42 protein-coding genes, 1 tRNA gene and 3 pseudogenes (2 of these 46 cut by a window edge) are annotated in these 57,671 nt (G+C 71.1%); 21 read left to right on the forward strand and 25 right to left on the reverse strand.

Annotated elements, in window-relative coordinates; all coding sequences use genetic code 11:
• Positions 1-450, reverse strand: the beginning of a protein-coding gene (locus tag ACFVDM_RS32960) for a glycosyltransferase family 2 protein (protein ID WP_383649054.1). Its footprint begins 519 nt before the window's first position; the window shows 450 of its 969 coding nt (coding positions 1-450); it begins with the start codon at positions 448-450; the stop codon falls past the left edge of the window.
• Positions 451-589: 139 nt separating this feature from the next.
• On the opposite strand from ACFVDM_RS32960, the gene ACFVDM_RS32965 reads away from it, so the two are divergent.
• Positions 590-1,792 carry a teichoic acid biosynthesis protein C gene (locus ACFVDM_RS32965; RefSeq protein WP_383649056.1) on the forward strand — a complete coding sequence of 401 codons (1,203 nt, stop codon included), beginning with the start codon at positions 590-592 and terminating at the stop codon, positions 1,790-1,792.
• 71 nt (positions 1,793-1,863) lie between these two features.
• Here ACFVDM_RS32965 and ACFVDM_RS32970 read toward each other — a convergent pair whose 3' ends face one another.
• The 5 genes and pseudogenes from ACFVDM_RS32970 to ACFVDM_RS32990 all read right to left on the reverse strand — a co-directional run.
• A complete protein-coding gene (locus ACFVDM_RS32970) occupies positions 1,864-2,397 on the reverse strand; it encodes a hypothetical protein (protein ID WP_383649058.1) in 534 nt (177 codons plus the stop codon).
• 210 nt (positions 2,398-2,607) lie between these two features.
• Complete coding sequence (locus tag ACFVDM_RS32975; protein WP_383649060.1) at positions 2,608-2,934, reverse strand: hypothetical protein; 327 nt, start codon at positions 2,932-2,934, stop codon at positions 2,608-2,610.
• Positions 2,935-2,973: 39 nt separating this feature from the next.
• On the reverse strand, positions 2,974-13,659 hold the full coding sequence (locus ACFVDM_RS32980; protein WP_383649063.1) for a LamG-like jellyroll fold domain-containing protein: 10,686 nt from the start codon (positions 13,657-13,659) through the stop codon (positions 2,974-2,976).
• Between the two features lie 217 nt (positions 13,660-13,876).
• On the reverse strand, positions 13,877-14,497 hold the full coding sequence (locus ACFVDM_RS32985; protein ID WP_383649065.1) for a BMP family ABC transporter substrate-binding protein: 621 nt from the start codon (positions 14,495-14,497) through the stop codon (positions 13,877-13,879).
• A gap of 192 nt (positions 14,498-14,689) precedes the next feature.
• Positions 14,690-15,112, reverse strand: a pseudogene (locus ACFVDM_RS32990) (HNH endonuclease family protein); the annotation flags it as partial.
• 95 nt (positions 15,113-15,207) lie between these two features.
• Between ACFVDM_RS32990 and ACFVDM_RS32995 the strand changes: the two are divergent.
• Genes ACFVDM_RS32995 through ACFVDM_RS33005 form a run of 3 tightly spaced genes read left to right on the forward strand, consistent with a single transcriptional unit; the run spans position 15,208 to position 19,162 of the window.
• Positions 15,208-16,365, forward strand: a complete 1,158-nt coding sequence (locus tag ACFVDM_RS32995) for a tyrosine-type recombinase/integrase (RefSeq protein WP_383649069.1) — start codon at positions 15,208-15,210, stop codon at positions 16,363-16,365.
• Positions 16,362-18,566, forward strand: coding sequence for a tyrosine-type recombinase/integrase (locus tag ACFVDM_RS33000; RefSeq protein WP_383649072.1), 2,205 nt, complete (start codon positions 16,362-16,364; stop codon positions 18,564-18,566). Before ACFVDM_RS32995 ends, ACFVDM_RS33000 begins: the two co-directional genes overlap by 4 nt.
• Complete coding sequence (locus ACFVDM_RS33005) at positions 18,563-19,162, forward strand: DUF6262 family protein (RefSeq protein ID WP_383649074.1); 600 nt, start codon at positions 18,563-18,565, stop codon at positions 19,160-19,162. Before ACFVDM_RS33000 ends, ACFVDM_RS33005 begins: the two co-directional genes overlap by 4 nt.
• Positions 19,163-19,228: 66 nt before the next feature.
• On the opposite strand, the gene ACFVDM_RS33010 is transcribed toward ACFVDM_RS33005, so the two are convergent.
• The 4 genes from ACFVDM_RS33010 to ACFVDM_RS33025 form a co-directional block, all read right to left on the reverse strand.
• Entirely contained in the window at positions 19,229-20,581 is a 1,353-nt protein-coding gene (locus tag ACFVDM_RS33010) for a hypothetical protein (protein ID WP_383649076.1), read from the reverse strand.
• 72 nt (positions 20,582-20,653) lie between these two features.
• On the reverse strand, positions 20,654-21,424 hold the full coding sequence (locus tag ACFVDM_RS33015) for an HNH endonuclease family protein (protein ID WP_383649079.1): 771 nt from the start codon (positions 21,422-21,424) through the stop codon (positions 20,654-20,656).
• Between the two features lie 10 nt (positions 21,425-21,434).
• Entirely contained in the window at positions 21,435-21,845 is a 411-nt protein-coding gene (locus tag ACFVDM_RS33020; protein WP_383649082.1) for a hypothetical protein, read from the reverse strand.
• Between the two features lie 167 nt (positions 21,846-22,012).
• A complete protein-coding gene (locus ACFVDM_RS33025) occupies positions 22,013-22,855 on the reverse strand; it encodes a hypothetical protein (protein ID WP_383649182.1) in 843 nt (280 codons plus the stop codon).
• Between the two features lie 162 nt (positions 22,856-23,017).
• Between ACFVDM_RS33025 and ACFVDM_RS33030 the strand changes: the two genes are divergently transcribed.
• The gene (locus ACFVDM_RS33030; protein WP_383649084.1) at positions 23,018-23,599 is read left to right on the forward strand and encodes a TetR/AcrR family transcriptional regulator; all 582 of its coding nucleotides are present in this window, start codon (positions 23,018-23,020) and stop codon (positions 23,597-23,599) included.
• A gap of 107 nt (positions 23,600-23,706) precedes the next feature.
• On the opposite strand, the gene ACFVDM_RS33035 is transcribed toward ACFVDM_RS33030, so the two are convergent.
• The 3 genes from ACFVDM_RS33035 to ACFVDM_RS33045 form a co-directional block, all read right to left on the reverse strand.
• A complete protein-coding gene (locus ACFVDM_RS33035) occupies positions 23,707-23,871 on the reverse strand; it encodes a hypothetical protein (RefSeq protein ID WP_383649086.1) in 165 nt (54 codons plus the stop codon).
• A gap of 160 nt (positions 23,872-24,031) precedes the next feature.
• Positions 24,032-24,811: a GntR family transcriptional regulator gene (locus ACFVDM_RS33040; RefSeq protein ID WP_383649088.1), complete on the reverse strand. Its 780-nt coding sequence runs from the start codon at positions 24,809-24,811 to the stop codon at positions 24,032-24,034.
• Complete coding sequence (locus ACFVDM_RS33045; protein ID WP_383649090.1) at positions 24,808-25,350, reverse strand: GntR family transcriptional regulator; 543 nt, start codon at positions 25,348-25,350, stop codon at positions 24,808-24,810. Before ACFVDM_RS33045 ends, ACFVDM_RS33040 begins: the two co-directional genes overlap by 4 nt.
• Before the next feature lie 146 nt (positions 25,351-25,496).
• Here ACFVDM_RS33045 and ACFVDM_RS33050 point away from each other — a divergent pair, with 146 nt between their 5' ends.
• Positions 25,497-25,877 carry an ATP-binding protein gene (locus tag ACFVDM_RS33050; protein ID WP_383649092.1) on the forward strand — a complete coding sequence of 127 codons (381 nt, stop codon included), beginning with the start codon at positions 25,497-25,499 and terminating at the stop codon, positions 25,875-25,877.
• 4 nt (positions 25,878-25,881) lie between these two features.
• On the opposite strand, the gene ACFVDM_RS33055 is transcribed toward ACFVDM_RS33050, so the two are convergent.
• Complete coding sequence (locus ACFVDM_RS33055; protein ID WP_383649094.1) at positions 25,882-27,189, reverse strand: MFS transporter; 1,308 nt, start codon at positions 27,187-27,189, stop codon at positions 25,882-25,884.
• Between the two features lie 26 nt (positions 27,190-27,215).
• Positions 27,216-27,887, reverse strand: coding sequence for an ArsR/SmtB family transcription factor (locus ACFVDM_RS33060; protein ID WP_383649096.1), 672 nt, complete (start codon positions 27,885-27,887; stop codon positions 27,216-27,218).
• Between the two features lie 180 nt (positions 27,888-28,067).
• On the opposite strand from ACFVDM_RS33060, the gene ACFVDM_RS33065 reads away from it, so the two are divergent.
• Entirely contained in the window at positions 28,068-29,246 is a 1,179-nt protein-coding gene (locus tag ACFVDM_RS33065) for an SGNH/GDSL hydrolase family protein (RefSeq protein WP_383649099.1), read from the forward strand.
• Positions 29,247-29,323: 77 nt separating this feature from the next.
• On the opposite strand, the gene ACFVDM_RS33070 is transcribed toward ACFVDM_RS33065, so the two are convergent.
• Complete coding sequence (locus ACFVDM_RS33070) at positions 29,324-30,568, reverse strand: PucR family transcriptional regulator (RefSeq protein ID WP_383649101.1); 1,245 nt, start codon at positions 30,566-30,568, stop codon at positions 29,324-29,326.
• A 170-nt stretch (positions 30,569-30,738) separates the two neighbouring features.
• Between ACFVDM_RS33070 and ACFVDM_RS33075 the strand changes: the two genes are divergently transcribed.
• A complete protein-coding gene (locus ACFVDM_RS33075; protein WP_383649104.1) occupies positions 30,739-31,356 on the forward strand; it encodes an AMP-binding protein in 618 nt (205 codons plus the stop codon).
• 34 nt (positions 31,357-31,390) lie between these two features.
• Here the strand turns inward: ACFVDM_RS33075 and mfd are convergent, their stop codons facing one another.
• The 3 genes from mfd to ACFVDM_RS33090 all read right to left on the reverse strand — a co-directional run bounded on the left by mfd (position 31,391) and on the right by ACFVDM_RS33090 (position 38,607).
• Positions 31,391-34,921 (reverse strand): transcription-repair coupling factor, encoded by a 3,531-nt coding sequence (mfd, locus tag ACFVDM_RS33080; protein WP_383649106.1) that lies wholly within the window; start codon positions 34,919-34,921, stop codon positions 31,391-31,393.
• Between the two features lie 321 nt (positions 34,922-35,242).
• Complete coding sequence (locus ACFVDM_RS33085; protein ID WP_383649110.1) at positions 35,243-37,822, reverse strand: ABC transporter permease; 2,580 nt, start codon at positions 37,820-37,822, stop codon at positions 35,243-35,245.
• A complete protein-coding gene (locus ACFVDM_RS33090; protein WP_383649112.1) occupies positions 37,819-38,607 on the reverse strand; it encodes an ABC transporter ATP-binding protein in 789 nt (262 codons plus the stop codon). Before ACFVDM_RS33090 ends, ACFVDM_RS33085 begins: the two co-directional genes overlap by 4 nt.
• 379 nt (positions 38,608-38,986) lie before the next feature.
• Between ACFVDM_RS33090 and ACFVDM_RS33095 the strand changes: the two are divergent.
• The 3 genes and pseudogenes from ACFVDM_RS33095 to ACFVDM_RS33105 all read left to right on the forward strand — a co-directional run.
• A pseudogene (locus tag ACFVDM_RS33095) lies at positions 38,987-39,281 on the forward strand (MFS transporter); the annotation flags it as partial.
• A gap of 172 nt (positions 39,282-39,453) precedes the next feature.
• The gene (locus ACFVDM_RS33100; RefSeq protein ID WP_383649185.1) at positions 39,454-39,843 is read left to right on the forward strand and encodes a DUF485 domain-containing protein; all 390 of its coding nucleotides are present in this window, start codon (positions 39,454-39,456) and stop codon (positions 39,841-39,843) included.
• Complete coding sequence (locus ACFVDM_RS33105) at positions 39,840-41,450, forward strand: cation acetate symporter (RefSeq protein ID WP_383649189.1); 1,611 nt, start codon at positions 39,840-39,842, stop codon at positions 41,448-41,450. Before ACFVDM_RS33100 ends, ACFVDM_RS33105 begins: the two co-directional genes overlap by 4 nt.
• A 70-nt stretch (positions 41,451-41,520) precedes the next feature.
• On the opposite strand, the gene ACFVDM_RS33110 is transcribed toward ACFVDM_RS33105, so the two are convergent.
• Entirely contained in the window at positions 41,521-42,978 is a 1,458-nt protein-coding gene (locus tag ACFVDM_RS33110) for an MFS transporter (protein WP_383649114.1), read from the reverse strand.
• A 142-nt stretch (positions 42,979-43,120) separates the two neighbouring features.
• On the opposite strand from ACFVDM_RS33110, the gene ACFVDM_RS33115 reads away from it, so the two are divergent.
• Positions 43,121-43,576: a MarR family winged helix-turn-helix transcriptional regulator gene (locus ACFVDM_RS33115; RefSeq protein WP_383649117.1), complete on the forward strand. Its 456-nt coding sequence runs from the start codon at positions 43,121-43,123 to the stop codon at positions 43,574-43,576.
• Positions 43,577-43,652: 76 nt separating this feature from the next.
• Here the strand turns inward: ACFVDM_RS33115 and ACFVDM_RS33120 are convergent, their stop codons facing one another.
• The 3 genes from ACFVDM_RS33120 to ACFVDM_RS33130 form a co-directional block, all read right to left on the reverse strand.
• Positions 43,653-44,546 carry a cellulose-binding protein gene (locus tag ACFVDM_RS33120; RefSeq protein ID WP_383649120.1) on the reverse strand — a complete coding sequence of 298 codons (894 nt, stop codon included), beginning with the start codon at positions 44,544-44,546 and terminating at the stop codon, positions 43,653-43,655.
• Positions 44,547-44,771: 225 nt separating this feature from the next.
• Entirely contained in the window at positions 44,772-47,306 is a 2,535-nt protein-coding gene (locus tag ACFVDM_RS33125; RefSeq protein ID WP_383649123.1) for an SUKH-4 family immunity protein, read from the reverse strand.
• 5 nt (positions 47,307-47,311) lie between these two features.
• A complete protein-coding gene (locus tag ACFVDM_RS33130) occupies positions 47,312-48,289 on the reverse strand; it encodes an SMI1/KNR4 family protein (protein ID WP_383649126.1) in 978 nt (325 codons plus the stop codon).
• A gap of 302 nt (positions 48,290-48,591) precedes the next feature.
• On the opposite strand from ACFVDM_RS33130, the gene ACFVDM_RS33135 reads away from it, so the two are divergent.
• The gene (locus tag ACFVDM_RS33135) at positions 48,592-49,125 is read left to right on the forward strand and encodes a YwqJ-related putative deaminase (protein WP_383649128.1); all 534 of its coding nucleotides are present in this window, start codon (positions 48,592-48,594) and stop codon (positions 49,123-49,125) included.
• Between the two features lie 10 nt (positions 49,126-49,135).
• On the forward strand, positions 49,136-49,669 hold the full coding sequence (locus tag ACFVDM_RS33140; RefSeq protein WP_383649131.1) for an SUKH-3 domain-containing protein: 534 nt from the start codon (positions 49,136-49,138) through the stop codon (positions 49,667-49,669).
• 39 nt (positions 49,670-49,708) lie between these two features.
• On the opposite strand, the gene ACFVDM_RS33145 is transcribed toward ACFVDM_RS33140, so the two are convergent.
• On the reverse strand, positions 49,709-51,019 hold the full coding sequence (locus ACFVDM_RS33145; protein WP_383649191.1) for a sensor histidine kinase: 1,311 nt from the start codon (positions 51,017-51,019) through the stop codon (positions 49,709-49,711).
• A gap of 155 nt (positions 51,020-51,174) precedes the next feature.
• Here ACFVDM_RS33145 and ACFVDM_RS33150 point away from each other — a divergent pair.
• The 7 genes and pseudogenes from ACFVDM_RS33150 to ACFVDM_RS33180 all read left to right on the forward strand — a co-directional run bounded on the left by ACFVDM_RS33150 (position 51,175) and on the right by ACFVDM_RS33180 (position 56,831).
• Positions 51,175-52,044: pseudogene (locus ACFVDM_RS33150) on the forward strand (hypothetical protein).
• 11 nt (positions 52,045-52,055) lie between these two features.
• Positions 52,056-52,126: transfer RNA gene (locus tag ACFVDM_RS33155), tRNA-Gln, on the forward strand.
• A 107-nt stretch (positions 52,127-52,233) separates the two neighbouring features.
• Positions 52,234-53,682, forward strand: coding sequence for a bifunctional UDP-N-acetylglucosamine diphosphorylase/glucosamine-1-phosphate N-acetyltransferase GlmU (gene glmU, locus ACFVDM_RS33160; RefSeq protein WP_383649133.1), 1,449 nt, complete (start codon positions 52,234-52,236; stop codon positions 53,680-53,682).
• Between the two features lie 120 nt (positions 53,683-53,802).
• A complete protein-coding gene (locus tag ACFVDM_RS33165; protein WP_383649137.1) occupies positions 53,803-54,777 on the forward strand; it encodes a ribose-phosphate diphosphokinase in 975 nt (324 codons plus the stop codon).
• Positions 54,778-54,977: 200 nt separating this feature from the next.
• Positions 54,978-55,562 carry a 50S ribosomal protein L25/general stress protein Ctc gene (locus ACFVDM_RS33170; RefSeq protein ID WP_383649139.1) on the forward strand — a complete coding sequence of 195 codons (585 nt, stop codon included), beginning with the start codon at positions 54,978-54,980 and terminating at the stop codon, positions 55,560-55,562.
• 129 nt (positions 55,563-55,691) lie between these two features.
• Positions 55,692-56,285 (forward strand): aminoacyl-tRNA hydrolase, encoded by a 594-nt coding sequence (gene pth, locus ACFVDM_RS33175; RefSeq protein ID WP_383649141.1) that lies wholly within the window; start codon positions 55,692-55,694, stop codon positions 56,283-56,285.
• Between the two features lie 75 nt (positions 56,286-56,360).
• A complete protein-coding gene (locus ACFVDM_RS33180; RefSeq protein ID WP_383649143.1) occupies positions 56,361-56,831 on the forward strand; it encodes a hypothetical protein in 471 nt (156 codons plus the stop codon).
• Between the two features lie 79 nt (positions 56,832-56,910).
• Here ACFVDM_RS33180 and ppc read toward each other — a convergent pair whose 3' ends face one another.
• Positions 56,911-57,671 carry the final stretch of a phosphoenolpyruvate carboxylase gene (gene ppc, locus ACFVDM_RS33185; RefSeq protein ID WP_383649146.1) on the reverse strand. It continues 1,969 nt past the right edge of the window, so the window shows 761 of its 2,730 coding nt (coding positions 1,970-2,730); its start codon lies off the right edge, out of view; it ends in the stop codon at positions 56,911-56,913.

Raw genomic sequence — 57,671 nt, forward strand, 5'->3', positions numbered from 1 at the left:
GTCCACGAGTTCCACGTCCACGAGGCGGTTGATGAGCCAGTAGTACGCACGGGCGCTGAGCGTCCGCGTCACGCGGTCGCCCGTGCGGGTGCGGCGGGCGATGACCTGGTCGTACCCCTGGGCGTGCTCCTGGACCATCTTCCCGATCAGCTCCGGTGGATGCTGGAGATCGGCGTCCATGATCACCACCGCGTCCCCCTCGGCGTGCCGCAGCCCCGCCAGCATCGCCGCCTCCTTGCCGAAGTTCCGGCTGAAGGACACGTACCGCGCCCGGGGGTCGGCCGCCGCCAGCTCCTGGAGGATCGGCAGCGTGCGGTCCGCGCTGCCGTCGTCCACGTACACGAGCTGGAAGGCGTGGCCCAGGCGGGTCATCTCGTCCGTCACACGGGCGTGGAAGCGTTCGAGGATCTCTTCCTCGTTGAAGCAGGGCACCACCAGAGAGATCAGCACACCGGACACACCACCCGGTCCATGTGTCGCGGGCGGATGGTGCGCGTGGCGCGGGGGCGACGGTTGGGTGAACGGGGCCGCCGGTAAGGGCGTGGGCGGGGTTGAGCGGGCCATGTCGACGACGCTTGAATGACGGACCATGACCGATGACAGCATCTCCCGCCCCAGCCGCCGTTCCCTGCTCGCGCTGGGCGGTGCCGGTGCGCTCACCGCGGCCGGTGTGTCCATGAGTGCCGGTACCGCGGCAGCCGCCGACCACGCCACACCGGCTTCCTCGCTGCTGGTGCCCTCGCCCCGGCTCGATCTGAACAGCGCTTCGGAGAACTGGATACGCGAGAAGCCGCTGCGCGACGCGACGATTCTCCAGTCGTTCGGCTACGACAACGCCAACGGGCACATCTATCTGGCCCAGGTGACGCAGGGCGGCCTGAAGCTCGCGGGCGAGTCCGCGGCCGTGAGCGCCACCGACCGCAACCGACACGGCGATCTGACCATCACCAAGTGGGACATGTCCGGGAACACGCTCGGCTCCATGTACCTGCGCGGTTTCGGGCACGGCATGAGCATCGGGGTCGAGCCCGCGGGCGGCACCGCGTATCTGTGGACGGAGACCGACGGCCAGGAGGTGCCGGACCCGGTCCACCCGGACGACCCGACGAAGACGACCAGCCGCGGCAGGCGGCTGGCCCGGTTCCCGTTCGTCAACGGGCAGGTCCTCGACTACGGCTCCGCCGGCCTCGCGACGTACCAGCCGGTCCCCGGAACCTCGACGTACACCGCCTCCGTCGACCCGGTCTACGGCCGGCTGGCGATCCGGTTCCGCGACACGGACGGGGTGTTCGTCTTCCAGGTGCACGATCTCGACCTGGCCCGCCTCGGCGTCTGGACCCAGCCGCTCGCCAGCCTCCGCGAACCGTCCCTGACGGCGGTCCCCGGCTGGCCGCTCACCACCTACGGCAACCCGTTCCTCCAGGGGTACGCGGTCGTGGGCCGGTACCTCTATCTGCTGCACGGCAACAGCTACGGCTCCACGCAGAAGATCGACGGCCAGGACGTCGTGATCTCCCCGCCGGGCGTCGGCAACACGTTCATCACCTCGGTGAACCTCGCCACGGGCGCCCTGGACCCCGCGCCGCCCACCCCCTTCAAGGAGACCGTCAACCCCGCCCACACCGCCGCCGCGTACTCCCTGGACTACCGCGAGCCCGAAGGCCTCGGCGTCCACATCCCGGACCCGGCCCGGCCCGGGGTCTTCCGCATCGGGATGGGCTTCGCGTCGGGAGACCCGGGCGCGCGGGTGGCGACGGTCTACGGGAAGTCGGGGCTCGTGCAGCCGTCCTGACCCCCGGCACACGGACGCGGGTCCCGGAACGCTCCGGGACCCGCGCTCCTAGTAGTGGCGATGCTGGGGAATCAACGGCCCGACGCGCTCCTGGCGAGGTCGCGGTACGTGAGCTGCCGGGGTCCCAGTGCGCTGCGAAGGCCGGGAATCCCCTCGGCGTTCAGCCGGTCGACGGATTCCCGCTGACACCGCTGCTCGAATTCCCGCAGTCCGGCACACCCGTCGACGTCCACGGGCCCCGGCCACAGCGCGGCAACCTCCAACGCCTTGTCGAACACCGCGATATGCGGCTCCGCGACCCGGCTGTCACCGTCTTCGATTGACGCCAGCACTTCTTCCATGAGCGTGAAGCCGCCCAGGGCGAATGGCCGCGTGTCCTCGGCACCGGAGAACTCGGTGCTCAGACGACGGCAGGCCTTCTTGGCGATACGGAGCACATCGCCGTTCGGGCGCCTGCCCTCGCACGACCTCAGTCCGGCACGCACACCGGCGTCCGCCTGGTGATAGAGGTCCTCCTGCCCAGCGGCTTCCGCGAGGATGTACACCGCTCCGCCGAGCCTCAGAGCCGTCACGCAACTCAGCGCCCGGGAAGACATGGCGTCCATCGCACCACCGAATGATGGATCAGGCATGACATCCCTTTTCGAAACAGCCCACGATCAGCCCGTCGCCACCGTGTACGCCCACTTCCGGCTCCGCCCCCAGCGCGACGCCATCGACCTCCTCGGTAACGCTCTCCGCAACCCTGTCCAGCCAGCCCCGCCGGAACCGTGGTTCCGGCGGGACTGCCCGGTCTTCGGGGATCGGCCGTTCCGTCAGCGGGCGGCGTCCTCCGGCTCGGCCCAGGCCGCGTACCCGAGAGCGTCCTGGTAGACCAGGTGCCCGGTCGAGTCGTCGGCCAGGAGCCGGCGCACGCGGGGACTGTAGCGAATGCGGTACTTGATGCCTTCCACCATCACCGAGCCCAGGTCCGTCGGATCACCGGTCCGGCGGTCGTCGGAACGTTCGCCGACCTCCCACCCTGCCGACCTCGCCAGATGGACCCACACCTCGAATGCCCGGTCGGCATCCATGGCGCGGTAGGCGACTCCTCCGACCCGAGCGAGGATCTGCACGGGATCCACACGCTCATCTTGCGACATCTCTCTCCTTGGAATCCGTTTCGGTTCTTCAGTGCTTCATCATCCCGAGGCGCTCCACCAGGCGGGCTTCCCGGCGTGTTCCCAGATGTAGACGAAGGTGGACCCGGTATCGATCGCGCCCCGTCTCATCGCGCCCATGCAACTGGAACACGGTGGCCGCGTCCCGTTGATGACCACGTATCCGTCCAGGGGCACGGGCTTCTCCAGGAAGAACTCGTCGCCCTTGACCAGCTTCGTGCCGTACGTCGAGACTCCGCCCGACATACGGGCCGCCCGGTTCTCGGTGTGGCTGAGCGTCTCGCCGCCGCGGCCCATGGCCCGCTCCGCGGGCGTCTGCGCGCCGCTCCGGATGTCGTAGTCGTGCAGGACCTTCCCGCCGCTGTCGTGCACGGTCACGGAAGCGGTGTGCGTCGTGGCCGAGGTCGGACAGGCGTTGAGCGCATTCAGATCGATGTTGTGGACAAGGACCGGAGTGGTTCCCGCCAGCACATAGTACGTGTGCAGGCCGTCGATACTGAGGTCGTATGTGACGCGCTCGGCGGTGTACGCCTTCGTGTCGATGATGACCGCGGGTCCGCCGTTGCCGTTCTGGAGCTTCTGGCCGGCCTTGAGGTCGGCGGCCTGGGTCCAGGCGTTCTTGGTGGACTCGTAGAACTGGTGGTGCTTGGTGGTCTGGATCGTCTTGGGGCCGGACTTGGTGTCGATGACGACATCGACGTAGTCGCGGTCCGTCTTGGTGACGATGACCTGCTTGACCTTGTGCTTCTCCTTCTTCTTCTTGCCGGGTTCGGCGGTGAGGACGTAGTCCCCCGCCTTCACCTGGGAGATCGGCTTGGTGGTGCCGTTCGCCATCAGCACTCCGGTCAGGCCGGTGAAGCTGTGGGGGACACCGGTCCGGCAGCCGGGGGACGACGGCTGGTCGTCCGGTTCCTGCTTGTTCGTCGACTTGCGGCCGAACTTGCCGGCCGCCGCCCCGAACACCCCGCCGGTGACCGCGCCCACGGCCGTGGCCTTGGCCGCGCCGGAGACGCTGCATCCCTCTTCGCTGGCGACGCAGGAGATGCCGTAGCCGACGGCGCCTTCGGCGGCTCCGCCGGCGGCGCCCATGGCGGCGCCGTTGAGGGCCTTGCCGCCGACGCCGGAGAGGAGGCGGCCGACCGCGCCGGAGGCCGCTCCGCCGGCCGCGCCGCCGAGGGCGCCGGTGACGGCTCCGATGCCGACGGCGGTGACGAAGCCGCCGAGGGACTTGGGTCCGTCGCTCATCGCGTAGCCGACCGCGTTGGCGGCGGCTCCGGCGAGGGCGCCGCAGGCGACGACGCCGACGCCGCCGGTCGCGGCGGTGCAGCCGGCGAAGACGACGACGCCGGTGGCGACCGAGGCGATGGTGGAGGCGTGCTGCTTGACGAAGTTGGCGGTGGCCTTGGCCGCCTTCCCGACGGCCTTGCCGACCTTCTTGGCGGCCTTCGTCACCTTCTTCGCCACGCTCTTGACGGCCTTGGCGGCCTTTCTCACCGTCTTCTTGACGGTTTTGACGACCTTGTGGACGTACTTCTTGACGCGCTTATAGGTGCGTTTGACGTATCTCTTGACCCTCTTGACGCTGTCGGCGACATAGTGGACGGCCTTGCGCACCACGCGCTTGGCCTTCTTGACGACCTTCTTGACCGCCTTCTTGATTTTCTTGGCGGCCTTCTTGACCTTCTTGGCGACCTTCTTGACGGCCTTCTTGGTCTTCTTCCAGGCCGACTTGACGGTCTTCTTGACCTTCTTCTTGACCTTCTTGATGGCCTTGTCGACGAAGCTCGGCCAGTGGCCGGTCGGGTCGGTGGCCGTCATCGGGTTCTGGTCGGCGTAGGCGTACCGGTTGCCGGCGACGGAGGCCGGGATCGGGTTCATGCCCACGGTGTCGCGGCTGCTGAACTGGCCGGTCTCCGGCGAGTACCAGCGCGCCGCCATGTTGACCTTGGCGGTCTCCGGGTCCGTCCACCCCGACTGGTAGCCGAGGTGCCCCACCATGCCGGTGGACTGCTCGACCTTCCCGAACGGGGAGTACGTGGACGAGCCGGTGAGCGCCTCGCCGTCCGCGGTGAACTGGCCGATCACGTCGTCGTGGATGTCGGTCAGCGCGAGGACGGAGCCGACGGCGGTCTTGATGCCCATCAGCGAACCGTCGACGTTGCGGCTGTAGGAGCTGCCGCCGTCGGAGGCCACGTCGTTGCCGGCCCCGCTGTAGGCGAAGTCGTACACCGAGGAGCCGTCGGAGTCCGTCGCCTTCAGCGTGCGGTCCAGGCCGTCGTAACTGTAGGTGCGGTCGCCCTCGTTGATGACGCGGTTGAAGGCGTCGGCCTTCACCGCGGTCTGCACGCCGCCCTCGTCGGTGAGGGAGCTCATCGTGCCGCGCGCGGTGTACGTGTACGTGCTGTGCCCGTCCGAGGTGAGCCGGTTGCGGGCGTCGTACGTGTAGGTGTCACCGCCGACGCGGGTCCGGTTGCCGGAGGCGTCGTAGCCGTAGTTCTCGGTGGTGCTCCCGTTGTTCCAGGACGACAGGCGGTTCGCCCAGTCGTAGGTGTACGTGTTCGTGCTCGCCCCGGCGACCCCGGTCGTCGTCTTCGACGTCTCGTTGCCGTTGAGGTCGTAGCCGTAGGTGACCGACGCCAGCGACTTTCCGGTCGGCGAGGTCAGCCGGTCCGTGGTGAGCTGGCCCAGGGAGTCGTAGGAGAAGTCGCGCCTCCCCTTGCCCTGGCCGTACTCGATCGAGGTGACGTTGGACTCGGTGTCGTACCCGTACGTCATCGACGTACCCGACGCCCCGTCCACGGCCGTCTTGAGGCGCCCGGCCGTGTCGTACCCGAAGGTCGAGGTGCCCGAGGCGTCCTTGCGGGAGGTCAGCGCGCCGTTGCCGTCGTAGGCGAAGGACGAGGACCCGGACGGGCCGCTGGTGCTCAGGAGCAGTCCGCGGTCGTCGTAGGAGAAGGTGTCCTTCTCCTCGCCGGCCCCGGCCACCGCGATGAGCTGGTCGTCGTTGTCGTAGGTGTAGGTGTGGTCGGTGGTCTCCGCCTCCGCGCCCGTGCCGTGCTGGCGTACCAGCCGGCCCCGGTCGTCGTACTCGTTGGTGACGGTGACCCCGCCCGGGGAACGCTGCTCGGCGGGGCGTCCGGCCTTGTCGTAGACCATCGTGAACGTGCGGTCCGCGAGGTCGGGATGGGCCGGGGTGGCCGGTTCGATCGACTTCTCCGCCAGGCCCCACGTGTTGTACGTGGTGAGGAAGGCGTTGCCGCGGCCGTCGGTGAAGCGCGTGCGGTTGCCCGCGACGTCGTAGCCGAAGGTCGTGGTGATCGACTCGGTCGCCGAGACCGGCTCGACGGTCTTGGTGATCAGGCCGGTCGCGTCGGTGGTGAGCGTGGTGGTGTGGCCCCGGAAGTCGGTGACCGAGGTGGGGTTGCCCGCCCGGTCGTAGGTGGAGCTGCTGGTGCGCAGCACCGTGCCCGCGGCGTCCAGGTCCTTGGTCGCGGTCAGCTGGCCGTAGCCGTCGTAGGTGTTGACGGTGCTGGTGCCGTCCGCGTCCACGGAGGTGAGCGGCCGGCCGTCCATGTCGTACGTGAAGCGGCTGGTGGCGCCCGCGGCGTCGGTCACCTCCGTCGTCTCGCCGAGGACGTTGTATTTGTAGGACTCGCTCACGCCGGTCGGGCTGACCGTGCGGGAGAGTTCACCTCCGGGTGCCTTGTACTCGTTGATGGAGGTGTACGCCCGCTCGGTGGGCTGGCGCACGATGTCGGTGTCCGTGACCGGACGGCCGAGGTAGTCCCAGGTGGTCTCCTGGCGGGCGCCGCCGGGCCGGGTGGCCGACAGCTGGTCGCCGTTGGGGGTGTAGGTGTACCGCGTGGTGGCGCCGCCGGGCTCCTTGACCGAGGCCAGGTCCCCGAGCTGCGTGTAGCCGTACTCGGTGCGGTTGCCCAGCGGGTCGACCTCGGCGGTGACCTGGCCGAGCTTGTTGTACTCGTTCCAGGCGGTGGCCGTGATCGGGGCGGTGGCCCCCGGCGGGGTGTAGTTCGGCGTCGTCGTCGAGGACTCCTGGCCCTCGGCGTCGTACGCGGTCGTGACGACGTTGCCCAGCGGGTCGGAGGACTCGGTCTCCTCGCCGAAGGTGTTGTACCCCGTCATCGACACCGGGCGGACCGTCACCGGGGTGCCGCCGCCGGTCTCGCTCGCGACCGCCGGCTCGGTGACGCTGGTCTGCTGACCGGCCTCGTCGTAGCCGTAGTCGGTGGTGGCTCCGTTCTCGTCGGTCATGGCCAGCGGCAGTCCCCGCTGGTCCAGCTTCCAGGTGTTGACGTGCACGGAACTGCCCGCGGCCGGCAGCGTGCCGCCCTTGAGCGCCGCCACCTGCGTCGCGGTCAGCGCCTCGCCGTAGACCTGGATGTCGTTCAGCGAGCCGTTGGTGTTCTCCGCGTACTTCCCCGTGGCCAGCCTGCGGCCGATCTGGAGCGGCCCGGTGGCGTCCCAGGGGGTGGTGAACGCGGCGGAGGTGCCGGACTGCACGCCGTTGACGTAGAGCCGGATCTGCGCGGCCTCCTGGTCGTAGACGCCCGTCAGATGCGTCCAGGTGCCGGTGGTCACCGCGGCCGTCCCGGAGGACGCCCGGACGATGCCGTTCCCGGCCGCGTCCGTGGTGTGGCGGTTGAACGTCCAGCCGTACGCCGTGGAGTAGTACAGCTGGAACCCGCTGTTGAAGGCTCCGTCCTGCGCGAGGAAGGTGCTGTTGGCGGCGGTGGAGTTCAGCTTGACCCAGGTGGAGACGGTGAAGGAGCCGCCGGTGTTGACGGCCGCGCCCTCCGCCTGGCCGTAGGCGTTCGCCGTGCCGTCGAAGACGGCGGAGCCGCCGCGCTCGGTGGAGCGGGTGACGCCGCTGCCGAGGGTGACGGTCCGGTTGCCGCCGGAGGAGTCGGCGGCCTTCGTGCCGCTGGTCTCCGACAGCTTCCAGCGGCCCACCGGGGCGGTGGTGCCGTCGTGGACGGTGGACCCGGTGATGTTGCCCAGGTTGTCGTAGAGGGTGTCCTCGGTGCTCGTGGTGTGGTTGAGCGGGTCGAGGTCGGTCTCCGAGACGACGTTGTCGTCGGGGTCGTAGCTCACCTTGGTGGTCCGGGCGAGGCCGCCCGGGTCCAGGACCGACGACGTGGTGCGGTCGGAGGCGTCCACCGTGAACGTGGAGACCGTCTGGCCGTCGTTGGTGACCTGCTTGACCAGGTTGCCGGCCGCGTCGTAGGTGTTGGCCTCCTCGGTGAAGGACAGCCCGTTGGCCGGGTCCTTGCGGACCACGGTGGCGGCGAGTCCGTCGTCGGTGTACGTGTACGCCGTGACGTGACCCATCGCGTCGGTGATCGACGCCAGCCTGCCGCCCGGGTCGTAGGCCCGCGACTCCTGCACCAGGGTGGTGGCCGGCGAGGGGTTCGCCGGGTCGCCCGTGTAGTTCAGCAGGTTGGTCGTGAGCGGCCGGCCCTCGCCGTCGTAGGTGTACGTGTTGACGTTGCCGGCCGGGTCGGTCTCCTTGACCTTGTTGCCGTAGACGTCGTACTCGAACGAGGTGGTGTCGCCGCCCGGATCGGTGCGGGACGCCATGCGGTTGTACGCGTCGTACGTCATCGAGGTGGCGCGCGGGGCGTCACCGCCGGTGAGGTCGGTGACCGTCTGCGAGGAGACGTTGCCGTCGGCGTCGTAGACCGTGGACGTACGCGCGGTGTGGACGGCGCCCGTGACCCGGTTGGTGACCGGCGGGTCGGTCTCGGTGAGGACCTGGTCGTCCTTGTCGTAGGTCAGGGCCGTGGTGAGACCGCCCGGCCGGGCGTCGCTCACCTCGGTCCGGGTGACCTGGCGTCCGAGGTTGTCGTAGGTGGACTTCTCCTTCGCCCCGTTGGCGTCGGTGATCTCGGCGACGTCACCGTTGGCGAAGTAGGAGTACGTCGTCTTCCGGCCGCCCGGGGTGACGACCTCCGCGACCAGTCCGGCCGGCGCCTTCGCGGTGCCGCCCTCCGCCGCCGGGGTGGTGGCGGTCGTGTACGTCGTGGTGGCGGTCCGCCCCGCGGGGTGGCCCGGCACCGGGGGCGTCGTCACCGAGGTGAGGTTGCCGCCCGCGTCGTACGCGTAGCTGGTCAGATAGGTGTTGTCCGTCGGGCCCGAGGAACGGCCGTCGCGCTCGGTGAGCACCAGGTCGTTGCGCGGGTCCATCGGCGGGAACGCCGTCGTGGAGTCCGGGTAGTAGGTGTAGTAGTCGGTGGCGCACTTGCCCGCGGCGGTGTCCTGGCACATGGTCTGCGAGACCGTGTTGCCGCGGATGTCGTGGCCGGTGACCGAGCGGTTGCCGTTGGCGTCCGTCACGGTGTGCAGGAAGCCCGCCGTGTCGTAGCCGTACGTGGTGCGCTTGCCGTTGGTGTCGATCGCGGCGATCAGACGGTTGCCCATCTCCGCGTCGTAGACGTAGGTCAGCGTCTTCTGGGTGGGGTCGGTGAGCTTCACCGTCCGCACCGGGGCGACGCCCGAGGACGCCTTGTACGCCGACCAGTGCTGCTCGACCTGCTCCTCGGTGAGCCCGCCCGCGTGCACGGCGACCTCGGCGATCGAGCCGGTGAAGTAGCTGACGTCGGCCGGCGCACTGATCCAGCCCTTGGCGAAGCCCGCGCCGACGAAGGTGCGGGTGTTCGTCTGGTCGTTGGGGGCGCCGGTGAAGTCGGCCTGCTTGACGCCGTCCACGTACAGGGTCTGCGTGGTACCGGTCGCGGAGAGGACCGCGTGGTGCCAGGCGTCGTTGTCGACCTTGTCCTTGGAGCCGAAGTCGGTGGTGGCCGAACCCGCCGCGCTGTACCAGTGGCCGCGCAGCTTGCCGTCCGTGCCGACGTAGAGGACGGGGTTGACGGGACCGCTCGCCCCCGCCGCGTCGTTCACCGCCTTGGCCTGGTCGGCGATCAGCACACCGGGCTTGGCGGTCTTGAACCACAGCTCCACGGAGCGGTCGCCCTTGTGCCAGGTGCCGTACGGGATCTCCGCGTACGAACTGGTGCCGTTGAACTGCGCGGCCGTGACGTCACCGGTGCCGAACGGACCGGCCACGCCCTGCGTGACGCTGTTGTACGTGCCGAAGCCGGTGTGCAGTTCGTTGGCGGCCTGCGCCGCGCCCTGGGTGTCGTCCAGGCGCCAGTACCCGGCGGGTGCCGTGCCCATCACCGCGGAGCGGTACACCTGCGAGGAGCCGGTGACGGTGGCCGGGTTGAGCTTCCAGGTACCGCCGTCGCCGTCGGTGGCCTGGAGGACCAGGTCGTCGGTGGTGCCGTAGGTGACGGCCGACTGGGTCTTGCCGCCCGGCGTGGTGATCTTGTTGAGCAGTCCGGCGGGCCGGGTGGCCGCGTTGTACTGCGCGGTGATGACCGACGGGTCGAGGGCCTCGGTGTAGATCGCCACCTCGGCGATCTGGCCCGCGTAGTGCCCCAGGGTGTCGGAGGCGTTCATGGCCGGCCAGCCGTCGGTGTTCACGCCGGCGCCGAAGGAGATGTAGGGCTGCTCCCAGTCGTTGATGGTGCCGGCGAGGCTGCCCTGCTTGGCGCCGTCCAGGTACAGCGTCTGGGTGGTGGCGGCGCCGGTGAGGGCGACGTTGTGCCACTTCCCGTCGGTGACGGTGGCCGTGGACGTGGTGGTGGTCATGCACCCCGGTGACATGGCGAGGCAGCCGCGAAGCTTGCCGTCCGTGCCGACGTACACCGCCGGGGTGTTCTTCTTGGTGTTGGCGACCGGGTCGGCGTCACTGAGCGGCTTGTCCCCGTAGTAGAAGAGGACACCGCCCGCCTGGGTGGTCTTGAACCACAGCGACACCGTCGTGTACGAGGGCGTGGCGCCGGGGGCGCTCGGGATCTCGACGTACGAGGTGGTGCCGTTGAACGTGGCGGCCTTCTGCGTGGAACCGGCCAGCGGGCCCGTCCCGCCGAGGGTCACGTTGTGGTACTGGCCGTTGAACCGGCCCTGGTTGAGGTCGACCGTGTCCGTCGCGACCGTGCCGCTCGTCTCCCCGAGGCGCCAGTAGGCGAACGGGTCGGCGTCCAGGACGGTGGTGCGGTAGTGGTTGCCCGTGGCGTAGCCGTAGACCGTGCACTTGGTGGGGTCGGCGGGCGGGCAGACCGAGGTGAGCTGGTCGCCGCTGTAGCCGTACTTCCAGACCTGGGCGGTGCTCGCGTCCCCGGCGGTGGCCGGGTCGGTGGTCACGGTCGCCACGTGCGCGGCGGTGGCCCCGGCCGGGGTCGTCCAGGAGAAGGACAGCGACCGGTTCGACGTGGTGTTGGTGACCTTGCTGAGCCTGCCGCTCGTGTACGTGAAGGTCTCGGCCCGGTTCGCGTAGTCCTTGATGGAGGAGATCGCGAAGGCGCCGGTGCGGCCGGTCACCGCCTGCTGGAAGGCGTAGGCGGTGAAGTCCTTGTCGGTCAGGACGTAGCCGCCGCCGGACGCGGCCGGTGCGAGCCGTGCGTAGCGGCCCATCGGGGGCACGAAGGTGCCGTCGGCGTTGCGGCCGAAGGCGACCTGCTCACCGCCCGGGTAGGTGATGACGACGCTGGTCAGCGTTCCGGCGCCGTCCTTCACCTCCACGGCCGTCATGTCCGTGACCGTCGCCCAGCCGGCGCCGAAGCCGCCGTCGGTGCGCGGGTCGCGGCTGTTGTACGAGCGCTCCACGGACAGGGACGGGCCGACGACCTCGACCTCGGCGTCGGTGTCCTCGGTGGTGTAGTTGGCGTCGCTGGGGTCGAACTCGTGGCCGTCGGTGTTCTGGGCGAGGCCCGAGGTGACCGGTGGCTGCGGTACGGCGGTGGCGAAGCGGGACGCCGAGTACATCACCGAGTCGTATCCGTCGGTGACGCTGACGTACCAGTCGTAGTTCTTGCTCCACTTGAGCTTGCCGGCGGGTATCTTCCAGCTGCTCTTGGAGATCACCCCGGACGAGGCGACGGGCGTGGTGCTGTCGCTGTCCGCGTCGTACACCTCGAAGGCGTACGTCAGGGCCGTCATCGGCCACTTGTCGGCGTCGCTCGCGTAGACGAGCAGCTCCGGCTGGAGCGTGTTCGACTGGTGGTTGACCGGCGGGTACTGGGCGTTGATCTGCGGCGCCTTGTTCGGCGTGTAGGTCAGGTCCAGCGCCGGGCGGAAACCGGCCGTGGTGCTGTTGTCGGAGTGGAACTTCTTCCAGTGCAGCCCGTCACCGGTCGGCGCGGTGAGCGCCAGACCGTAGCTGGTGGTGCCGGTGGCGACGCTGTCGAACCACGCGGTGTCCAGCTTCACCGGCATCTTCACGCCGATGCTCAGGTCGTTGGTGCCGCCCGCGTTGTTGGAGCAGGAGGCGCCGGGGGCGACGGTGGCCGTGCCGATCGCGGAGCCGTAGGCCGGGCCCGGGTAGGAGGTGACTCCGGAGGGGGTCCAGGACTTGGTGATCGGGCTGACCGAGAAGGGTTCGGCGGTGCAGGTCGCGGACCAGATCGCGTAGACGTTCAGGGTGGCGGCGGTGACGCGCTGGCCCTTGAGCGTGCTGTTCAGCGTGGAGAACTGGAGGAACGAGTTCGCCTTGTTGGTGCCGGAGTCGTAGCTGCCGACCTTGATCTGGTTCTCGGTGGAGTGGTCGCCGCCGATGGTGTTCTGCGCGTACGTGGAGTTCCCGGCGGTGATCGTCGGGTCGACGGTGACCGGGTAGGCCCGCGCCGGGTCGTTCAGCCAGTCGCTGTCGGCGGTGAGCCGCAGGGCGGGCTTGCCGTCGGAGGTGGTGGTCAGTTCATAGGTGACCGCCCTGGATATCGCCGCGTCGCCCGAGCGCGGGTCGATGCGGGAGTCCTCCATGAAGGCGTGGGGAATGGTGGCCGTCACCTCCCCGTCCCCGTCCGTGAACTCCACGTCCCCGTTCTCCGCGAGGCGCGGGGTGAGCCCCCGGACGTCGAGGGGGAACAGCCAGGAGTGCGGGGCGTCCTTGGACCGCAGGACCAGCCGCTCCTTGAAGCCCTCGGTGAGGGGCGAGAGCAGCAGATCGGTGTCGGGCAGGACGCCTGCGTACGTGGCGTTGTTCTCGGCGTCCACCGTGGCGGACACCTTCTTCGCGCCGCGCAGCGCGTACGCGAGGCTGCGGCCGCCGCCGAAGTCGACGGAGGCGAGCTGCTGATCGCCCGCGTCGGGGGCGAACTCGACGTCCAGGGAGTTGGCGGCCTGCTGGAGCCGGCCGTCCGCGTCCCGGGTCAGGGCCGTGTCGATCGGCTTCCAGCCGCCGTCCGCGCCCTTGTAGTTGGACCGGCCCGCGTAGTGGCGGACGGTGGTCGAGCCGTCGGCGTTGACGAAGTAGTCGGACGTGGCCGTGGACTTCTTCGCGTTCCGCTTGCTGGTCTTCGCGTCGAAGCTCTTGGCGTTGCCGGCGGCGCGGTCGGTGACGGCGGTGGTGGGGCGGTCGGTGGCGCGGGTGTAGGCGGGCAGTTCGCCCTTGCCCTTGCCCGGCCGGTGGCCGTTGCCGAGCTTGCCGCGGGTCTGGTCCGCGGTGGCCTTGTGGCTCTTGCCGCGGGCGGTTCCGGTCTCCTGTTCGGGGGTGTCCGGACGGGGTTTCTCGTCCAGCCACTCCCAGAGGCCGGACAGGGACATCTTCGGCATCGACAGGGCCGGCAGCGTCTCACCGGCGGCGGAGGCCGCCTCGGTGGTGAGCATGCAGGAGAACGAGACGAGCACGGCCAGCGCCGTGCCTCTCGCCCTGCGGCGTCCTACCGGACCCGGGGGGAACAACGATGATGGTCTTCGCCATCGAGCACGCATCGGGGCAGCTTTCTCTTCACAAGGCCTACATAGGGCCTCGCGAGACTGCCGTACTCATCGGTGCATGATCCACTCAGTTCACGCCAAACTTATGCGATGTTTATCTCATCGGCGCGGTCCGGGCCGGTCCCCGTTACGGTCGCGCTTCCTCGACGGCCCGTCGAACGACGGCGTCGACCTCGTCGGCCAGCCCGTCGCCGGGCTGCACGACCGTCAGATTGACGCTGCTCGCCCCCTGTTGACCGGTTTGGCCTCCGACGACGACGAACCGCACCCGCGCATGGTCCTCCGCCTGCTCGCGCACGGTCCGGGTCTGCGCGGCCCCGGTGGCGAGGACGACCTCGCAGTCGCGCTGGATCAGCCCGTTGAGATGGGGCAGGGCGTTGGCGGCCGACTGCTCGCCCATCACCGGGACATGGGTGACCCGGACACGGGTGTCACCGGAGGCGCGCTGCATGCCCCGCCAGACGGCGGCGGCGTCCCCGCCGGTGATCCCGGCCTCCCCGGTGAGCAGACAGGCGTCGAACTCCTGGTACTGGCGGGCCCGGGAGTCCGGCGGCGTCGCGGCCTCCTCCTCCCCGCCGAACACCCAGACGGCCACGAGCGCACCGACGACGAGCAGCACCCCGCCGCCCGTCCACGCCCCGCGCCGCCCGCGCAGCAGCCCGGCGGCCCGCGCCAGGACGAGCCGGGCCCGGGGCATCCGCGAACGCGGGGCGGGGGTCCTGCCCCGCCAGGTCCGCCGGGTCCTCATGCCGGACCCTCCGGACGACCAGGGGTTCCGGGCCACGGGGTGCCGGACGGCACGGCTGACTTCACGCTCTGTTTTCCTTCGGGGGGTGACGGACGCGGGCGGGCCGGGAGCCGTTCGCACGCACCCGCCCGACCGGCACGGACGCCGTACAGTACAACGCCCTCCGCCGCCCCTCCCCGGGGCCCCGGCGGATCAGCCGCCGCACAGCTCCAGCATGACCCGCTTGTCCGGTGCGGTGACCGGGAGTTCGTACTTCAGCGCGACCTGGGCGAACCGCAGCGCGTAGGAGCAGCGCACCGGCTTGTACGGGGGCAGCCAGGAGGCGGGCCCGGAGTCCCGCTTGGCGTTGTTGGCGGGGCCGTCCACGGGGAGGAGGTTGAGCGGGTCGTTGGCGATCCGCTGCCGCTTGGCGTCGCTCCAGCGGGAGGCGCCCATCTGCCAGTCGTAGGAGAGGGGCATGACGTGGTCGATCTGGACCCGGGTCGCCTGCTGCTTGCGCCAGGCGATGGTGGAGCCGGTGTACGGGTCCTTGAGCGTCATGGAGACGACGACGCAGTCGGAGCCGGAGCGCAGGGCGATGTCCTTGCCGTCGCGGGCCAGCAGGTCGTTCCGCGTTATCTCCATCTCCTTCCTGAGTGCGATGCACATGAGGCACAGCCGTAACCCCTTCCTGTCCCTTCCCGTTATCAGCCATGACATGAGGCACATGAGTGACAACGAGACAGGAAGCAGATCCCTTGACGTTACTTACAGAGAAGGCCGTATCTCCCGCCACCGGCGAGACCACCTGGCTCCTGGTCGACGAAGAAACGTACGCGCCTCACCCCGAAGCCCGTGAGTTCTCCCTGTATCTACGCGGAGCCGGGCGGTCACCGCAGACACAGCGCGCGTACGTCCCCAGAGTCGGTCGCTTCCTCAATTGGTGTGCAGAGCGGGGCACCGACTGGAGGACCGTCCGGCTACGGGAAATGAGTCTGTTCAAGTTCCATGTCGAGCGGACACCGACCCGGTACGGGCGGCCTCCGTCCGGCAAGACGGTCAACGCCACGCTCACTGCGGTGTGCGAGTTCCTCCGCTTCTGCGCCGTCCAGGGGCACGTGGATCACGAAGTCGCCGCACGCCTCAGTGAGCCGCGTTTCCTCTCCCCCGCCCCGGCCGGCTTCGATCCCGGCGAGGGCGGCCAGCACCTGATGGTCAAGGCCCGCGTCCTGAAGGCGCCGGAGACCGAGCGGGCACCGCAGACGCTCACCAGCGTCCAGACGAAGCAGGTCATCGACGCCGCTCGCACCGCGCGTGACCGGCTGCTGCTGACCGTCCTGGTGAAAGCGGGCCTCCGCATCGGCGAAGCTCTCGGACTGCGGCGTGAGGACATGCATCTGCTCCCCGACTCCACGCACCTGGGCTGCCGAACCGGTGGCGCGCACCTGCATGTCAGGCCCCGTCACGACAACGTGAACGGGGCGCGGGCCAAGGCCGGGCGCCCTCGCATGGTTCCGCTCACACCGGAAGTGGTGCACCGATACCGCGATCATCTCTCCGAGCGTGAACAGGTCGTCGGCGCCGCCGAGTGTGACTACGTCTTCCTCAACCTCGTCGGCATCCACGCGGGACGTCCGCTGTCCTACTCCAACACGAAGCAGGTGATCGAACGTATCGGGAAGCGCTGCGGCCTCACTGCCCGACCGCACATGATGCGGCACACAGCCGCCACCCGATGGATCCGCAACGGGGTCGCTCCGGACGTCGTACAGACCCTCCTGGGCCACGCCTCCTCGGCGAGCACCGCCGTGTACCTGCACGCCCAGGACGAGGATCTCCGTGCCGCCGTCGAGGCCGTCGAGAGTCTCGTGCCGGAGCTGCTGCGATGACCAGTGCGCTCCTCCGCTCCGCTGCCGTTTCCTCCGTCTCCGGCGCGCCGGAGTGGCCGTCGTGGCTCGCGGCACATCTGCCGTCGGGCTGGCGCACGGGTGAGTGGGACCCCGTTCAGACGCTTTTCACCGCCGATCCCGGCAATCCCACGACGAGCGTGTTCGTCTGCTCCGTAGTCGCCTGTCGCACCCATGTGGCGAGTAATGGATCCCGCTGCGACGCCTGCCGTAAAGCCCGCTACCTTGTGGGCAATCCCGCGGACTTCGACGCCACGCACATCCCGGACACGTCCCGCCGCCGGCCCAACACCTCCGCGAACGGGGCGATGCCGGGCGTCTCCCAGTTCTCGCTCGCGAGTGTGAGCCCTGCGGTCCGCCAAGAGCTCTTGTACGGGCTCCAGCAGCGCGACGACGCCGGAATCAGCCTTGTCCCCCAGCGGGTACGCCGCATTGTGGCCGGCCTCCCAGCCGGACTCGGCTCGCTCCTCGACCTGGACGCCTCCTTCTCCTCCGGGCTTCCGGCTGCGGCCTCCGGCGTCCTGAACGGTGTTCTCCTGCACGTCCGACGCGCACGCGTCGAGTTCGAGGGCGCCGATCCGACCTCGGGCGACGTATGGGAGTGCGCTCTCATCGGGCTGACGGCAGGGCGCGGTCGCAAGTACGCCGCCGTCCACGGTGACATCGACTTCCGTCCGGTACGGCAGCGTTGGCTGCGAGAACTCGTCAAGGAGTACGGCCGCACGGCACGCCCCAACGTCATGGACCTGCGGCAGACCGTCTACGCAGCGACCATCGCGTCCTCCGCGCTGGCAGGCCGCCCCCACGGGGATGAGCCGGGGCTCCTCGCCATGGCCGACATGAATGCCGTAGTGGACCTGTTCCGGATCACCAAGCGTCCCGAGGACGGTCACGACTACTCCACCAGCCACCGCAGAGCCCTGCTCCGGCACTGGCGCACGTTCCTGGACTACGCCCGTCAGGCCGGGATGATGGATCACGTGCCCGGCGGGTTCGCGCTCAACCCCCGCTTCCACAGCATCGCCGCCGTGGAGGTAACCGAGGACGATCTCGGCCGTGCGATCCCCGAGCACGTCATCGCCCAGCTCGACGCGCACCTCGATCTGCTCGGCACCTCGACGGGGTACGTGAGCGGCGGCTGGTCGGCCGCCGACTTCGCGCGGATGTATCAGGTGGTCTACGCGGTCCTCCGGGACACCGGCCGGCGTCCGGGCGAGGTCACCAGCCTGCGCCGCGACTGCCTGGAGCGGGTCGACGGCAAACCGACGCTGATCTACGACAACCACAAGCGTCGACGCCACGGCCGTCGGCTGCCGATCTCGGAGAGCACCGCCCAGCTGATCGAAACCTGGCAGAAGAAGCTCGATGCACTTCCGGCCGTACCGGCGTGTGCCCAGTGGCTCTTTCCCTCACCGGGACAGCGCAACCGTCCACGCCGCGGGCATCTGAAGGCCGCGCAGTTCTGCAACCGGATCTTCCGCGACTGGGTCGACGAGCTGATCCCCAACCTAATGGACGACCGGCTCGACGAGGACGGCGCCCTGCTCGCCTACGACCGCACCGAGGTCGTCCCGTACGGCTTCCGACACTCGTACGCCCAGCGCCATGCGGACGCGGGAACTCGCCCCGACGTCCTGCGGGAACTCATGGACCACCGTTCACTGGACGTCACCATGGGCTACTACAAGGTTTCCCTCAGCCGAAAGCAGGAGGCCGTGCGCACGGTCGCGGCGCTCGCCGTCGACCGGCACGGAGCAACCCGCGGGTTCAGCGACCCCCTCGCCTATGAGGTGGAAAGCGTTGGGGTTCCCTATGGCGGCTGCACCGAGCCGAGCAACGTCAAGGCCGGTGGTGGGCACTGCCGCATCCGCTTCCAGTGCGCAGGATGCGACTTCTACCGGCCCGATCCCTCCTACCTCCCCGCCCTGGAACAGCAGGTCGCGGACCTGCGGGCCGACAAGGAAGCCGCCCTCGCGATGGAAGCCGCCGACTGGGTCGTACGCAATCTCGATGACCAGATCCGCGCCTACTCGAAGTCGGCCGACGAGATGCGGCGGAAACTCGACGCGCTGCCCGCCGAGGAGCGGGCCGCCGTCGAATCCGCATCACGCGAGCTGCGCAAGGCACGTTCGGCAGCGGCCTTCATCCCTCTGCAGGCACTGACGACACGGAGCTCCGAATGAGAATCCCTGCTACTTCCGGCGGCAACGACCGGAACGCCCGGGTCGAGCGCCTGCGCGTCAGCCGCGCCAAGGACAGCGAAGACAAAACAAAGCGTGCACTCGACGCCGTGGATGACCTTCTCCGCTCGGGGCGACGGATCACCGTTGCTCAAGTGGCACGGGATGCCTCGGTTTCCACGTGGTTCGTCTACAACCGGCGTCAGGTGCACCAGGCCGTTCAGGACGGCATCTCCGCCCAGCGAACGCGAGGTCGTCAGAACTCCCACACTCCAGAAGCGTCCCAGGTATCTCCGGCTGGGTTACGGACGGACCTTGCACTGGCCCGCGAAGAGATCAAGGACCTCAAGAAGGAGCGCGATCGGCTCCGTAGCCGGGTCAGGCTCTCTCTCGGCGCCGAGTTGGAGGGCGTGAACCAGCATGAGCTGATCGAGCGGGTGCAGCAGATCGAGCAGCGGAATACCGCGCTGGCGCAAGCATTGTCAGAGGCCAGGGATCGGATCGCCGACCTGGAGGGCCAACTGCGCGAGGCGGAGGACGACCTCACCGCCGCGCGAACCAGTCTGCGCCGTGCCATGCGGGCTGTTCCGTCCCCATAGCTCGCGTTCCACCACCTGCGGCTGTCCGGCTTGAGTGCCGTCCGCCGGACAGCCGAAAGGCCGGAATCAGAATGGGGGATCGTTGATGAGCGAGCCGGTCCAGACAGGTGAGACCGGCTCGGAATCGCGCTGCTGAAGGAGCGCGACGGCATCGTTGGCGCGTCCCAGGTCAATGAGGTACCCAGCGAGTTCGTTGCTGTTCGCGGCGGCGTGCCGTTCGAGAACAGCAACAGCCTCCTCGGCGCGTCCGGCGCCAGCGAGCAACTCAGCAATGTGCGGCGCCGCGTACGAGGTGGCCCCCTCGGGGTGGGAGAGGGCATGAGCGACCGCTACGTCGACGCCGTCGCGGGCAGCGATCAGCGGCAGCCGCATCCAGTACAGCTCCCATTCCTCCTCACCCCCTCGGGCGGCGGCGAGGGCGTCGAGGTGCGCCAGGCCGTCCTCGGTGCGCCTCTGGTCGAGACACAGGCCGGACAGAGCATGAAGGATCCAGTCGTCCCCGTTGTGGGCGTCGGCCTGAACCCGCATCACGTCGATCGCTTCGTCCCCTCGACCGTGCCGTGCCAGGAGCTGTGCGAGCTCGAAAGCCGAGTTGGGATCGAGGGCCCCAGGTCGGTCGGCCTGCCGGTACACGGCGATCGCACCTTCCGCATCGCCGCGCTGCTCCAGCACCTCGGCCAGGCGCCGCGCGGCGTCACCGAGATCCTCGGTCGCCGCGTACGCCCGCAGTTCCTCGATCCGATCGTGTCTCGCCAGCAGGTCGGCCAGCTGGTCGCGGTTGTTGACGGAGGTGATCTGCCGGGTGTACAGCAGGGCGATCGCTTCGTCGATGCGGCCCTGGCGTTCACGGATCGCGGCAAGCAGCCCGATCGCCGTGTCGGGGTCAAGGCCACGGCAGCACCACGGGCCGTCGCACCGATGCCGAGCCGGGATCCGGGCGGCCAGCAGCGCGGCAACCTCTTCGTCCCGGCCTGTTCCCCTGACAATGTCGACCAGAGCGGTGGCAAGAACCCAGTCCTCGATTCCAGCACTCAGCCGAGTGACCGCCTCGTCCGCACACCCATGCCGGGCCAGCAGGCGCGCGAAGAACTCCAGCGGGAGCCCTCCCTTGCTCGCGTACGGCCGGGCCAGGATGATCGCCTCCTCAGCCCGCCCCCAGCTCTCCAGCAACTCCGCCTGAACCTGGGCTGCCGGCCACCAGCCAGTGGCAACGTACGGAGAAAGCACCTCCAGCGCCTCGGTCTGCCGTCCCTGGTCGCCGAGCAGCTGCGCCCAGGCCCGCGCGCAGAACCATTCCCCGCGACGGGCTTGGACCTCTACCTCTTCGCTGTGGCCGGCCTCAAGAAGCCGGGAGACCAGGAGTGGAGGAATGCAGCCGGACAAGGTCCGGGCCTGACGGTCGAGAGCGGCAGCGTCCATGACTGCGAACCTTAGCCATCACGGCCGAGAGTGACCCCGCGCCCCGGGGCCGGGACAGCACTGGGGCTCCTGTCAGCCCTGGCACTGTTCCAGCATCATGGCCTTGTCCGCCGTTGTCACCGGGAGTTCGTACTTGTCAGCGACCTGCGCGAAGCGCACCGCGTACGAGCACCGGATCTTCTTGTTCGGCGGAAGCCAGGACGCCGGCCCCGAGTCACGCTTCGCCGAATTGGCGCGCCCTTCGACTGGAAGCAGATTGAGCACGTCGTTCGCCAGTTGCCTTCGCTTGCTCTCCGGCCAACGGGCGGCACCCATCTGCCAGCTGTAGGACAGCGGGACCACGTGGTCTATCTGTACCTCGGTGGCCTTGGCCTTCTTCCAGGCGATCTCCTTGCCGGTGTACGGGTCGTACAGGTTCATCGCTACGACCACGCAGTCGGAACCTGAACGGAACTGCACGTGTTGCCCATGGAGTTTCAACAAGTCATTCCGCGTGTCACAACCATTCCTCGCCAGCGGCACCCCATCCGCCGTATCCATCCACGCGTACCCGAACTTGTCACGCTCGTAGCCCGTCTTCGGCCCACGCCCCTTTGTGGTGAGCCCTTGGATGAGCTTGCGTGCGTCGGCCTTGTCCGCTTCCGACGTGAGCGCGGCGAGCCCCGGCTTCGTCCCGTCGGGGTTCGCCAACGGGCTCACCACGCGGCCGGCGGCGGTATCCGGACCAGATCCTGCGGCGGTGCCACCTGACTCCAGTTCGTCACAGCCGGTGACCAGCGCAGCGGCAATGGCGGCCGCAATCACGAGCTTCGTCCCGCCTGTCCGCAGGATCCTGTGACTCATGTGCCTCTCACTACGCACAGCCGACCACACCCTGCATACGCTGCGAGAACAGGTCCACCACGGCGCGGACCATAGAGATAATCCGCGTGTCGCAGCCGTTGCGGGCGAACGCTATGCCGTCGACGGAGTCCTTCCAGGCGCTGCCGAACTTGTCGCGCGCGTACCCCGTCTTCGGTCCCCGGCCCTTCGTGGCGACCTTCTCGATGACCTTCCGGGCGGCGGCCCGGTCCTGTTCGGAGGTGAGCGGGGCGAGTCCGGGCTTCGTGCCGTCCGGGTTCTCCAGGGGACTGGCGCCGAAGCCCGTGGCGGCGGCCCGGCCGCCGCCCTGGGAACCGCCCGAGGAGGACGACGAGGACCCCTGCTCGGGGTCGCAGCCGGTGAGGGCCAGAACGGCCAGCAGGCCCAGGGCGGGCACGGTCACTCGACATACGCGGGGAGATATCACTCGAAGCCGTCCTGACGGGGAGAAAGCCGAACCGGTCCGGGCATCCTACGGACCTCTTCCCCGTGCGGGCGTGTTCATGGCACGCGTGTACGGGGGATGCGGCCCGGATCACAGGACGGGGCCGGGCACGCCCCCGCCGCCCCTCACACCTTCCCGATGCCCAGGGTCGTCTCGGAGGGGAGGAGCCCGGAGCCGATGGCCGCGACCCAGAGGGGTCCGAGGAGTTCGACGAGCCGCTCGCGTTCGGCGGCGTCGAGGGCGTGCCAGGGGGCGGCGGCCGCCTCGTCGGTGCGGCGTTCGACCTCGGCGCGCAGGGCGCGGCCCGCGTCCGTGGCCGTGCCGTCCGCCGCCACCAGCCCGCGCTTCCGCAGCCGTTCGGCGCCCTGCTCCCACTCCTCGGCGCTCCATCCCCGGCCGGCGAAGACCTCGGGAGGGGCGGCGCCGATCGCGGCGAAGGAGACGAGGGACTCGACCGGGTCGAGTCCGGCGTCCGCGAGCGCGGCGAGGTGGCCGTCGCCCCGGTGTTCGCGCAGGACGGTGGCGGCGTGCCAGAGCGCGAGGTGCGGGGCGTCCGGTACGGGCAGGGCGGCGTTGGCCGCGGCGAGGGGGCGGCCGGCCGTGTCGGCGGCGCGGGCCACGCGGGTGAGCAGCGCGGCGGCCTCGGCGGTGTCCGGGGCTTCGGCGGCGTCTCCCAGCAGGGTGCGCCAGGCCCGGTCGACGGCGCGGACGCGGGCGGCGAGCACCGCGCCGGGCGCGGCGACGGACCAGACGGCGGGGACATGGGCGCCCACCGTCGCCGGGCTGAAGCTGTAGAAGGTCTCCGTGACGCGGGCGGCGTCCGCCCCGTCCGCGCCGAGCGGCGCCGCGCGCCAGGCGAAGTAGCTCGGCCAGCGCTCTTCGATGCCGTACCCGAGCGCGGCGGCCTCCTCGAAGGCCTCGGGGGCGTAGTAGAGCACGGCGTGCAGGGGCTCAAGAAGGTGCCACATGCGCCGCACGCTGCCCAGTTCCTCGGTCCTGTCTCCCACGACTCCGCCTTCCGGGGCGGGCGGCCCCCACCCATCTTGTCACTGCCTAGATCTCTGACGCCGACCAGACTGCACCCGCTCCCGCGAACTTGTCAATGACTAGATTCGGCGTACGCTGCTGCCATGACCAGTGACCGCGCCGACCGCACCTACCACCACGGCGATCTGCGGCGGGCCGCCCTCACCGCCGCGCTCGACGTCATTCGCACCGAGGGCCCCGCCGCCCTCAGCCTGCGCGATCTGGCCCGCCGGGCCGGCGTCTCCCACGCCGCGCCCGCCCACCACTTCAAGGACCGCGCCGGCCTCCTCACCGCGGTGGCCGCCGAGGGCTACACCCTCTTCGCCGACGCCCTCGCCGAGGCCCCGGACCTCCGCGAACGCGGCGTGCGCTACGTCCGCTTCGCCGCCGAGCACCCGGCCCACTTCCAGGTGATGTTCCGCCCCGACCTCTACCGCACCGACGACCCCCACCTCCTCGCCGCCAAGGACCGCGCCACCGCCGAACTCCGCGCCGGCGTCTCCGCCCTCCCCGCCCCCACCCCCGAGGACGCCCGCCTCACCGGCATCGCCGCCTGGTCCCTCGCCCACGGCTTCGCCACCCTCCTCCTCAGCGGAAACCTGGACGCGGCGGTCGGCGACACGGACGCGGAGGCGGTGTTCAGGAGGGTGGCGGAGCTGGCGTTCGGGCGGGGTGCGGGGGGCTGACGCAGGCCGATGCGGTTGCTCTTCCAACCGGTGGGCGGGAAGACCGGTGCTTCAGGGGCCCGAGGCCTCTCGCCTGAAGCCCTTGCACCCGCCCCGCAAGGGCCGCCTCAGGCAGACTGGGCGACGGCGAGCCCGGCGACAACAAGTACGAAGCTGAGCGAGCACACGATGCGCTGCTGACGGGACCACGTGTCCCACCCGCGTTGCCCCTTGCTCCCCACCATGATCCCGACCATGCCGACGACGAATCCGATCAATCCCAACAAGGCCATGCCCGTATCCGACGCGCCACGATGCGGACGTGTCAAGAGACTTTAAGGGCAAACCCTTCAGCTGCCGGTTGCATCCTGGGTGGCCTCGTCGTGCCGACGGCCACGGGGCCGTCGGGCCAGAACGCCAGAGCAACGGCATGGGGCTGACGTGGGCCCGGCCTCACTCGGGCGTGAACTCGTACTGAAGCTCGTACAGATGGCCCGCCTTCACCATGACGGTCGCTTCGATGGGGCGCTCGTCGTCGCTGTACACGACCCTCAGGGTCCGCAGCACCGGCAGGCCGCCGGGCAGACGCAGCGCCCGGTACTGCTCCTGCGTGGGAACGCGCGCGGACACCCGGTCCACGCTGAGTCGTGGCGGATAGCCCAGTTCCGCGAGCAGGGCCGGCGTACCGCCGGTGATCTTCCGGTGCTCGGCCATCGCGGTGCCAGCGGCGATATCCAGCGCGTAGTACGAGGAGACGAGTTCGACCGGTTCGTCGTCGACGAGGAGGAGTTGGTGTCTACGGAGCACCTCACCGGCCGCCTCCGTCCGCAGGGCCTCGGCGACGTCCGCGGGCGGGCGGCACGCGCCGACTTCGAGAAGTTCGCTCCGCGCACGGGAGCCGCCCCGCGCGTGCTCGCTCAGCCAGCGGTACGGCTCCCCCGCTCGGGCCGGAGCCATGTAGGCGGCGGGGCGGACGGTGCGCTGACGATGCTCGCGCACCGTCACGGCCGCCCCGGCCCTGCCGACGACCAGCCCCTCCTCCTTGAGGAGGTGCAACGCCTTCTGCACCGTCGCGTTCGAGGCGTCGAACCGCTCCTTGAGCCGGGCGGTGGACGGCAGACCGGTTCCGGGCGCGAGGTCCCCGGTCATGATCTCGTCCCTCAGATCGGCGGCGATCCGCTCGTGCAGCGAACGGCGGTCGACGGCATCCGCTTCGGGTCTGGGCACAGTCATCCGATCCTGATCTCGTAGCGAAGCTTCTGGCGGCGTGGCGGCATCGCCATGACGTCGACCTGGATGGGCCGGTCAGCGGCGTCCACCGTGAGCCGGGTCAGCTGAAGGACGGGTTCGCCGTCCGCCAGCAGCAGTCGGCGCCGCTCGTCCTCCGTCGCGAGCCGCGCGGTCACGTCCTCCCGGACGCGCGCTCCCACGTACCCGAGGTCGGCGAGCAGCCGGACCGCTCCGCCCGGAATCCTGGCGGTACCGGCGAGACGGGTGCCGCGCGCGATGTCCGACGGGTAGTAGGTGTCCGTCAACTCGCACGGCTCGTCGTCCAGATACATGATCCGGCGCCGCGCGACGACCGCCTCCCCAGCTGCCAGTCCCAGCAGTGCGGCCACCTCCGCCGGAGCCTCCACCTCACCCGCCTGCACGATCCGCTGGTTCCCCCTGCGCCCCTCCGCCGCGGCCTCGGCCGCCCACGCGTCGGCCGCCGCGCCGGGGGACGCGGCGAGATAGGGCACCGAGGTGCTGGTCCATTCACTGCCGCTCATGTCCGTCTCCTCCGCAGCCGACGCCTCTGCCGCCCCACACGGTAGGCGAGTCCCATGCGCCGCCCTAGCGTAAACCTTGCCGCTTTTCGCGAATAGCGGTACGGTTCTCACCACGCTACGGCCCGCGAGCAAGGCGGTGAACCTCCGTGTCCCTGTCCCAACAGCGACGCTTCCCCCGCAGGCGTACTTCTGTCCGCGCCTCACGCCACTTCGTCACCGGAGTCCTCGTCGAATGGCAGCTTGGCTCCCTGATCGAGGACATAGAGCTGTGCGTGTCCGAACTCGCCACCAACGCCCTGCTCCACGGCGTCCCGCCCGGCCGCGAGTTCAACGTCGTCCTCAGCCGCGCGCAGGACGCGGTGCGACTGGAGGTGCGGGACAGCGGGCCGGGCCGGCCCGAGGTGCGGCAGCCGTACGACGACGCATGCTCGGGGCGCGGCTTACTCCTCGCGCGCGCCCTGGCCGACGACTTCGGCGTGGACGACCACGTGGTCGGCAAGACCGTGTGGCTGGTGTTCAAGACTTGACCGCTCACGGCCTCATCCTCTCCTCCGCCACCGCGTCATCCCCTGTCACCGTCCGCAAGGACGGCACCGGGGACGGGAGGAGCCACAGGGCGGAGAGGGCACCGCCCAGTGCTGCGGCGATCAGGGTGGGGCGGAGGCCGAAGGTGGTGGCGAGGGCGCCGCCGGTGAGGGCGCCGAGGGGGCGGATGCCGTAGTTGATGGTGCTGTAGGCGCCGGCGACGCGGCTGCGCAGGGCGTCGGGGATGACGCCCGCCTGGAGCGAGTTGAGGTTGACGTCGAAGAGCATGACGCCGAAGCCGGAGAGGAACTCCGCCCCGGCCAGGGTGCCGGCGCGCAGCCAGAGGGGGCCGCCCGCCGTCGCGGCGAGGGCGAGCGGGGCGGGGAAGAGGACGGCGCCGACGACGATCGTGCGGCCGACGCCGAGGCGGCGGGAGACGGCGGGCGCGCAGAGCGCGCCGAGGAGGGCGCCGGTCGCCCCGATACCGAGGGCGAGCCCGATCGTGCCGGGCGGAAGGGCGAGGTCCCGGCGGGCGTACAGCACGATCAGGCCGGTGCCGGCCACGAACGTGAAGAAGTTGACCGTGGCCGCGCAGCCCAGCGTGGCCCGCAGCACCGGATGCCGCACCACGAACGCCAGCCCCTCACGGGCCCGCCGCAGCAACGTCACCCCCGGCCCGTCCGGGGCACCGCCCCTCGGCTCCTCGTCGACCGGGACCCGCCCGATCAGCAGCGCCGACGCCAGGAACGTCAGCGCGTCCACCACCACCGCCACCGGCGCGGTGACCGCCTGCACGAGGACGCCGCCGAGCGCCGGTCCCGCCACCTGCGAGGCCGAACGACTGGCGCTGAGCCTGCTGTTGGCCGCCACGTACGCCTCGCGCGGCACCAGCCGTACGAAGAACGGCGGGTACGCCGTGTTGAACAGCACCCCCGCCGCGCCCGCCAGGACCGCCACCGCGTACAGCTGGATCAGCGTCACCGCGTCCAGCAGCCAGGCCAGCGGCAGGCTCAGCAGGAACGCCGCCCGCAGCACGTCCGCGACGATCATCAGCCGTCGTTTGTCCGGCCGTTGGTCCACCCAGGCACCCAGGACGATCGCCAGCAGGTTCGGCGTCCAGATCAGCGCCGTCAGCCACGCGATCTGGCCGGCCGTGGCGTCCAGGGACTCGACCGCGATCAGCGGCAGCGCGAGTTCGGTGATCCGGTCGCCGAACTGGGAGACCGTGTGCCCCGCCCAGAAGCGCCGGAACCCCCGGTCCCGCCCGAGCCCCCGGGACATCACCCCCGGCACGTCCGCCCCGGATGCGGCCACCGCCCCGCTCACCGGGCCCGCCCCCGTCACGGCGTCCGTCCCGGCTCGTCCGGCCCGGACAACGCGCCCTCCGCCCCCGGCCCCGGTCCCTCCGCGCCCTTGCCCGCGCCCTCCCCCCCGCCCTCCGGCAGCACGTACCGCAGCAGCCGTACGCCCCTGCTGTCCGCCGGGCGGTCGGCCGGGGGGCGGGTGGCGTACGGGGCGAGGACGCGCTCGATCGCGTCCTGGATGGCGGCCAGTTCGCCGGGCGTCACCTCGATCCGGGTGTAGGCCAGTCCGGCCGGGGCCCGCCAGGCCGGGTCGAGTGCGGGCTCGGTCTCCTCCGCCCAGCGGGCCGGGAGGTCCGCGTAGCGGCGGAACATCTGGCGGGACAGCTCGCGCGCCGCCGCCCGGCCCTCCTCGTCCGCCGGATCGTCCGGCTCCTCGAAGCGGAAGCCGCGTGCCACCGCCTCCCAGCGGCGGCTGCGGCGGTCGGGGCCCGGCTCGCTGTCGCGGACGAGTCCGAAGGACGCCAGATGGCGCAGGTGCCAGCTGGTCACCGAGGGCGTCGCGCCCACGTGCGGGGCCAGTGCGGTCGCGGTCGACGGGCCCTCGCGGCGCAGCCGGTCGAGGATCGCGAGGCGCACGGGATGCGCCAGGGCGCGCATCGCCTGCGGGTCGGTGATCTCGATGTCACCCATGCGGTTACGGGAGTCCATGACGTGAGAGGATGCTCTCATATTTTATGAGAGTCAACTCTCACGTTTTGTCGCAGGCGTGACCGGACCTGACCGCTTCTGACGCCCGCGGTCAACAACTCCCTTTTCCCGCTGGTCCATTCGGCTGCAAACCCGGCACCGGGCTTCACCGCCCGCCGCCCGGCTGCCGACAACCCCTGCATGATCATTTCTCCTTCACGCCGCTCCAAGCTGCTCGCGGCCACCGCCACCGCCGTCTGCGCGCTCACGGTCCCGGGCGTGCTCACCGCCTCCGCCGCCTCCGCCCCGCTACCGGCCGCCGCCGACGCGCCCCTGCTGGTCTCCCTGGGCGACAGCTTCATCTCCGGCGAGGCCGGCCGCTGGGCCGGCAACAGCAACACGAGCGCGAACGGCTACTCCGGCACCGACCGGGCCTGGGACCCGGCGACCGACGAGAGCGACCCGTACCGGGTGTACGGATCGTCCTACGACAGCGGCTGCAACCGCTCCGACGTGGCCGAGGTCCAGTCCGTCACACTCGACGTGAGCCGCCTCAACCTGGCCTGCTCGGGGGCGACGTCGAAGGCGGTTCTCCTGCCCGGGAGCGGCGGCGAGCCGTTCAAGGGGCAGCGGTCCCAGGCCGCGGAGCTGGAGGACGTGGCGGCGGGCCGGGACGTGCGGGCCGTCGTCGTGTCGATCGGCGGCAACGACCTCGGCTTCTCCGACATCATCACCGGCTGCGCGACCGAGTTCGTCAAGCCCTTCGGCGGCTCCCCGTGCGCACCGGACGCGGCCCGGCAGGTCGCCGAGCGGCTGCCCGCCGTGCGGCAGGCGGCCGTGAACACCCTCGCCGATGTGCGGACCGCGCTCGACCGGGCCGGCCACCCTGCGGGTTCGTACCGCCTCGTCCTCCAGTCGTACCCCTCCCCGCTCCCCGACGCCGGCCGCATCCGCTACCCCGGCGAGAAGTACGACCGGCTGTCGTCCGGCGGCTGTCCCTTCTTCGACAAGGACCTCACCTGGGCGCACGACGAACTGGTCCCCGAGATCAGCTCCGTTCTGGCCGGGGCGGCCGACGAGGGCGGTGCGGAGTTCCTGGACCTGTCCCGGTCCTTCGAGGGGCGCGAGGTGTGCTCGACGACCACCCGGCAGGCCGGTCCCGCCGACCCGCCGTCCGGCGAGACCAGCGAGTGGGTCCGCTTCATCACCTCCGGCGTGGGGCAGGGCCAGAAGCAGGAGTCCCTGCACCCCAACAGCTTCGGGCAGCAGGCACTCGGCACCTGTCTGACCCTCCAGCTGGAACAGCCCGCCGGTGACCGCCGCTGCACCAACACCGCGGGCGAGGGACCGGCCGCGATGCGGCTGGGGGCACTCGGCTGACGGAGCGGGGCACCCCTGGGCCGTACCGGGACCGGGGCCGTACCGGAACCGGCCGGTGCGGCCCCTGCCCGCCGGGCTCAGGCCCGCAGGTCGTGGATGCGGGCCACCGCCGGCTGCGCCGAGTCCAGCAGCATCGGGAACGTGCCCACCGCGTCGAGCGCCATGGAGAGTTCGGCGACGATCTTCGGGTCGTCCAGCGGTCCGCGCAGGAACTCCTCCAGCCGGTGCATGCGGTAGCGGACCGTGTTCTGGTGGCAGTACAGCCGCCGCCCCGCCTCCGCGGCCGAACCATGGGCCTCCAGCCAGGCGCGGGCGGTGGCCAGGAGCGTGGTGCGGTCGTCCTCGGAGAGCGACAGGACCCCGCCCAGGATGCGCTGCACGGCGCGCTGGGTCGTCTCCAGGTTGTTCATCACCAGTTCGGTCAGCGGGGTGTCGTCGAGCTGGCGCACCCCCGTGCTGCCGGCCGCGAGGGACTCCTCGGCGACCTGGGCGTACCGCAGGGCCCGGCTGGTCTGGTCGAGGCGTTCGTACAGCGGGCTGACGCCCACCCGGCCCGTCGCGACCGCGCGCACCGCCTCCAGGACCTCCTCCACCGGCTGCCGGGGCGGGCAGGAGAGCACCCCGATCTCCGCACCCGGCTGCGCCCGCCAGGCATGCCCGACGTCCAGGGCGCGCAGCCGCCGGTCCAGTCCGGGCAGCGGCGGTTCGCCGCCGACCCGCGCCTCCGCCGCCACCACGAGGAACCGTCCCTGGAACGGGAAGTCGAGCATCCGCGCGACCTCCCACACGGTCTCGCTGCTCAGCGCGGGGCCGTCGATCAGCTCGGAGACCAGGGCGGAGCGTCTGCGGTCGGTCTCGACCATGCGTTCCGCGCAGGTCGAGCGGTAGGCGTCGGTGAGGGCCGAGGAGTAGACGTCCGCCAGTTCCCAGATGTGCGAGGCGCAGTCCAGGAGCGCGTCCGGGGCCTCACCGCCCTTCTCCCGTGCCACACCGAGGAGTTGTATCCAGATGTACCGGAAGCCGAGCCGGTAGGCGCGCAGGACCTCGGGCAGCGGGGCGTTCTGCAGGGCGCGTCTGCGGCCGGTTTCCATGGGGCCGGCCAGATCGACGCCGGGCGAGGCGGGATCGGTGAGGTGCTCCAGGACGAGCCCGACGTTCATCCGCATCGAGTCCTGCAGATCCTCGGGACCCACCACCATGGAACGGTAGAAGTCGATTCTCTCGTACGTGAGTTGCGACATGGTGGCCGCGATCGCGTCGAGACGGGGCGTCAGTTCCCCGGCGAGTTCGGCCACTGCGAGACGCGGTTCCTTCTTGGACACGGAGTCAGCGTAGCCACCACCGGCGGGCGCCACGCCCAACGAGCGAACCCGCGCGGGGTGTTTGTCGACGGCTACAGAGGACTCTGTCGGCGTCGACATCGCCGTACGCCGGGGCCGGCTGTGAGGATCGGCATGTTGAAACCGGCATGTGCGCATGAAAGCGGAGTGACGTGACCAATCTCGCCAGTGTCCTGACCGATGCGGCCCGGCCGTACCCCGAGCGGCCGGCGCTGTCGACCGGCCGCTCGGTCCTGACACTGTTCGACCTCGACGAACTCAGTGCCCGCGTCGCCGGTGGTCTGCTGGCCCACGGGGTGCGCCCCGGCGACCGGGTGGAGCTGGCGGTGCCCGGTCTGCCGGCCCTGCCCGTCCTGTACTACGGGGCGCTGCGCGCCGGTGCGGTCGCCGTCGTCGCGAGGCCCCGGCCCCGGCTCCTCGTGGTCCGGCCCACCAGGGCACGGCTGCGGTTCGCCACGGGCGAGGAGGCGCACGCGGCGTCCACGGTCCTGGTGGGCCCCGGCTTCCTCGGCCAGTTGGCGTTCTGGCCGCAGCGCCCCGGCGTCGTCCACCGGGACGACGAGGACCCCGCGGTCGTCGTCGAGGACGGCACCGGCCGGCACACCGCGTACACCCACCGGGAGGCCCGCGAGGCGGTCGCGGCTTCCGGCGGCGGCCCGCTCACCGCGCCGGGGCTGCCCGTCCCCCGTCCCGGCGCGGGCGGGGCCGTCCTCCACCGCGCCGCCCGTCCGTCCGCCCCGCTCGTCTGCGCCTCCGGCCCCGCGCGCTGACGCGGCGGCGGCCGGCGGTGCCCCGGGCCGCGCCCTACGAACCCAGGATCGTCGTCAGGAACTCCCCGGTCCACGCCAGCAGTTCGCGGCCCACGACCGGCTTTCCGCCGATCTTCCCGGTGGTGGGGCGCGGCACCAGGATCTGGTGCACGGCCGGCTTGATCACGGTCTTCGGGTAGAGCCGCTTGAGCCGCAGCTCCTGCGATTCGCGCAGCTCCACCGGGGCGAAGCGGATGTTCGGTCCCTGGAGCACGATGTCACCGACACCGCAGGCGCGGGCCAGCATCCGCAGACCGGCGACCAGCAGCAGGTTCTCGACGGGCTCCGGCAGCTTGCCGTAGCGGTCGGTCAGCTCCTCGCGCACGGCCTTGATGTCGTCCTCGGAGGAGGCCGAGGCGATCGAGCGGTACGCCTGGAGGCGCAGCCGCTCGCCGGGCGCGTAGTCGTGCGGGACGTGGGCGTCGACCGGCAGCTCGATCTTGACCTCCAGCGGCGGCTCCTCCTCCACCCCGCCCTCCAGGGAGGCCCGGTAGTCGGCGACGGCCTCGCCGACCATACGGACGTACAGGTCGAAGCCGACGCCCGCGATGTGGCCGGACTGCTCGCCGCCCAGCAGATTGCCCGCCCCGCGGATCTCCAGGTCCTTCATCGCCACGTACATGCCCGCGCCCATCTCGGTGTGCTGGGCGATCGTGGCCAGACGCTCGTGGGCGGTCTCGGTGAGCGGCTTCTCCGGCGGGTACAGGAAGTAGGCGTAGCCCCGGTCGCGGCCCCGGCCGACGCGGCCGCGCAGCTGGTGCAGCTGGGAGAGGCCGAAGTTGTCGCCGCGCTCGACGATCAGGGTGTTGGCGTTGGAGATGTCGATGCCGGACTCGACGATCGTCGTGGAGACCAGGACGTCGAACTTCTTCTCCCAGAAGTCCACCACGACCTGTTCCAGGGCCTGTTCGGACATCTGCCCGTGTGCCGTGGCGATCCGGGCCTCGGGGACGATCTCGCGCAGCCGGGCGGCGGCCCGGTCGATGGACTCCACCCGGTTGTGGATGTAGAACGCCTGGCCCTCGCGGAGCAGTTCGCGGCGGATCGCCGCGCCGATCTGCTTCTCCTCGTACGGGCCGACGAACGTGAGGACCGGGTGGCGCTCCTCGGGCGGGGTGGTGATCGTCGACATCTCGCGGATGCCGGTGACGGCCATTTCGAGCGTACGGGGGATGGGCGTCGCGGACATGGTGAGGACGTCCACGTTGGCGCGGAGCTTCTTCAGCTGCTCCTTGTGCTCGACGCCGAAGCGCTGCTCCTCGTCGACGATGACCAGGCCGAGGTCCTTGAACCTCGTCTCGGAGGAGAAGAGGCGGTGGGTGCCGATGACCAGGTCGACGGAGCCCTCGCGGAGCCCTTCGAGGGTGGCCTTGGACTCGGTCTCCGACTGGAAGCGGCTCAGCGCCCGTACGTTGACGGGGAACTGGGAGTAGCGCTCGGTGAAGGTGCCGTAGTGCTGCTGGACGAGGAGCGTGGTGGGGACGAGGACGGCGACCTGCTTGCCGTCCTGGACCGCTTTGAACGCCGCCCGGACGGCGATCTCGGTCTTGCCGTAGCCGACGTCGCCGCAGATCAGCCGGTCCATCGGGACGGACTTCTCCATGTCCTCCTTGACCTCGGCGATGGTGGTGAGCTGGTCGGGCGTCTCCGCGTACGGGAAGGCGTCCTCCAGCTCGCGCTGCCAGGGGGTGTCCGGGCCGAAGGTGTGGCCGGGGGCGGCCATGCGCGCCGAGTAGAGCTTGATCAGGTCGGCGGCGATCTCCTTGACGGCCTTCTTGGCGCGCGCCTTGGTCTTGGTCCAGTCGGCGCCGCCGAGCCGGTGCAGGGTGGGGGCCTCGCCGCCGACGTACTTGGTGACCTGCTCCAGCTGGTCGGTGGGGATGTACAGCCGGTCGCCGGGCTGGCCGCGCTTGGCGGGGGCGTACTCCACGAGCAGGTACTCACGGGTGGCGCCCTGGACGGTGCGCTGCACCATCTCGATGTAGCGGCCCACACCGTGCTGTTCGTGGACGATGTAGTCGCCGGTCTCCAGCGTCAGCGGGTCGATGGTCTTCCTGCGGCGGGCCGGCATCCGGCCCAGGTCCTTGGTGGCGGTGCGCTGGCCGGTGAGGTCGGTCTCGGTGAGCACGGCGAGCTTCAGCGCCGGGTCGACGAAGCCGTGGTCGAGGGCGCCGCAGGAGACGTGGACGACGGAGGGGGTGACCTCGGCCAGGTCCGGGTCGAGGCGGGCGGGGATGCCCTCGCCGCTCAGCACCTCGACGGTGCGGGAGGCGAGGCCCTGGCCCTCGGTGACGTAGACCGTGCGCCAGCCGTCGGCCAGCCAGCCCTTGGTGTCGGCGAGGGCGCGGGCGGTGTCGCCCCGGTACGTCTCCGGGGCGTGCATCCGGAGCTTCAGGGTGTCGTCGTCCAGCTCCTCGTCGGCGGCGAACGGGGAGAGCGACCACCACATCATGCCCAGCTCGCGGGCGCGGTCGCGGACGTCCGCGATGCCGCGCAGCGAGGCCGCGCCGACGTCGATGGGGGCCTCTCCCCCGCCGGCCGTGGCCGCCCACGAGGCCTGGAGGAACTCCTGGCTGGTGGCGACCAGGTCGGCGGCCCGGGTCCGGACCCGCTCGGGGTCGCAGACGATGGTCATGGCGCCGTCGGGCAGCACGTCCAGCAGCAGTTCCATGTCGTCGACGAGGACCGGGGCGAGCGATTCCATGCCCTCCACGGCGATGCCCTCGGCGATCTTGTCGAGCAGTTCGCCCAGCTCGGGATGGGCCTCGGCGAGGGCGGCGGCCCGCTCGCGGACCTCGTCGGTGAGCAGCAGCTCCCGGCAGGGCGGCGCCCACAGCCCGTGCTCGGCGACCTCCAGGGAGCGCTGGTCGGCGATCTTGAAGTAGCGGATCTCCTCGACGTCGTCGCCCCAGAACTCCACCCGGAGCGGGTGCTCCTCGGTCGGCGGGAAGACGTCCAGGATGCCGCCGCGCACCGCGAACTCGCCGCGCTTCTCGACCAGTTCGACCCGGGCGTACGCGGCGGCGGCCAGTGCTTCGACGGTCGCGCCGAGGTCGGCGCTCTCTCCGGTGCGCAGCGCCACCGGCTCCAGGTCGCCGAGCCCCTTGACCTGGGGCTGGAGCACGGAGCGGATGGGGGCGACGACGACCTGGACCGGTCCGGTCTCCGGGTCGTCCGCGCGTGGGTGGGCCAGCCGGCGCAGCACGGCGAGCCGGCGCCCCACGGTGTCGGAGCGGGGCGAGAGCCGTTCGTGGGGCAGGGTCTCCCAGGACGGGAACTCCGCGATCGAGTCGGCCGGCAGCAGTGTGCGCAGGGCGGCGGCCAGGTCCTCGGCCTCGCGTCCGGTGGCGGTGACGGCGAGCACGGTGCGCCGGGTGTCGCGGGCGAGCGCGGCGACGGCGAAGGGCCGCGCGGCCGCCGGGCCGACCAGGTCGACGTGCATGCGGTGACCGTCACCGGCGGCCTTCACCGCTTCTTCGAGCGCCGGATCACGTACGACGACATCCAGCAGACCGTGCAGGCTCATGAAGGGCTTCCGTCCGGGTGGTGAGGGGTGGCCTGACGGCCGGCTGCCGCCAGAGGGCGCCGCCCTGGGGCAACGCGAAGGACCCGACACGTGCCGCGGGCGGTTCCACGCCCGGCGGGGTCCGGGAACCGCCCCGGAGGGGCCGGGGTTCCCAGCCTACGACTCCGCACCGACAGCCGCCCCGCCGACGGGCGGGACGGCCCGGACCCCGCGCACGATTCCGGCCCCGGGCGTCGGGTCCGTCCCCGCGCACGGTTCCGGCCCCGGGCGTTTGGAGGAACGTCCGGGGCCGGTGCGGTCAGTCTATGGGGAGGATGTGCCTCAGCCGTCGGTGGCGATGGCGTTGAGGACGTTCATCCGGCCGGCCCGGAAGGCCGGGACCAGGGCGGCGAAGAGTCCCACGAAGGCGGAGCCGACGAAGACCGCGATGATGGTCGGCCAGGGGATCTCCAGGACCTGCAGCCCCTCCAGGGACAGCAGCTTCTGGGCCGAGGTGCCCCAGCTCATGCCCAGGCCGAGCCCGAGCAGGGCGCCGAAGAGGGCGATGACCACGGATTCCAGGCGGATCATCCGGCGCAGCTGGCGGCGGGAGAGGCCGATGGCGCGCATCAGGCCGATCTCACGGGTCCGCTCGACGACCGAGAGGGCGAGGGTGTTCACGACACCCAGGACCGCGACGATGATCGCCAGGGCGAGCAGTCCGTACACGATGTTCAGGAGCTGGCCGACCTGGTCCTTCAGGTCCTGCTTGAAGTCGGCCTGGTTCTGCACCTTGTACTGGGGATAGGCGTCGAGCGAGGTCTTGAGGGCGGCGTACGCCTCCTTCTCCTTGCCGTCCTCGGCCATGGCGAACAGCAGCATGTCCGAGGGCATGCTGCCCTGCGCGATGTGGCGCTGGGCGGTCGCGGTGCTCAGGTACATCGCGCCCTGGTCGACGTTGGTGTCGTCGGAGGTGATCGCCGCGACCTTCAGCTTCGCGGTGTCGCCGGCCTTGAAGTCGACGGTGATCGTGTCGCCGACCTCGATGCCGTGCTTGTCGGCGTAGTCCGAGCCGACCGACATGGCGTTCTCGCCGTAGGCGGCGGCCAGGTCGCCGGCGACGGTCTCGCGCCGCAGGTCCTTCGGGTAGGTGGGGTCGGCGGCGGTGACGTGGGTGTCGTCGGTCGAGCCGTCGGGGTTGGTGAGGTCCGCCTTGAGGACCCGGTAGTGGGTGACGTGGTCGATGCCGGGGGTCTTCTCGACGGCCTCGGCGGCCTGCGGCACGATCAGCTGGCCGCTGCCCGACTGCACGATGAAGTCGGTGCCCACGGACTTGTCGAGTTCGTCGGTGGCCGAGGCGACCATCGAGGAGCCGACGACCGAGAGGCAGGCCACCAGGGCCAGGCCGATCATCAGTGCGGCGCCGGTGGCGCCGGTGCGGCGGGGGTTGCGCAGGGCGTTGCGCTCGGCGAGCCGGCCGACCGGGCCGAAGAGGCGCAGGACGACGACGCTGAGCGCCCGGACGACGATCCCGGCCAGCAGCGGGCCGATCACGATGAAGCCGATGAGCGTGAGCACGACGCCGGCCCCGAGGTACAGGGAGCCGTCGCTCGCCTTGTCGACCTGGGTGGTGGCCCACAGGGCCGCGGCGCCGCCGCCGGTGAGGACCAGGCCGATGCCGGCGCGGATCCAGCCCGAGCGGGCGTCGGCGGGCGTCCCGGAGTCGCGCAGGGCGGCCATCGGGGAGACCTTGCCGGCCCGGCGGGCCGGGATGTACGCGGCGAGGACGGTGACGATGATGCCGAGCGCGAGGCCGACCACGGGGGTCGTCCAGGCGATGGTGAGGTCCTCGGTGGACAGCTCCATGCCGATGGCGCCCATGACCTTCATCAGGCCGACGGCCAGTCCGACACCGGCGCCGACGCCGAGGACGGAGCCGACGATGCCGAGCAGGACCGCCTCGATCAGCACGGACCGGTTGACCTGCTTGCGGCTGGAGCCGATGGCCCGCATCAGGCCGATCTCGCGGGTGCGCTGGGCGACCAGCATGGAGAAGGTGTTGACGATCAGGAAGATGCCGACGAGGAAGGCGATTCCGGCGAAGCCGAGCATCGCGTACTTCATCACGTCGAGGAAGGACCCCATGGAGTCCTTGTTGTCCGCCGCGGCCTCCTTCTGGGTGCGGACCTTGTACGCGCCCGAGCCGTCCAGCGCCTTGGTGACGTTCTGCTTCAGCACGGCGTCGCTGACGCCGGACGCGGCGGTGACGGAGATCTGGGTGAAGGCGTCCGGGCGGCCGAGGAGCCGCTGCTGGGCGGTGGCGGTGTCGAGGTAGACGACGGCCGCGCCCGGGTTGGTGACCTTGAAGGTGGCGATGCCGCTGATCTTCGCCCGGATGTCGCCGGTGACGGTGATGGTGCGCAGCTCGTCACCGAGCTTCAGGCCGTGCTTGTCGGCGGTGTCGGCGTCGACCATGACCTCGGTCGGGCCGCGCGGGGCGTGGCCGGAGGTGATCTCCATGGACCGCAGGTCGTTGGAGGTCCAGTTGCCGGCGAGGGTGGGGGCGCCGGTGTCGGAGCCCATGTTCTTGTTGTGGCTGTCGACGACGGTGACCGAGCCGCTGGAGACGGCCCCCTCGGCCTTGGCGACGCCCTCGGCCTTGGCGACCCGGGCGACGAGGGAGGCGGGCAGCGACTCCGGCTTGCCGTTCTCCGGCGTGTCGGTGACCTTGGCCGACTTCGGGCTGACCGTGACATCGGCGGACGTCGCCGCGAACAGCTTGTCGAAGGTGGTGTTCATGGTGTCGGTGAAGACGAGCGTGCCGCACACGAACGCCACCGAGAGCAGGACGGCGACGGCGGAGAGCGCCATGCGTCCCTTGTGCGCGAAGAAGTTGCGCATCGAGGTCTTCCACACGGTCATGACGTCCGCCCGCGCGCGTCGAAGTCCTTCATCCGGTCCAGCACCTGCTCGGCGGTGGGGTTGAGCATCTCGTCGACGATGCGGCCGTCCGCGAGGTAGAGGACGCGGTCGGCGTAGGAGGCGGCGACCGGGTCGTGGGTGACCATGACGATGGTCTGGCCCAGCTCGTCGACGGACTTGCGCAGGAAGGTCAGCACCTCGGCGCCGGCCCGCGAGTCCAGGTTGCCGGTGGGCTCGTCGCCGAAGATGATCTCGGGCTGGGCGGCGAGCGCGCGGGCCACGGCGACGCGCTGCTGCTGGCCGCCGGAGAGTTCGGTCGGGCGGTGCTTGAGCCGGCCGGCCAGGCCCACGGTCTCCACGACCTGGTGGAGCCAGGCGGCGTCGGGCTTGCGGCCCGCGATGTCCATGGGGAGCGTGATGTTCTCCAGGGCGTTGAGCGTCGGCAGCAGGTTGAACGCCTGGAAGATGAAGCCGATGCGGTCGCGGCGCAGCTGGGTGAGCTTCTTGTCCTTGAGGCCGGTGATCTCGGTCTCGGCCAGGTGGATCTGACCGGAGGTCACGGTGTCCAGCCCGGCGAGGCAGTGCATGAGCGTCGACTTGCCGGAGCCCGACGGGCCCATGATGGCCGTGAACTGGCCGCGGGTGATGTCCACGTCGACATGGTCGAGCGCGACGACCCGGGTCTCCCCGGTGCCGTACGCCTTGACGACCTGCCGCGCCCGCGCAGCCACGGCCGTACGCCCTCCAGTGCCCCCGTGCCTGGGAATGCTGACAGCCGTTGTCACGGTTTTCTCCTCGGTCGGTCGGCGACGCGGTGTCGCCGTCTGGTGTGAAGTCTGGTCGTCGGAGGGCGTCGTGCGCGCTGGTGCGCAGCGCAGTCTTCGGGTGGGGTTTTCCCCACCCCGTCCCTTCCGGTCCCCCGCACTCGCGGTCTGTCGACAACGCTACGGAGCGGGGGGAGCGGGCACGTCCTCCGGCGGGAGGAACGGCCCCTGGGCGGATGTAAGGAGCTCCCCCTAGGGGTCTGGTCCCCTGGGCCGATGCCGGTCTCGGGGACTGCACCCCCGGGTCCACACCCCTGGGTGGAGGCGTCCCGCCCTCCGGCCGGTCCTCCGTGCCCCCTGCCCACCCGGAGCCGCAGGTGAGACAGTGTCCGGCGGATACATGCATAGGGAAGGAATCCTGGCGGGCTCCACGGACGGCGGCACGGAGGCGATATCGGGGTCCGGAACCGGACCCGCCCCTTCCCCCGCGTCCCGGGGGGGGCGCGGCCCCGTGGTCGCCGCGCTGATGCGGTGCATGGCGCCGGCGGCCATCGACGGCACGATCGTGTCGACCGCCGTCCCGCAGATCGTCGGCGATCCGGGCGGGCTCTCCGTCTTCTCGTGGCTCTTCTCCGGCTCTCTGCTCGGTGACGCTGCCGGTGTACGGGAAGCTCCCGTCCGACCATTCCCGTCGTGCGCCCGGACGAGCCCGCGGAGCAGCCGGAGAAGGCAGCGGACCGAGGGGCGAATTACAGCCAACTCCCGTACAGAACAAGGGCAGTTCGCCGGAACCTCTCCCCAGTCGCGCATACCGGCGAGTAACGTTCGCTTCCCGCACCGCACGAGCATGCGAGGAGCGGCACCACCATGTCGTACGACCCCCCGCACCCCGCCCGGCGCACGCATCCGCGACCCTCCGCGCTCGGGACCGCACCACCGGCCGCCCCCTCCGTCCCGGCGCTCGCCCCCGCGCCCGGGAACCACGGGGACCTCCGCCGGCTGCGCGCCGCCTACCGGCTGCTGCGCCGCACCGCGACCTTCACGGCACTCGGCTACTTCACGCTGTTCCTGGTCCTGTCCGGCTTCGCCCCGTCCTTCATGGGCCGGCCCGTGGGCGGCGGTCTCACCGTCGGTCTGGCCCTGGGGCTGTGCCAACTGCCCGTCACCCTGCTGGCGATCGCCCTGTACGAGCGGATCGCGCGGCGGACCGTGGACCCGCGCGCCGCGGGACTGCGCAGAACGGCGGCCCGGCGGTGAACGGCTTCGACGAGTCCGCCCAGTCCATGTCCCTGGCCGCCTTCGTCGCGGTGGCCACGATCACGCTGCTGCTCTGCGTGCTGACCGGGCCCGACCGCGACGACCTGGACGAGTTCTACACCGGCTACCGCTCGCTCTCCCCGCTCCGGGGCGGGCTCGCCATCGCCGGTGACTACATCTCGGCCGCCACCGTCCTCGGCACCACCGGCATCATCGCCCTCACCGGCTACGACGGCCTCGTGCTCACCCTGAGCACCGCGCTCTCGCTGATGCTGCTGATGTTCCTGCTGGCCGAACCCCTGCGCAACGCGGGCCGGTTCACCATGGGCGACATGCTCACCCGCCGGGCCCCGGGCCGGGCGGTGCGGATCACCGCGTGCGCGGCCACCCTGGCCGCGCTCCTGCCGATGATGGTCTTCCAGCTCGCGAGCAGCGGTGAACTCCTCGCCTTCATCCTGGGGTTCGACGGCTCCGACTTCCGCACCGGATGCGTCGTCGTCCTCGGGACCGTGATCATCGGCTATGCGGCGATCGGCGGGATGAAGGGCACCGCGCTCGTCCACATCGTCAAGATCGTGGTGCTGTTCACCGCCTGCCTCACCGTCTCCGTGCTGATCCTGAACCGCTTCCACTGGGACACCGGCGCGCTGTTCGCCGCTGCCAAGGAGGGCAGCGGGGCGGGCGGGGCGTATCTGCGCTCCGGGCTCCAGTTCGGCGGCAACGCGGCCGACATGATCAGCTCGGAGCTGACCGTCGTGCTCGGCACCGCCTGTCTGCCCCACATCACCATGCGGATGTCCAGCGCGCTCACCGCCCCGGCCATCCGCCGCTCGATGTCCTGGGCGGTCACCGTGGTCGTCGCCCTGTGCCCGCTGCTCTTCCTGATCGGCGTCGGGGCCGCCGCGCTCGTCGGCCACGACGCCATCACCGCCGCCGCGCCCCAGGGCAACAGCGCGATCCTCCAGGTCAGCGGGGTGGTCGCGGCGGGCGGCCGGGGCGGGGCGCTGGCCGTCACGGCGATGACCACCGCGATCTTCCTGACCCTGCTGGCCTCCGTCGCCGGAATGATCCTGGCCTGCGCCAACTCCCTGGCCCACGATCTGTTCGCGCACGGGGTGCGCGGCCCGGAGCGGCGGCCGGTGGACGGTCCGACCGAGATGGCCACGGCGCAGGGCGCGGCGGTGGCCGTGGGTCTGGTGACCATCGCGCTGGCGGTCCCGGCCCGGCACTGGAACCTCCAGGCCCTGGCCACCCTGTCGTTCTGCGTGGGGGCCTCGGCGCTGGCCCCGGCGCTGGTCTACAGCATGTTCTGGCGGCGCTTCACCCGTACCGGACTGCTGTGCACGCTCATCGGCGGCACGCTCAGCGTGTTCGTCCTGATCACCGGCACCAATCTGGTCTCGGGCGCGCCGGACTCGGTCTTCCCCGGCCGGGACTTCAACTGGTTCCCGTACACGACCACCGGTCTGGTCTCCATTCCGGTCGGTTTCGTCGCGGGCTGGCTGGGCACGGTGCTGGGCCGGCGCACGGCGGCGGAGGAGCGGCGGCTGTACGAGCGGCAGGAGCCGTGGATCCTGGCGGGCGCGCCGCCGTCGGGGCGGCCCTGAACCCCGGACGGCCCGGCCACGCTCCCCTCGCGGGGGCGCGGCCGGGCCGCCGGCTGTGGGGGGTACGGGGTCAGCCCTTGGCGGCGACCGCCTCCGGGGCGGCGGCCGCGTCGGACGTGGCGCCGGGGGCACCGGCGCCGCGGACGGCCGGGATGAACACGGAGATCAGCGCGGCGACGAGGGCGACGCCGCAGCCGAACATCAGCCCGGTGCGGAAGCCCGCCTCGGAGGTGAAGGTGAAGCCGGCCGTCTCGGTGGTCATCTGTGCGAGGACCGCGCCGATGACGGCGGCGCCGATCGAGGTGCCCAGCGCGCGCATCAGGGTGTTGAAGCCGTTGGCGGCGGCGGTCTCGGAGGCCGGGACCGAGCTCATGATCAGGGCGGGCATCGCCCCGTAGGCGAGGCCGACACCGCTGCTGCTGACCATGAGGAACAGCATCAGGCCCCAGGCGGAGCCCATGAGCAGGATGCCGATGCCGTAGGCGGCGGCGATCACCAGAACGCCGCTGATCAGGGTGAACTTCGGGCCGCGGGCATCGGTGAGCTTTCCGCCGAAGGGCGAGATGAGCATCATCATGACGCCGCCGGGGGCCATCCAGAGACCGGCCTGGAGCATCGACTGGCCCAGGCCGTAGCCGGTGGCCTCGGGGAACTGGAGCAGCTGCGGCGCGATGAGCATGCCGGCGTACATGCCGAAGCCGACGAAGAGCGAGGCGATGTTGGTGATCAGCACCCGGGGGCGGGCGGTGGTGCGCAGGTCGACCAGCGGGTCGGTGGTGCGCAGCTCCCAGTAGCCCCAGGCGAGGAGCACCACGACGGAGGCCGCGAACAGGCCGATCGTGGTGCCGGAGGCCCAGCCCCATTCGGCGCCCTTGGAGACGGCGAGCAGCAGGCAGACCAGGCCGACGGCGAGGCCGACGGCGCCGACCGCGTCGAAGCGCTGTCCCTTGGCCCCGGCCGGGACGTCCGGGACGAGGAACCAGATCAGGGCGAAGATGATGAGCGCCAGGGCGGCGGAGCCCCAGAACAGCACGCGCCAGTCGGCGTACTGGGCGACGGCCGAGGCGATCGGCAGGCCGAGCGCGCCCCCGATGCCGAGCGAGGCGCTGACCAGCGCGATGGAGGAGCTGAGCTTCTCCTTCGGCACCACGTCGCGCAGCAGGGCGATGCCGAGCGGCACCATGCCCATGCCCATGCCCTGGAGGCCGCGGCCGATGATCATCGGGACGACGGTGGACGAGAGCGCGCACACCACCGAGCCGATGACCAGCGGCACCGCGCAGACGAGCAGCATCCGCCGCTTGCCGAGCAGGTCGCCGAGGCGGCCGGAGACCGGTACGCACACGGCCGAGACGAGCAGGGTGACGGTGATCACCCAGGCGGCGTTGGACGACGAGGTGTCGAGGATCTTCGGCAGCTCCGCGATGAGCGGGGTCACCAGGGTCTGCATGATCGCCGCCACGGTGCCGGCGAAGGCGAGTGTGGCGATCACACCGCCGGATCGGACGGTCGGCTGTGGGGCATCCATGAAAGGGAACTCCTTGGGGGGTCTCGGTCCCGCCTACCGGGATAAGACGTGCATCATACACGCGGAATGAGTCATACACATTATGTGCTGCATGCACACTCCATGAGAGCATGGTCCGACGCACCGAAGGAGGATTCCGGACATGGCCAGACCCACGGACGAGGTGGAGTACGAGCAGATGCTGCTCGGGCGGCACGACCTCGCGTACCACCGGGGCGGACGGCACAGGTTCGCCCTCATGGACCGCAGCGCCTACATCCTGCTCAGCCGCATCCGCGTCCAGGGCCCCATGTCCAACGGCGAACTGAGCGACGCCTTCGGCCTCGACGCCTCCACGCTCAACCGCCAGACCGCCGCCGCCACCCGGGCCGGCCTGGTCGAGCGCATCCCCGACCCCGCGGGTGGCATGGCCCGCAAATTCCGCATCACCGCACAGGGCGCGGCCCTGCTCGACCAGGAACGCGAACGCGTCGTCCAGGCACTCGACAAGGTCATGGCCGACTGGCCCGACGAGGACATCGCCGCCTTCGCCGGCTACCTCAAGCGGTTCAACAGCGGCATCGAACAGCTCTCCAAGCGCCCCTGGCCCCGCCCCTGAGCCCCCGCCGGACGCACCGCCCCGGACCCCGCCGGGGCGCGCGGACCCGTACGACCCCGGACTCGAACCGGGCCCGTCAGTCCTTCGCCGGAACCTCACGCCCCGTCAGACCGGCCAGCGACGCCCGCACATGCGCCATGTGCGCCTGCACGTCCTCACGGCGCTCCTCGTGCTCGCGCAGGATCCGCTCGGTCTCCCGCACCACCCGCTCCTCACGCATCCGGGCCTCGGCCAGCAGCTCGCGACGCCGCGCGTCGGCGTCCTCCCCGCGGTGCCGCGCGGCCTCCTCCGCCTGGGACCGCGCCCGCCGCGCCGCCTCCAGACCGGCCTGCGCCCGCTCGGTCAGCTCCGCCTCCCGGGCCGCCCACGCCGCCTCCGCGTCCGCCAGTTCCCGCGCGGCCGCCGCCCCGCGCTCGCCGTGCTCCTGCTCCTGGTGCGCCAGCACACTCGCCGTACGCGAACGGGTCGCCTCCATCGCCGCCTCGGCCTCCTCACGCGCCTGCCCCGCCTCCTGCCGGGCCGCCGCGAGGGCCTCGTCCGCCCGCGCCCCGGCCGCGTCCAGCACCTCACCGGCCGCGCGCTCCGCCGCCGTCCGCACCCCGGCCGCGTCCGCACGGGCCGACTCGCGGACCGCGCGCGCCGCCGCGTCCGCCGCGTCCCGCACCGCCTGCGCCTCCTCCCGGGCCGCGGTCAGCACCGCCCGCGCCTCCCCCTCGGCCAGCGCCAGGATCTCCTGCGCCCGCTCCCCCAGCGACGCGTAGTCCTGCGGCTCCAGACCCGCGACCACCTCGTCCAGCCGCGCCGACTCCGCCACCAGACTCTCGGCCAGCTCCGCCAGCCGGGCCAGCCGCTCCCGCGCCCCGTCACGCTCCGCCGTCAGCGCGGCCGTCACCCGCTCCACCTGCTCCGGACGGTAGCCACGCCCCCGCACCCCGACGAAGCCGTACGCGGACACCGGTGCAGAACTCATCCTGGACGCCTCTTTCCGACTCTCCGACCATCACGCAATACGTCAAGGATGCGGCAATTGACACGGAAGTCGGAATCGACTCGATGGAATCCGGACGGAAGCGACAGGCATCACAGCCCGCACCCGCCCCACCCGTCACACCACCCCCACCACACAAAAGAGCGCGGCGCCCCTCCCCCGAAGGAGAGGAGCGCCACGCCCCGACGAACCGGCCCGACCGTACGGTCAGATCAGCCCGTCCCACATCTGCTCCAGCAGCACCGACCACCAGCTCTCCGGCGACGCCAGCGCCGCCGGGTCCAGCGCGGCCAGCTGCGCCTGGAAGTCGACCGTCCAGCGGCCCGCCTGCTCCGGGTTCAGCCCGTACCGCAGCCGCCACATCCGGCCCAGCAGCGCCAGCGAGCGGGTGAACTCGGGCAGCCCCGTGTTCACGAACTGCGGCGCCACCGACTGCCCGTCCGGACCCGCCTCCACCGGCACGGCCACGATGTTCGCCGTCCCGTACTGCACACAGATCGCCCGGCCGAAGTCGGACCCCATCACCAGGTACGACCCCGCGTCCGGAGCCGGCTGCACCTGCCGCTGCGCGGCCAGCTCCGCCAGCGTCGGCACCACCGGCTGCCCCGGCTGTGCCCAGAAGAACGGCCCGAAGTCGGCGGGCAGCCCCGCCCACACGAGCGTCCGCGCCACCAGCTCCGGCACCCCCTGCCGGGAGACCGCCCGCTGGTCGAAACGGAGCACGCCCTGCGGACCGAAGCTCTGCAACAGCTCCTCGGCCACGGCCTCCGGCGGCACCGGCGGAGCGGGCTGCACCGGCGGCAGCGGCGCCCGCACCGGGGCCGGCCGTGCCGGACCGTCCGCGACCTGGTGCAGTTCGCCCTGGTGCGTCAGCAGATGCTGCATGCCCTGCTGCCGGCTCGCATGATCGGTGCCGTACGGGGCGACGCTGGTGATCCGCACCTGCGGCCAGGTCTCCCGGATCATCCGGGCGCAGTACCCGCCCGGCAGCTCGCACGACTCCAGCTCCGTGTGCAGCTCGATGACCTGCTGCGGCGGCACGTTCATCGCCCGCAGCTCGTGCAGCATCTGCCACTCGGGATGCGGGGTGCCCGGCGCCGAACGCCGGATCAGCTGCTGCTCACTGCCGTCGGGCGCACGGAAACGCAGCACGGCCTGGTAGCCGGGGCCGACCGTCGGCTGACCGGCCGGCGGCTGCGGAAACCCGGGCTGCGGTACGGGACCCGGGGCCCCGCCCAGCGATCCCCCGTGCCCCATCGGGGCACCGGGCGGACCCGGGGGACCGGGCGGACCGGGCGGCTGCGGCGCCGAGGGACCCATCTGGGACGGGTCGGCCAGCATCGTCGCGGCCTGGTGCACCCCTCCGCCGGGCGGCGGCGTCGCACCGGGCGGCGCCGGAGGCTGCGGCGCACCGGGAGCACCCGGCGGACCGGGCGGCTGCGGCGCACCGGGCATCCCGGGCGGGCCGGGAGGACCGGGGGGCTGCGACGCACCGGGCATCCCGGGCGGACCCGGCGGCTGCGGCGCCGACGGACCCATCTGGGACGGGTCGGCCAGCATCGTGGCCGCGTGGTGCACCTGACCGCCACCGGGCGGCGGCGTCGAACCGGGCGGCGGAGGCGGGCCGGGAGGACCGGGCGGCTGCGGGGCGCCGGGCACCCCGGGCGGCTGCGGCGCACCGGGCGGGCCGAGCTGGGAGACCATCTGCGTCGGGACGTACCCGCCCGCCGGGGCCCCGGGCGCACCCGGACCCGACGGCGGCGGCACCGGATCGCCCGGCCGCGCCCCCGGCGTACCAGGCGCACCGGGCGGCGGCGGGGTCGACGGCCCCCCGCCCCGCGCACCGCGCGGCGTCATCGGAGCCTTGCTCGTCGCCTCGTCCGCGATGTCGCCCGGACCACCGCGGCCCGGCGGCGGACCCTGCGGACCACCGGGACCCTGCGGACCACCCGGACCCTGCGGACCACCCGGACCGTGCGGCGGCAGCCCCGGCACGATCGCCGTCGCCGGCAGCTGACTGCCCCCGGACATCAGCGCGGTCGGCGCGTCCGCCGACACCACCCGGGGCGGCAGCTCCTCGTCGTCGGCACCCACGAGCGGCGGCGCGAACACCGTCGCCGGCAGCTCCACCTCGCCCTCGTCGGAACCCGCGTTCGTGTCCGTACCCGCCCACGGCGTCGCCCCGACCGGCGGCTGCGGCGCCGACGGCGCGGGAGCGGACGGCACCACGGGGGCGGGCGGGGGCGGCGGAGCCATCGGCGAGGGCGGGGGAGCCATCGGCGACGGAGCCGGCGGAACGGGCGCGGGAGCCGGGGCCGGAGCGGACGCCGGCGGAGGCGTCTGCCCCGACGCACCGGCACGATGATCCGGAATGCCCAGCTTGTCCGCCGCCTCCTGCAACCACTCCGGCGGACTCAGCAGGAACGACGTCTGGTTCAGATCGATCCGCGCCGGAGGCTCCGGAGCCACCGGCTCGGCCGCGGCCGCCCCGTACTCCTCCTCGTACCGCCGTATCACCTCACCCACCGGCAGCCCCGGCCACAGCGTCGCCTCACCACTGTCCCGGGCGATCACCAGCCGCTGACGGCCGCCGTCCGACACCGGTCCCTCGGCACGGTCCTCCGCCCACACCACGAAACCCAGTTCGAACTCACGGACCCGGACCTCCCGGTGCTGATACGCCGGAACATCACCGTTGACCCACTCGTCCGCACGCTCCTGCGCCTGCGCAAAGGTCACCACCGCGCTCACCCCTCCACCGGGACGGCCCGCGCGAAGCCACCGTCCACCATCAGGTTCGCCACCGTCTCCAGCTCCGGCGGATTGCCCGCCAGCCGCTGCAGGAACGCGTCGAAGTCCGCACCGCACGGCAGCAGCAGCCGGTCCACCCGCTCCTGCACCGTCCAGCCGTCCCGGTCACGCGCGTCGTCGTACAGGCAGAACCACACGGAACCCAGCGCCTCACCGCGCACCTTCACCGCGAGGATCCCGCCCTGGACGAAACCGACGCCCAGATAGTCCTTCGTCAGATGGTCCCGCAGACACTTGTTGACGTACACCAGATCGTTCACCGACGCCTGCTCGCGCACCGTGAAGAACGGCTGGTCCACCAGCAGCCCCAGCTCCGCGTCCAGCGCCGCGCCCACCGGAGCCGACCCGCCGGCCGCCTTCAGGAACGAGCGGTACGCACCCGGCAGCCGGTACCCCAGATCCTCCTCGACCCCCAGGACCTGCTGCTCCGTCACCGCCACCGCGCCCTTCGGCAGCCGGAAGTGCGCGGGCCGGGTCTCCTGGAGCGGACGCGTACCCCGCTTGTTCTGGTCCACCGCGGTCGTCGCCAGACCACCGTGGTGCCGCAGCAGGGCCTTCACCTCCACCGGCACCAGCTCCATCCGCCGGCCGCCCGGCACGTGGTGCCAGGTCCAGCCGTGCGGCGTCGCCACCGCGGGAATCGTGTCCCACAGCTCGTGCCCGCTCGCCGCCAGCGCCGCGTTCGCCGACACATAGTCCGTGAGCCGCAGCTCGTCCACACCGAAACCCTGCGGAGGCTCGGCGATCTCCGCGGCGGCGCGCGCGTACGGCGCGAAGTCGGGGCAGCCGTTCGCATCCATCCGCACCCCTCTGGGGTGACGCGACGCCCGGACCGGATCCGGGAAGTGCACGAGCTGCCCGGCGTAGGCCGCGTTCGGTGGCGCGGCCTGCTGCCCGAGCCGACCTGTCGTCATGGCGGTTGCCCCCTGTGCTTCTGGCTGATGAGGACCGACCTGCCCACGGGGGCGGTCCAGGCACAGCCTATGCGCTGCCCCCGGAACGGGTCCCGCCCCGTCGCCCCATGGCCCTCACCGTCACCAACCGTCACAACCGCGTGACGGAAGAGCGACGAACCCACCCCGTCCGAGCGACACGCAGACACGTTTCGCCGACCCAGCTTTCACACGACCCGACACATTTGGCAGGCTGTCACCCGCACTACACGGGGGCGTGCACATTCGGCAGCGGCCGCTGCGGGCACGGGAGGGACAGCACCATGCACACCGCACACTCAGCACAGACCGTTACCACCGGAGACCCACGACTCAGCTGGAGCAGCGACGAAACCGACCGCGTCCCCCGGCTGACCCAGCGCCGCGACGGCATCCTGCCCGCCGTCGCCGCCGCCCTCTCCGTACGCGGCGAAACCCTCACCTGCACCGCCGGCAAGGGCGACCAGCCCCCCGTCCTGCACCACCTCGTCCAGGACTTCCTCGACACCCTCCCCACGGCGCAGCGCGAACGCTTCACCGGCCGCTGCCCCGAAGCCATACTGCTCTCCCGCCACCTCACCGCCACCGAGACGGGCCGCTCCAAACGAGCCCAGCGCAAGCCCCTCACCAACGGCGAGGCCCGCCGCGCCCTCAAACACGCCCGCCTCACCGCCCGCCGCATCCGCGAGGACGGCGACCCGCTGCACGGCAGCTACGCGGCCCCCTGCCGCTCCTGCTCCGTCATGCTCGCCCACTTCGGCGTCCGCCCCGTCGACCTCACCACCGCAGCGACGGCCACCACCGCCGAGAAGGGCTGACGCCGCACCCATGCAGGAACGCACCGACCTCCCCGCCCAGGCCGGCCCCGGCCGCCGCGACCCCCACAACTCCACCCGCTTCGCCGTCCCCGTCGACGACGCCCTGCGCGCCGCCGGCTGGCAACCCGGCCGCTGGGACATCCGCCGGGCCGAGGAATGGGCCGACGCCCTGCGCTCCCACGCCTCCCCCGCGGGCCACCGCCACGCCGTCTTCCCCGCCGCCGTCGAAGCCTGGGCCGAATTCGGCGGACTCCGCATCACCGCGACCTCCCCCGGCCGCCAGATCGCACCCCCGCCCGTCCGCATCGACCCCCTCGGCGGACTCCACCTCGCCCGCACCCTCGGCGACCTCGGCCGCGCACTGGACACCGAAGTGGCCCCCCTCGGCGAGGAGGGCGACGGCCAGGCCGTCCTCGCCATCGACACCGAGGGCCGCGTCTACAGCATCGACCACACCGGCGACTGGTTCCTCGGCGCCGACATCGACGCCGCCCTCACTACCCTCATCACGGGCATCCTCCCCGAACGCCTGATTTCGGGCTGACGCCCGATCCGGGGCCGAGGACACCACTCCGCCCCGGGCTCAGACCCCCGGAGCGCCCGCCGCGTCCGGCAGCACCGCCGAAACCCGGAAACCCCCCGCGTCCGTCGGCCCCGACACGAACACCCCGCCCAGCCCCAGCACCCGCTCCCGCATCCCCACGAGCCCGTTGCCCCCGCTCGGCAGCCCCGCATCCGCCGTACCCGCGTCCGACGGACCGTTCTCCACCTGCATCGCGACCTCCGCGCCCCGGTGCGCCAACCGCACCCACGTCCGCGCCCCCGCCGCATGCTTGTGCACGTTCGTCAACGCCTCCTGCACCACCCGGTACGCCGTCTGCTCGACCTCCGGCGCATACGGCCGGACCTCACCCTCCACCGACAGCTCCACCGTCATCCCCGCCGCACGGGACTCCCCCACCAGCACCTCCACCGCGTCCAGCCGCGGCCCGTCCTCCACCACCGCGGAAACCGGACGCCCCACCGACGCCAACGGCACCTCCCTCACCCGCGACACCACCGGATCCCCCGACCGCAGCACCCCGAGCATCTCCCGCAACTCCGTCAAGGCCTGCCGCCCCATGTCCCCCACCAGCGCCGCGTTCCGCACCGCCTTCGCCGGATCCTTCGGCGCCACCGCCTGCAACGCCGCCGCGTGCACCACCATCAGACTCACCCGGTGCGCCACCACGTCGTGCATCTCCCGCGCGATCCGCGTCCGCTCCTCCGTACGCGCCCACTCCGCACGCTCCTCCGCCCGGTCCGCCAGCAACGACAGCTCCCGCTCCAGCGAATCCGCCCGCTCCCGCAGACTCTCCATCAACCGGCGCCGCGCCCCTATGTAGAGGCCGAAGAGCACCGGCGGGGCGGTCAGCCCCAGCGCCACGAGCAGAGAAAGAAGAGGAACGATCCAGTCACCCGGCCCAAAGTCCGCGTCCGCGTCGACGCCCTGCTTCAGCCGTACGTACGTCACGATGAACGTCCCCACCAGGGTCATGCTCATCAGCACCGCGGTGATCCGCCGCGGCACCTCGGACGCCGCCAGCGTGTAGAGACCGACCAGGCCCATCAGATAGCCCATCTCGGCCGGCGTCGTCGCGATCGACACCAGCACCACGGCGATCGGCCACTGCCGCCGCACCAGCAGCACGGACCCGGCCAGCAGCCCGAACACCACCCCGAGCGACACCGGCAACCCGGTGTCCCCCGCGAACGCCACCCCCTCCAGCCCACACTCCAGCGCCGACACCAGCGCCAGCCCCACATCCAGCGCGACACTCCGTCGCCGCTCCCACCACCAGTAGCCGCGGGTGGTCGGCCCCGCCGCTTCCCGGTCTGCCCCCGTTGCGGTCATGGCATCCAGCGTACGGGCGGCCGCATCCCATTTTCGGGAGACCTGGACAGCACGTCGAGCCGTCGAACGGAATCGAATCGTGTGCTCATCACCCGATCCGGCGAGCACACACCGGAACTCCACCGGACGTTCGTATTCCGGACAAGGCTTCCCCCATGACGGACATCACCGGCAAGTACGACGACTTCGAGGGCCTGCGCGCCCAGGCGGTCGCGCTGCGGCGCGAGGGTCTCAGCCGACGCCAGATCCGCGACCGCATCCACGTGGACAACAACGACCTCCTCAACCGCCTCCTGGAGGGCGAGCCCGCCCCTGAGTGGACGAAACGCCCGCGCGCGAAGGACGACCTGCGGGCCAGGGCACGGGAACTGCGACTGGAGGGGAAGACGTACGACCAGATCCAGATGGAGCTGGGGTGCTCGAAGAGCTCGATCTCGCTGTGGGTGCGGGATCTGCCGAAGCCGGAGCGCCGCCGCACACACGAAGAAGCGTCCGCCATCGCGCGGCGCGGCTGGGAAAGCACACTTCAGCGACGCGGAGCGGAGCGCCAGGAAACACAGCGGAGGGCAACAGTTGAGATCGGAGCCATGAACCAACGAGAGCTGTTCCTCCTGGGTGTCGGCCTCTACTGGGCGGAAGGCACCAAGGCCAAGCCGCACCGCCGCCAGGAACGGGTGACGTTCATCAACAGCGATCCGGACATGATCCGCACGTTCCTGGCCTGACTCCGCCTCTTGAACGTCCAGCCCGCACAGATCCGATTCCACGTACACATTCACGAATCCGCCGACGTGCCGGGGGCGGAGCAGTACTGGAGGGAAGTAGTCGGCCGGCCCGGCCTGTTCGGCAAGACCACACTCAAGAAGCACAACCCCACCACCAACCGGCAGAACACCGGCGACGGCTACCACGGCTGCTTGGTGGTACGCGTGAACAAAAGCGCCGAGTTGTACCGTCGCATCGAGGGCTGGTGGTGCGGCATAGTAGGTGCCGCAGAACAAGCCGATCAAGAGAATCGGACATAAGGCGCGATCTATCCCGGGTCGTCTAAAGGCAGGACAAATGGTTTTGGTCCATTGAATGAGGGTTCGATTCCTTCCCCGGGAGCCCTGCCGCGGGCCCCGACCACCGAGGTCGGGGCCCGCACTCATGTCCGGTCCCACGCCCCCCGGTATCCTGCGGATGTCCACCACCCGAAGCCGAAGGGCCTATTCGTGAGCTCCGTACGCCCGGCAGCCGTCGTCGTCCTCGCAGCGGGTGAGGGCACCCGCATGAAGTCGAAGACCCCCAAGGTTCTGCACGAGATCTCCGGGCGTTCGCTCGTCGGACATGTCGTCGCAGCCGCCCGCGAGCTGGAACCGCAGCACCTCGTCGTGGTCGTGGGCCACGCGAGCGAGCAGGTGACCGCTCATCTCACCGCGGCGGACGCGCAGGTGCGTACCGCCTACCAGGCCGAGCAGAAGGGCACCGGGAACGCGGTGCGGGTCGCGCTCGACGAGCTGGGCGGGGGTGTGGACGGGACCGTGATCGTGGTCTGCGGGGACACTCCGCTGCTGTCGGGCGAGACGCTGGCCGCGCTCGCCGCCACCCACACCGCCGACGCCAACGCCGTCACCGTGCTGAGCGCCGAGGTGCCGGACTCCACCGGCTACGGCCGGATCGTCCGGGACGCGGCGACGGGCGCGGTCACCGAGATCGTCGAGCACAAGGACGCCACCGACGCGCAGCGCGCGATCCGGGAGATCAACTCCGGGGTGTTCGCGTTCGACGGGCAGCTGCTCGCGGACGCGCTGGGCAAGGTGCGGACGGACAACAGCCAGGGCGAGGAGTACCTCACCGATGTGCTGTCGATCCTGCGCGAGGCCGGGCACCGGGTCGGTGCCTCGGTGGCGGCCGACCACCGGGAGATCCTGGGGATCAACAACCGGGTGCAGCTCGCGGAGGCGCGCGGGCTGCTGAACCGGCGGCTGCTGGAGCGGGCGATGACGGCGGGCGTGACCGTGGTGGACCCGGCGTCCACGGTGATCGACGTGACGGTGACGTACGAGCGGGACGCGGTCGTGCATCCGGGGACGCAGCTGCTGGGGGCCACGCATCTGGCGGAGGACGCCGAGGTCGGTCCGAACACGCGGCTGACGGACACCGTGGTGGGCGCGGGCGCCCGGGTGGACAACACGGTGGCGGACGGCGCCGAGGTGGGTGCGGGGGCGTCGGTGGGTCCGTTCGCGTATCTGCGGCCGGGGACGAAGCTCGGTCCGAAGGCGAAGGCCGGGACGTACGTGGAGATGAAGAACGCGACGATCGGCGAGGGGACGAAGGTCCCGCATCTGTCGTACGTGGGGGACGCGACCATCGGGGACCACACGAACATCGGCGCGGCGAGCGTCTTCGTGAACTACGACGGTGTGAACAAGCACCACACGACGATCGGCTCCCACTGCCGTACCGGTTCGGACAATATGTTTGTGGCTCCTGTCACGGTCGGGGACGGGGTCTACACCGCGGCGGGGTCCGTGATCACGAAGGATGTGCCGGCGGGTTCGCTGGCCGTGGCCCGGGGCCAGCAAAGGAATATCGAGGGTTGGGTGGCGCGCAAGCGTCCGGGAAGTGCCGCCGCGCAGGCGGCTCAGGCGGCGGCGGAGAACCCGGCCGGCGAAAGCTGACCGGAAACAGGTGCGCCGCGCACGGCGTACCGTGATAGATGCTCACCCCATTTCGGCTGGCTCGTTGCACTTCGGGACCTCTGTGTGCGGCGCCAGGAACATGTCTGAGGAGACTGTGCTGTGACCGGGATCAAGACGACCGGCGAGAAGAAACTGATGCTCTTCTCCGGCCGCGCCCACCCCGAGCTGGCCGAGGAGGTCGCGCACCAGCTGGGTGTGGGCCTCGTGCCGACGAAGGCCTTCGATTTCGCCAACGGTGAGATCTACGTCCGCTTCCAGGAGTCGGCGCGTGGCGCGGACTGCTTCCTGATCCAGAGCCACACGGCTCCGATCAACAAGTGGATCATGGAGCAGCTGATCATGCTGGACGCGCTGAAGCGCGCGTCGGCCCGCTCCATCACGGTGATCGTGCCGTTCTACGGCTACGCCCGTCAGGACAAGAAGCACAAGGGCCGTGAGCCGATCTCGGCGCGGCTGATCGCGGATCTGATGAAGACCGCGGGTGCGGACCGGATTCTCACGGTGGATCTGCACACGGACCAGATCCAGGGCTTCTTCGACGGTCCGGTGGACCACCTGTTCGCGCTGCCGATCCTGGCGGACTACGTGGGTGCGAAGGTCGACCGTACGAAGCTGACGATCGTGTCGCCGGACGCGGGTCGGGTCCGGGTCGCGGACCGTTGGTGCGACCGGCTGGACGCGCCGCTGGCGATCGTGCACAAGCGGCGTGACAAGGACGTGCCGAACCAGGTCAGCGTCCACGAGGTCGTGGGCAATGTCGAGGGCCGGGTGTGTGTGCTGGTCGACGACATGATCGACACGGGTGGCACGATCTGTGCGGCGGCGGACGCCCTGTTCGCGCACGGTGCGGCCGATGTCATAGTGACGGCGACGCACGGGGTGCTGTCGGGTCCGGCGGCGGACCGGCTGAAGAATTCGAAGGTGAGCGAGTTCGTGTTCACGGACACGCTGCCGACGCCGGGTGAGCTGGAGCTGGACAAGATCACGGTGCTGTCGATCGCTCCGACGATCGCGCGCGCGGTGCGTGAGGTGTTCGAGGACGGTTCGGTGACGAGCCTCTTCGAGGAGCAGTAGGAGGATCGTTTCCGGGCGTGCGGCGTCCGGGAAGATCCACTTTGGGGTGCGGCCTCCCCGCCGGGTAGACTCAGTGAGTTGCTCGGCGAGGGAGGCCGTACTCATGTACGGGTGCTCCGTTATCGACGCGCTCTTCGTAGCAGGCCTGTCGTGGGCCGGGTGACCATCCGTAGTTCTGTCACCTGACGAGGAGTGCAGTCATGGCCGAGATCAAGCTCGCCGCCCAGCCCCGTAACGAGTTCGGCAAGGGTGCGGCCCGTCGCGCGCGCCGTGCCAGCCAGGTTCCCGCGGTCGTCTACGGCCACGGTGCCGAGCCGGTCCACGTGACGCTGCCGGCCCACGAGCTGCAGCTGGCGCTGCGTACCGCCAACGTGCTGATCGGCCTGGAGCTGGACGGCAAGGACGCCCTGGTGATCCCGAAGGCCGTGCAGCGCAACCCGCTGAAGGGCGACATCGAGCACGTCGACCTGCTGACCGTGAAGCGGGGCGAGAAGGTCCAGGTCGAGATCGCGGTGCAGGCCGAGGGCGACCTGGCCCCGGGCAGCAACCTGCTGGAGTACGTCCAGGCGACGCTGCTCGTCGAGGCCGAGGCCACCCACATCCCCGAGTCCGTCACGGTCTCCGTGCAGGGTCTGGACGCCGGTGCGTCGGTTCTGGCGAAGGACATCGAGCTGCCGAAGGGTTCCGTGCTGGCCGGTGACGAGGACGCCATCGTGCTCCAGGTCGTCGCCGCGCAGGCCGAGGAGCCGTCGGCGGACGCCGAGGCCGAGGGCGAAGAGGCCTGAGCCTCGCCCCACCTGCTTGACTGACGGGGTGGCGGTCCCTTTCGGGGGTTCCGCCGCCCCGTTTCCGTGTGTCCGCCCGCGGTCACCGGTTGTCCCGTCTTTCGTTCCGTACGCGAGGAGACCTGCGCGATGTCCGACGCCACCGACCCGTGGCTGATCGTGGGCCTGGGCAATCCCGGCCCCGAGTACGCGGCCCACCGGCACAATGTCGGTTTCATGGTCGCCGATCTGCTCGCGGAGCGGATCGGCGGGAAGTTCAAGCGGGCGCCGAAGGCGCAGGCGCAGGTGGTGGAGGGGCGGATCGGTCCGCCGGGTCCGCTGAGCCGGCGGGTGGTGGTGGCGAAGCCGATGTCGTTCATGAATCTGTCGGGTGGGCCGGTCGCGGGGCTTCGGGACTTCTACAAGGTGCCGCTGGACCATGTGGTGGCGGTCCATGACGAGCTGGACATCGATTACGGGACGCTGCGGCTGAAGCTGGGCGGTGGGGACAACGGGCACAACGGGCTGAAGTCGATGACGAAGGCGGTCGGTGGGGAGTACCACCGGGTGCGGTTCGGGATCGGGCGTCCGCCGGGGCGGATGCAGGTGGCGGATTTCGTGCTGAAGGACTTCTCGTCGGTGGAGCGCAAGGAGTTGGCGTTTCTGGTGGACCGGGCGGCGGATGCGGTGGAGTGTCTGCTGGCGGAGGGTCTGGAGCGGGCGCAGAGCGCGTACAACTCCTGATATGTCCTTCGGTAGTGGGGCTGTTTTCGGCCGTGGCTTGACCGTGTGGTGGGGGCTGGCCAAGGATCGGCGTCCATGAAGCGCAGCTCCTCCCTCCGTGTCCTGTCGTACGCCCGTGGTGGGGCGGTCCTCTGTGTTGTGGCGTTGTTGCTGGTGGCGGGGGTGTGGTCGTCGTGGGACTCGGCGCATCACATCGTGCTGTCGAAGGGGCGCGAGCACGGGACGATGACGGTGACGGGGTGCGGGGAGGAGGTCTGTACGGGGCCGTTCGCTCCGTCGGAGGGGGCTGCGGCGCGGTCCCGGGTGTCGATCGAGCAGTCCGTGGCGGCCCGTAAGGGTGATCGTTTCTCCGTGGTGGTGCGGCCGGGTACGGACGAGGTGGTGCGGACCGGGACGGCCGGTTTTCTGCATGCCTGGGTGCCGTTGGGCGGGGCGTTGGTGCTGGCGGCGCTGGTGATCGGCGGGGGGCTGCGGTGGACCCGGGTGGCCTGGGGCGCGGGGGTCGCGGGCGGGGCGCTGCTGCTGGCGTCGTTCATCGCCTTGTGAGGAAGGCGGTCGTCGTCGTACGGGAAGGGGCCCGTCGTCCGGTGCGGACGGCGGGCCCCTTCGTGCGGTGCGGGTGGGGTCAGCCGGTGTTGCGCAGTCCGGCGGCGACTCCGTTGACGGTGAGCAGCAGGGCGCGGGAGAGGAGCGGGTCGGGCTCCTCGCCGGCTTCCGCGGCGCGGCGCTGGCGGGCGAGCAGGGAGACCTGGAGGTAGGAGATCGGGTCCAGGTAGGCGTCGCGGATGGCGAAGGTCTGCTGGAGGGCCGGGCTGGTGTCGAGGAGTTCGGTGGAGCCGGTGACCTTGAGGACTTCGCTGACGGTCAGGGCGTGCTCGGCCTCGATGGCGTCGAAGACGTGCTTGAGCTCGTCGGGGACGAGGGTGTCGACGTAGTGCCGGGCGATGCGCAGGTCGGTCTTGGCGAGGGTCATCTCGACGTTGGAGAGGAAGTTGCGGAAGAAGTGCCAGTGCTCGTGCATTTCTTCGAGGACGCTGTCGAGGCCGGCTTCGCGCAGGGCCTTGAGGCCGGAGCCGACGCCGTACCAGCCGGGGACGATCTGGCGGGACTGGGTCCAGCCGAAGACCCAGGGGATGGCGCGGAGTCCGTCGAGGGAGACGCCGGAGCCGGGGCGGCGGGAGGGCCGGGAGCCCAGGTGCAGGTCGGCGAGCTGGTCGACGGGGGTGGAGGCGAGGAAGTAGGACGGCAGGTCCGGGTCCTCGACGAGGGTGCGGTAGGCGGCGTGGGCGGCGTCGGAGACGGTGTCCATGGCCGCGTCCCAGCGGGCCAGGGCCTCGTCGGACTGGCGGGGCGCGGTGTGGAGGGCGGAGGCCTGGAGGGTGGCCG

This window comes from Streptomyces sp. NPDC057682 (assembly GCF_042799575.1).
Lineage (GTDB): Bacteria > Actinomycetota > Actinomycetes > Streptomycetales > Streptomycetaceae > Streptomyces.

Coding starts and splice junctions, on each gene's coding strand:
- ACFVDM_RS32965 (WP_383649056.1), top strand. CDS start 590: ATGACCGATGACAGCATCTCCCGCCCCAGCCGCCGTTCCCTGCTCGCG.
- ACFVDM_RS32970 (WP_383649058.1), bottom strand. CDS start 2,397: ATGGACGCCATGTCTTCCCGGGCGCTGAGTTGCGTGACGGCTCTGAGG.
- ACFVDM_RS32975 (WP_383649060.1), bottom strand. CDS start 2,934: ATGTCGCAAGATGAGCGTGTGGATCCCGTGCAGATCCTCGCTCGGGTC.
- ACFVDM_RS32985 (WP_383649065.1), bottom strand. CDS start 14,497: ATGAGGACCCGGCGGACCTGGCGGGGCAGGACCCCCGCCCCGCGTTCG.
- ACFVDM_RS33000 (WP_383649072.1), top strand. CDS start 16,362: ATGACCAGTGCGCTCCTCCGCTCCGCTGCCGTTTCCTCCGTCTCCGGC.
- ACFVDM_RS33005 (WP_383649074.1), top strand. CDS start 18,563: ATGAGAATCCCTGCTACTTCCGGCGGCAACGACCGGAACGCCCGGGTC.
- ACFVDM_RS33010 (WP_383649076.1), bottom strand. CDS start 20,581: ATGGACGCTGCCGCTCTCGACCGTCAGGCCCGGACCTTGTCCGGCTGC.
- ACFVDM_RS33015 (WP_383649079.1), bottom strand. CDS start 21,424: ATGAGTCACAGGATCCTGCGGACAGGCGGGACGAAGCTCGTGATTGCG.
- ACFVDM_RS33025 (WP_383649182.1), bottom strand. CDS start 22,855: ATGTGGCACCTTCTTGAGCCCCTGCACGCCGTGCTCTACTACGCCCCC.
- ACFVDM_RS33030 (WP_383649084.1), top strand. CDS start 23,018: ATGACCAGTGACCGCGCCGACCGCACCTACCACCACGGCGATCTGCGG.
- ACFVDM_RS33035 (WP_383649086.1), bottom strand. CDS start 23,871: ATGGCCTTGTTGGGATTGATCGGATTCGTCGTCGGCATGGTCGGGATC.
- ACFVDM_RS33040 (WP_383649088.1), bottom strand. CDS start 24,811: ATGACTGTGCCCAGACCCGAAGCGGATGCCGTCGACCGCCGTTCGCTG.
- ACFVDM_RS33045 (WP_383649090.1), bottom strand. CDS start 25,350: ATGAGCGGCAGTGAATGGACCAGCACCTCGGTGCCCTATCTCGCCGCG.
- ACFVDM_RS33060 (WP_383649096.1), bottom strand. CDS start 27,887: ATGGACTCCCGTAACCGCATGGGTGACATCGAGATCACCGACCCGCAG.
- ACFVDM_RS33065 (WP_383649099.1), top strand. CDS start 28,068: ATGATCATTTCTCCTTCACGCCGCTCCAAGCTGCTCGCGGCCACCGCC.
- mfd (WP_383649106.1), bottom strand. CDS start 34,921: ATGAGCCTGCACGGTCTGCTGGATGTCGTCGTACGTGATCCGGCGCTC.
- ACFVDM_RS33085 (WP_383649110.1), bottom strand. CDS start 37,822: ATGACCGTGTGGAAGACCTCGATGCGCAACTTCTTCGCGCACAAGGGA.
- ACFVDM_RS33100 (WP_383649185.1), top strand. CDS start 39,454: ATGTCGTACGACCCCCCGCACCCCGCCCGGCGCACGCATCCGCGACCC.
- ACFVDM_RS33110 (WP_383649114.1), bottom strand. CDS start 42,978: ATGGATGCCCCACAGCCGACCGTCCGATCCGGCGGTGTGATCGCCACA.
- ACFVDM_RS33115 (WP_383649117.1), top strand. CDS start 43,121: ATGGCCAGACCCACGGACGAGGTGGAGTACGAGCAGATGCTGCTCGGG.
- ACFVDM_RS33120 (WP_383649120.1), bottom strand. CDS start 44,546: ATGAGTTCTGCACCGGTGTCCGCGTACGGCTTCGTCGGGGTGCGGGGG.
- ACFVDM_RS33130 (WP_383649126.1), bottom strand. CDS start 48,289: ATGACGACAGGTCGGCTCGGGCAGCAGGCCGCGCCACCGAACGCGGCC.
- ACFVDM_RS33135 (WP_383649128.1), top strand. CDS start 48,592: ATGCACACCGCACACTCAGCACAGACCGTTACCACCGGAGACCCACGA.
- ACFVDM_RS33140 (WP_383649131.1), top strand. CDS start 49,136: ATGCAGGAACGCACCGACCTCCCCGCCCAGGCCGGCCCCGGCCGCCGC.
- ACFVDM_RS33145 (WP_383649191.1), bottom strand. CDS start 51,019: ATGACCGCAACGGGGGCAGACCGGGAAGCGGCGGGGCCGACCACCCGC.
- ACFVDM_RS33170 (WP_383649139.1), top strand. CDS start 54,978: ATGGCCGAGATCAAGCTCGCCGCCCAGCCCCGTAACGAGTTCGGCAAG.
- pth (WP_383649141.1), top strand. CDS start 55,692: ATGTCCGACGCCACCGACCCGTGGCTGATCGTGGGCCTGGGCAATCCC.
- ACFVDM_RS33180 (WP_383649143.1), top strand. CDS start 56,361: ATGAAGCGCAGCTCCTCCCTCCGTGTCCTGTCGTACGCCCGTGGTGGG.